Raw genomic sequence first — 57,671 nt, 5'->3', positions numbered from 1 at the left:
AGCTGAGCTTTTACAATTACTGGCACAGCATCAAATTGCGGTGTACCCGCTGATCCAAGATTGGCAATATGAACAAACGCAATTTCGAGCTGGGCAAAGCTACTATGTGCCGCTACAACAGGCGCAGTACCGTTTGTTAAAAGCCGCATTTAGTACTGATAAAACCTTTAATGACAATACTTTCTATGATGTGTCTGCTTGGACGCTGCCTTATGCCTATAACATCGACTTTACGACAGTGAATCGTGAGCCAGGCCGTGCTGCATCTGAGCAACCATGGCAATCGCAACCACTTCCTCGGCAAATGAGTCCACAGGCAGAGGGTTATGCTTATGTACTGAATTGGCAAGATCAAATGGCGCCTGTGGTGTTACAGGCGATGTTAGTTGAAGGACTAACTGTACGAGCGGCGCTAGGTGACTTTACTGGTACGACGCCACAGGGCAGCCGGAGTTTTAAAGCAGGTGCCATGGTGATACCCGCTGGTTTACAAGCGCATTCCGACTGGTTCTTCCGTTTGCAGAGAATTCACGAGCGTTTTAATTTACCTATTTATACGTTAACCACAGGCTTAACCAGTCGAGGCAGTGATTTAGGGAGTAATAATTTTATTCCCGTCCAATTACCACAGGTATTGCTGGTAGCAGGGCCAGGTGTGAACTCTACTGAAGCCGGTGAGGTATGGTATAACTTAGAACGCTTAGCTGGTATTTCACCCAGTTTAGTTGAACCTGAACGCATTAGTCGGATCAATCTAGCGCGATATACGCATATTATTTTACCCGATGGGGATTATCGTAGTTTCAAAGAAACTGAGATCAACGCCCTTAGAAATTGGGCGTCCCAAGGTGGTATATTATGGGGACATAAACGGGGTGCAGCCTGGTTAGTTGACGCAAAATTGTTGCAAGCCGGTGTCTGGTCTAGTCAAGAAATGAATAGACTGATTCCGCAACAAGATGTGGTTTATGCTGATAAAGAAGCGCTTGCTGGGAAGCAGCGTATAGCGGGGGCCATCTTCAATGCCGAACTTGATTTGAGCCATCCGTTGACATTTGGTATTCAGCGTAAAGATTTGCCCGTATTTAAAAATAGCAACATTCTCTTACAGCCGAGTTCATCGCCTTTTGTTAATGTGGCGTTATACAGCGGAGAGCCTCATCTTGCAGGCTATACCGCGCCCGAATATATTCCGCGTATTGCCCAAGGCGCTGTTTTGGTCGCACACAATTTAGGGCGGGGCCGTGTAATTGGTATGACAGATAATCCGGTGTTTCGTGGTTATTTTAAAGGTTCCAGTCGATTGCTTATTAACGCCATATACTTAGGGCAAGGGTTTAGTACGGTGCCTCAGCCTGAGGAATGATCAGCCTGAGGGGTAATGGCTAACGTCCATAAACTTAATGCGGTTACCCCTTGCTGTTTAAGAAGTCGCGCTAATTGGTTAGCCGTGGTCCCTGTGGTCACTACGTCATCGACTATAGCAATGTGTTTAGGCAAAACACTTGGCTTGCTAAGGCTGTAAACGCCAGCTAGATTTTGCTGGCGTTGCTGCCGATTCAAACCTACCTGACTAGGAGAATCTTTGTTACGTTTTAACTCGTGTAGTAAAGGAAGCTGCAAAAACGTTGCGGCGCACTCTGCTAACAGTTGAGCTTGATTAAAACCGCGTTTTCTTTGCTTTTTTGGGGTCATGGGGACATACATAATCGCATCGGGCAAGGGCAACTGACGCTGCTGATACTGTTGCAATAAGGCGATAAACAGCTGTTGCAATAATTCCCCCGCAAAGTGGTCGCCATGAAACTTCCAACGACGGATCCAATGCTGTAAAGGCAAGTGATACCAACCTACACTTAGCAGCCGTTCAAAAGCCGTATCTGTTAACCCAGCCCGTACAGCAGGCAACCAGAGTAGGTTATAATGGCAAAGTTCATACGGTAACTGTGGTAGTGCTTGCTGGCAATATGGGCATAATAACTGTTGATGATGATCGACAGGGAGCTGACACCATAAGCAAGGGGAAGGTAAACATTGCTGCCAGATCCAACGTAGTTGATTAAGTAGAGGCATACTAAAACCGTGTTTAAGGATAATGTGTTTAAAGGTATAAGATAAGCATGGCAGAGATGAAAAATTTTGCGCACTCTCCCTTGGTGTTATTACATGGCTGGGGGCTAAACAGTGGTGTTTGGCAAGGTATTCGCCCGTTCTTGGTTGAAAAATATACGTTGATCACTCCTGATTTACCAGGCTTTGGGCAACAGCGTATCTATCCTGAAGATTACACGTTAGCAGAAGTGACCGCACAATTAGCCGCGCAGATTCCGGATCAAAGTGTGGTGTGTGGTTGGTCGCTTGGGGGCTTATTATCAATCGCTTTGGCAACATACTATCCTGATAAAGTGGCTCGATTGGCCTTGTGTGCTGCATCGCCTTGCTTTTTAGCCGCCCCAGACTGGCCGGGTATGCAGCCGGCAATCTTAACGCAATTTGCGCACGCGCTTACGGATAATTTAGGTCAGACTATTCAGCGTTTTTTGGCTATTCAAGCGATGGGTTCTGAGCATGCGAAAGCGGATATCCAACAATTACGGCACGCGATTGCTGCTTATCCTTTACCTGAAAAACGTGCAGTTCAAGGTGCATTACGATTATTGGCAGAACAAGATCTGCGTAAGGCGTTAGCCGATCTAAAACAGCCCATTAGCGCGTGCTTTGGACGGTTAGACGCTTTAGTGCCTGCCGCGATTATTGCGCCGCTACAGCAATATCTGCCACAGGCCACGTTCACCGTATTTGATAAAGCGTCTCATGCACCGTTTATTTCCCATCCTGCAGACTTTGTTGCATGGTTAGAAAATGTGATTGCCGGCATCGATTAGCTTTCTTTTTTGCGATATCTGGTTAATAATTAGCCTAAGCGATAAGTAATGAAAGTGGAGTAAGACGATGCAAATACAATCTGCTTTTGCAGCAGGCATGCAAGGCCTGCAACGTGCGTCTGCCGGTATTACCGAAGAAGCCGTTAACATTAATCGACAAACACAACAAAATCGGAGCATTGAACAAACTGCTGCGGCGCAAGCCACGGCAGAACCGGCTGCAGCAGCGACGACGTCTCCTGCCCCTGTTGATATTAATCAATCACTACTCCGGTTGGAGCAGCAACAGCTACAAGGCCAAGCTAATGTCCGTTCATTACGTACAGCTGATGAGATGCTGGGCAGTATTATTGATGTTAGGGTGTAATGCGTTGGATTAACTGAATATGCAAATCACTTCGCACTATCCAAATGTTAGCCTGAATACGGCTAATCCGCCAACGGAGCAAGCGCGCCGCGATATGCAGCGTCGTGAGTTGGTGGAGCCGGTTCGTGATGCAGAAAAAGCCGCGTCTGAACGTGCTTTGAGTAGTGACGAACGCAGTCGAAATGCGGCTAGTGGCGTAGTGACGTTGTATGATAGCAGTGGCAGAGAAACGGAAACATCTCAGGCGATACGTGGGCGCGAAGATGATTCGCCTTCTGATCAGCAATCCTCACAACAGCAAGCTTCTGAACAACAAACTTCTGAGCAGCAATCCGCTGGCACTGAATCTGCTTCGCCACAAACCAGTGCCGAGCAACAAGCAGAAATTGATCAACAAGCTGACGCTGAGCAACAACAAATTCGCGAGTTACAGGCTCGAGATCAAGAGGTTAGAACGCACGAGCAGGCTCATGCTACGGTGGGCGGTCGTTATGCCGGTGCGCCAACCTATGAATATCAGCAAGGTCCTGATGGTCGTCGTTATGCGGTTGGCGGTGAGGTGCAGATTGATTTGGCGGCGATACCTGGCGATCCTCAAGCCACTATTCAAAAAATGCAGCAGGTAAAAGCTGCTGCGCTTGCGCCAGCGGAGCCGTCTTCGGCTGATCGTAGCATTGCTGCGGAGGCAACAAATCGTTTATTACAGGCCCAAGCCGAACTGATTGCGACTAAAACAGCACAACTTTCGCGGCCAACATCCGCCAAAGACGTTGCTAGCGTGGTTGCAGAACCGCAAACAGAGGCTATTGCACCCGCGATAAGTCGCCCAACCATTGATAGCCAGCTTTTTGATAATAGTATTGCGGGTATTGTTTTACCACAGCGTGAACGTTTAGAAAAATCTGCAATAATGCAACAGCGTAGCCAAGTGATTCAAGATTACTATCAACTTGCGACCGAACCGCGTGTTTCACAATACCTGCAACAAGCGTAAACAGACGCGTTTTGCCACTTTTGTTAAAATGTAACCTACTGCCGATATTCGCATCGGGCAGTAGGTATTGAGCGTTATTTTTTCAGTTTTGATAACGCCGCGGCAAAAGCATTACCCATAGCAGCGTTACTGGTTTCTAACACAGGTTTGTTAGCGACTTTAACAGCCTTTGCTGGTGTGTTGCGCTCAGTATGCTCACTACGTGGACTGGCTTGCTCGTCTAAACGCATGGTCAGGGCAATCCGTTTACGCGCTTGATCCACTTCCAATACCTTCACCTTAACAATGTCACCGGCTTTGACCACTTGGTGCGGATCGCTAATAAACTTATCTGCCAGCGACGAGATATGCACCAAACCATCCTGATGCACGCCAATATCCACAAAGGCGCCGAAGTTGGTCACATTGGTTACCACGCCTTCCAGTAGCATGCCAGGCTCTAGATCAGACAGTTTTTCGACACCTTCTTTAAAGGTCGCCATTTTAAACTCTGGTCGCGGATCCCGCCCAGGTTTATCCAGCTCTTTTAAGATATCGGCAATGGTTAGTAAACCAAAGTGCTCATCGACAAACTTAGCAGGTTCAACGTTATGCAGGAAGCTGCTGTTGCCAATAATTTGCTCCACGCTTTTTTGATGCGCAGCCAGAATTTTTTCTACCAGTGGGTAGGCTTCCGGGTGCACGCCAGATGCGTCCAGCGGATTTTTGCCATCATTAATCCGAAGAAAACCCGCTGCCTGTTCATAGGCTTTCGGGCCCAGTCGCGGAACCTTTAGCAGCTGTTTTCGTTCGGTAAAACGACCATGTTCATCGCGATACTGCACAATATTTTGGGCCAGTGTTTTGTTCAAACCGGCGACCCGAGCCAGCAACGCAGCAGAGGCGGTATTCAGATCAACCCCAACCGCGTTAACACAGTCTTCTACCACCGCGTCTAGCGACTTGGTTAACAAGCTTTGGTTAACATCATGCTGGTATTGGCCAACCCCAATTGCTTTCGGCTCTATCTTTACCAGCTCAGCTAAGGGATCTTGTAAGCGACGGCCAATAGAGACTGCACCGCGCAGCGACACATCTAGCTCTGGGAATTCTAGTGCGGCCAATTCTGATGCCGAGTACACCGACGCCCCAGCTTCTGACACCATAATTTTACTTAGCCGCTGCTGCGGTAAGGCTTTTAACACTTCGCCTGCCAGCTTATCGGTTTCGCGGGATGCGGTACCATTACCGACTGCAATTAACTCAATTTGATACTCTTTGCACAGTGCAATTAAAATGTGTAGTGCTCTATCCCACTGATTTTGCGGCTGGTGTGGATAAATCGTGGTGTAGTTAAGTAACTTGCCGGTTTCGTCTAGCGCCGTGACTTTTACCCCAGTGCGTAAGCCCGGATCTAGGGCCAGCGTGGGGCGCATGCCTGCTGGAGCAGACATCAATAAATCTTTTAAATTACGCGCAAACACATTAATTGCTTCTAAATCCGCGCGTTCGCGTAATTCATTCAGTAAATCGTTTTCTAAGCTAAGTTGTAATTTGACCTTCCAGGTCCATTGCACCACTGTGCGCAAAAATGCATCAGCCGGTCGGTCTAGTTGCCGAATAGCAAAATGCTCTGCCACCATCTGCTCGCAAATGGCATGCGGTTGTTCAGCGCTGGCATCTGGCACTAATTGTAGCTGTAAGATGCCTTCGTTGCGGCCGCGGAACATCGCTAGGGCACGGTGTGAGGGCACATTTTTCAGCAATTCGCTGTGTGAAAAATAGTCACTAAACTTGGCGCCTTCCGCCTCTTTTCCTGCCGCTACGGTGCTTTGCAATTGCGCATTTTGGCTTAAGTATTGTCTCAAGCGCGCCAGTAAGGTGGCATCTTCGGCAAACTGCTCCATTAAAATATACTTAGCACCCTCTAACACCGTTTTTGCATCGGTATAGCCGGCATCATTATTCACATACTCCAGCGCGGTTTGCTCGGGGTGCAGTAATGGATTGGTTAATAAAGCATGGGCTAAAGGTTGTATTCCCGCTTCAATGGCTAATTGCCCTTTAGTGCGTCTTTTGGTTTTGTAAGGAAGATATAAATCTTCCAGCCCTGTTTTATTGTCTGCGTTTAGGATCGCCTGCTCTAACGCCGGCGTCAGTTTGCCTTGTTCTGCGATGGTTTTTAAGATGACTTGGCGTCTATCCTCTAATTCGCGCAGATAGCTTAAGCGCTGATCTAAGGTGCGCAGTTGAGTATCATCCAGCGCACCGGTCACTTCTTTGCGGTAGCGGGCAATAAAAGGTACTGTAGCCCCTTCATCTAATAAGGCGATAGCAGCAGCGACCTGTTCGGGGCGGGCAGCAATTTCTGCAGCAATTTGCTTAACAATTATAGACATAATTTTTCCTGCTAACTGTCGGCATCTGGATAACGAATGTCCAGAATATACCAGTCTTTACTTCCTGAAGGTGTTTGCACCGTGGCCATATCGTCAACGTGCTTTTTTAACAGCGCGCGAGCCATCGGTGAATCAATAGAGATATAGTCATTGCGGCCATAAATTTCATCTGGGCCCACAATACGAAAGCGTAAGGTGTTGCCATCATCATCTTCTATTTTCACCCAAGCGCCAAAAAATACTCGGCCAGCCTGTTGGGGTGAATAGTCAACAATGGTTAAGTTTTCCAAGCGCTTGCGTAAAAAGCGTAAACGGCTATCAATTTGTCTTAGCAACCGTTTGTTATATTGGTAATCGGCATTCTCAGAACGATCGCCTAGGCTGGCAGCCCAGGTGACAATCTTGGTCACTTCGGGTCTTTTCTTGAACCAAAGTTCATCATGTTCACTTTTTAAGTTTTGATAGCCCTCGCGGGTAATCAAGAGCGTTTTACTGACAGGTTTGCTCACGATATGCTTTCGCTTAATGTGAAAAAGGGCAGAGCGCTTAATCGCGTCTTGGCTAATTGGCTGCTGATTATCAGCTATGTTAGCTGTAAACGTAAAGCTTTTTAGCCAACAGAGGAACTAAACACGCAAAATACGCGTTGCAAGATGTTTGGTGGAAAAAGCAACAGCGGCTACAGTATGAAAGGCCAATTTGCTAAAGGAGTAATACGATGAAAAAGATTGCTGTCAGTGTTGTGCTATTTGGTGTCATCAGTTTAGCGGGATGCAGTAGCACGGGATCTTTACCAGAACAGGTAAAAGTTGATCAGGAGTATGTTAAAGACGTTGAAAGAGCGTCGCGCCGCGCCAGTCATGCACCACGGATTTACTGGGTGAATCCGCCTGTAAAGAAAACGCCTAAAACAGAGGCACCAAGCCACTGAAAAACTTTGTAACATTCTTTGTCTAGCCGAATTAATGCAAAGCGATAATTTTCGTTTATAGTGACTTTAAAACCTGCACAAGGATAACGATATGGTCACCGAAACAACAAAAATTCTCGTAGTAGACGATGATTTACGTTTACGCGCTTTGCTAGAAAGGTATCTGGTCGAGCAGGGTTACCAAGTTCGTAGTGTGGCTAATTTTGAGCAAATGCTACGCTTGATGGAGCGAGAGCATTTTCATTTGTTGGTGCTCGACCTGATGTTACCAGGTGAAGATGGGTTATCTATTTGCCGTAAGTTACGTCAACAAGAAAACGATATACCAATTATTATGCTCACCGCAAAAGGCGATGAAGTGGATCGTATTATCGGCTTAGAAATGGGCGCAGATGATTATTTACCGAAACCTTTTAACCCAAGAGAATTATTAGCGCGCATTCGCGCAGTGTTAAGACGTAAAACCAAAGAAGCGCCGGGCGCACCCAGTCAGGAAGAAAGTATTGTGGCGTTTGGGCCATTTCGTTTTAATTTAGCAACCCGAGAAATGTATAAGGGTGAACAAGCTTTGCCGTTGACCAGCGGTGAATATGCTGTCTTAAAAGTGTTAGTGAGTCATCCACGAGAGCCATTGTCGCGTGACAAATTAATGAATCAGGCACGCGGTCGGGATTATTCAGCCATGGAACGCAGCATTGACGTACAGGTTTCGCGTTTACGCCGCATGTTGGAGGATGATGCCGCTAATCCCAGATATATCCAAACGGTATGGGGGCTAGGGTATGTGTTTGTGCCTGATGGTCGTTTAAATTAATGCGTTTCTTTCCGCGTAGTGCCTTTGGTCAAACGGTATTCTTAATTGGTATTTTACTGCTGATTAATCAATTGGTATCGTATTTTTCGGTCGCATTTTATGTCATTAAGCCCAGTACACAGCAGATAAGCCACTTAATTGCGCGGCAGGTTAATTTGGTGTTGCCTCAAGCCACGCTCTCTTTAGCAGAACAGGCAGTTGTGTCTGCCCATGTTAAACAGATTACTGGAACCCAATTACTGACCGAGGCACAAGCATTGAGCGCGGGTTTAGCGAATGCGAGTTTTTACAGTTATTTTTCGCAACAAATGTCACAAGAACTCCAACTTGATGCTGAGGTGCGGATTGCACAAACCGATAACTTTGTATTTTGGGTCCGTGCGAGTAGCGCTCCAGAGTATTGGGTGCGTGTGCCGCTAGCAGGATTAGAAGAAACCAGCTTTCCATTGTTAACTTTTTATTTGCTAATGATAGGTGTGTTAAGTGTCATTGGCGGTTGGTTGATGGCACGGCATTTAAATCGGCCCTTACAAAGTTTGCAACAAGCAGCGATTCAAGTCGGGCGGGGCGAATTTCCGCCTCCTTTATCTGAAAATACTATTGCGACTGAAATGACGGCGGTAACAAAAGCGTTTAATTATATGGCGAGCGGGATCCGGCAATTAGAGCAAGATCGCGCGCTGCTGATGGCGGGCGTCTCTCATGATTTACGTACCCCACTGACGCGGATCCGCTTAGCCTCAGAGATGATGACAGAGCCTGACAGTTGGATCCGAGAGGGGATCATTAATGACATTGATGACATGAATGCCATTATTGATCAATTTATTGATTATTTACGTCATCATAAACAAGAAGAGCTGCAACAACTCAATATCAACGATTTAATTGATGAAACCGTGCAAGCTGAGCAAGTACAACAACGCGAGTTAATAACACGTTTGGATCCGCAGTTACCGCTGATCAGCTGTCGGCGCATTGCGATGAAACGCGTACTTAATAATGTATTGGAAAATGCCTTGCGTTACAGTGATGGCGCTTTGGAAATTAGCAGTGGCTATGAGCGTAATCAGAAACGCATCTATATTGAAGTGCGGGATCATGGCCCAGGCATACCCGAGCATAAAATGCAGGCCATGTTTACGCCTTTTGTGCAAGGTGATGAAGCTCGCGGTAGTGGAGGGTCCGGATTAGGCTTAGCCATTATCAAGAAAATTGTGGATACGCATCAAGGTGAAATTCGGTTACATAATCATGCTCATGGCGGATTAGTTGTTACCGTGTGGCTACCCGTTAAAATGATGGCTTAATGAATACGTGGTTTTTTATTTAGAAACGTCAAGATTTGTCAATTTGGCTTGACGTTTTTTTACGTAAGTTTCATAACCGTTATGCATGTTAATGCACTTTAAATGATTACATTTAGAAAAAAAAATGGTAAACACTCTAAATGAGGCAAGAATGTCCTCAACATTACTGACTCTCACGGTAATGCAGGGTGTGATTTTACTGTAAAAATTGTACCCATCGCTCGGATAATAATCTGTAATTTAAAGCAGACTAAGCAATAACCGAGCAAAATATTATAATCTGGAAGGAGTAACACCTTGGTGAACATGAAAAAAACCTTACTTGCCTCGGCAGTAGGCATTGCGCTTTCAACATCCGCTATTGCAGGTGTAGAACAATTTAGAGCTGCTCAAGGACAAAGCGTCCATGAGATTATGTCGAATCAAACTGCTGTTGAGCTAGATGAACAAGCTGAAAAGCCGAGTGCTTGGTTAGTATTATTAAATGCCCCTGCCTCAAGTGACGCGTTTCAAGGCGAAGAATTTAATCAGCAGTTGGCGGCACAACATATTGCCACTGCTGAAACATTGCAGCAGGAAGTGACATTTGAATTAATGTCAGTAGATGCGGATGCAGAAGTATTATTAGCGACTAAACATCTGGCAGCCGGTTTAGTGATTAATGCTTCGGCAGAAGCGTTAGCTGCGCTTCGTCAACACAGTGCAGTTAAAAATATCCTGCCTGTTTATGACAGTAAACCAATGGTTGCAGCGAGTGCGGAGTATATTCGCGCAGTTCAAACCGTGACCTCAGGTAAAGCCACGGGTGAAGGTATTCGGGTTGCCATTTTAGACTCTGGCGTGGATTACACCCATAAATTACTTGGTGGTCCAGGAACAGCTGAAGCCTACGCTGCGGCATTAGCAGATCAAACTAATCCACCAGCATGGCCAATTGGACAGATAGTTGGCGGGTTTGACTTTTTAAGAAATGATCCTAACCCCATTGACGATGTTCGCCTTGCTGGTGCAGGACATGGTACCTCTGTTGCTAACTCTGTATCTGGAGTGGCGCCAAAAGTTGCGTTTTATGCTTACACGGTGTGTACAAACACTTGTCCGGGCCTAGCTCAACTGCGTGCTTTAGAAGCTTCCATGGATCCTAATGGTGATGGAAATTTAGAAGATCGTGTCGATATTATTAATATGTCATTGGGTGGCCAGTTTGGTTCTACTCAAGCTATGTCAGGGACGCAATTTTTAATTCAGCGTGCCGTTAAGCTGGGTACTAATATGGTTATCTCTGCAGGTAACGATGGTAATGTACCATTTCGTGTTGGCGGTCCTAGTACTACGCCAAATGCGCTTTCTGTGGGTGCTATGACACACCCTACTGCGGCAATTGGTCTTTTTGAAAGCACTGTGATTGATGGTGCTGATGCTGTGATGACGGCATCTGCTTTTAACCGCAGTTTTGATTTTGCGTTTAGTTCTACTACAACACCTTTAGTTGTTATTCCAGGAGAATATACTGCGTGTAATCCATTAGCAGAAACTGTGGATTTAACCGGTAAAGCGGTGTTGGTATCTCGTGGTGTATGTGGTTTTGCTCAAAAGGTTAAGGTAGCGCAACAACGTGGTGCGGCTTTTGTCATTATTGCTAACAGTAACCCGGGCGAAGCGCCTATCGTGGCAGGTGGCGATGATCCAGAATTGACCATTCCTTCTGTAATGATCACTAAAGAAGTTGGCGATGCTATTAAAGCCAAGCTAGATGCTGGTGACACGGTTGCTTATAACATTAGATCAGTGGCTAGATCAGGGGCTGGTGGTATCGCGAACTTTACTTCACGCGGTCCTTCTATGGATGGTTTGTTAAAACCAGAAATCACGGCACCAGGTGAAGCTATTGATGTTGCTCGCGTTGGTACGGCTACAGGTACTGCAAAAGTAAACGGGACGTCTTTCTCTGGCCCAATTACTGCAGGTGCAGTTGCATTACTTAGAGGTGCCTTGCCAGATCGTAGTGCATTAGAGATTAAAGCTACACTGATGAACTCGGCTAACCTAACTGTCCATCGTCAACCGTTAGGTATCAACCCAGAAGCCAAATTGGCGTCTATCAGCCAAATCGGTGCCGGTTTAGTTGATGTGGAAAAAGCTGTTAACCTGCCAGTGGCAGCGTGGGTAAATGAAGCTAAGTTTGATACCAGCCAGGCAGCGTTGTCTTTTGGTCTGAATTCACTTGATAAAGTTACCAGCATGACTAAACGTGTCACGCTGAAAAACTTTAGCAACAGTGCTAAAACCTATAATCTGCGTATTCAAGATCGTTATGCAGATAAAACGGCTACAGGTGCTTTAAGCTGGAATTTCCCTGCTACTGTAATGGTACCTGCTAAGCAAACTATAGAGTTTGATGTAGCATTAACAGTTGATCCATCTAAACTTCCAGAATTCGTATTACGAAATGGCGTTTTTTATGAGCCGCTTGAAGCTGCTGCTCAAATGGATAATGTAGAATTTGATGGTGCGCTGATTTTCAACGATCCAAGCACGAGCTCAGATCACGATTTACATTTAGTGTATCACGTTATCCCCAAACCTGTAGGTAAGCTAGCCCTTTCAGGTGAGCTGGTTGATGGTAAAGTGGCTACGAAAGTAACTAATACCGGTGTTATTGCCGTTGAGCCATTCGCTTCTACATTGGTTGCTACTTCCCCAGCAAATCCAAACATTAGCCCAACGCATGACATTCGTGCTATTACTTTCGATGTAGCCGAAGCTGAATTCTGTGCATCAGGATATGCTATTTATCCAACTATTCACTTAGGTGACGGCGTAACGCATTTACTGCAGGGTAACTATTCTGTTGATATTGACGTGAACAACGATGGTATTTATAACCATACGATGAATACGTTATTACTAACACGTTTAGGCCCAACATATGCTGCGAGTCCAGGTGTCATGGTGTCATTCAATACGACCTTTGGTACTACCAGTGGTTTCTTTGGTGATGTATTCCACTATGCGGGCAGCAAGCAAGTGATGTTGGAATCGTGTTTTAATCATGTTGGCTTAACAGCCGCAGATTTAGGCCGCACGATTACAGCGCGGTTCCGTACGAATCCTGACTCGTTCTCATTAACCTATAATCCTGCGTTAACGGCTGATCAGGTTACTGCTTCAGTACGCTTATTACCATCACCTGCGGTAACATTCAGCAGCGTTGCTGTTCCTAGCCAAGGCCCTGCTGCTGAAGGTGAAACAGATACTGCTGTTACAAGTTTTGCTCCAGGTGAGTCGGCTTTCTTACAGCGTCCTGTAGGTGATAATCGTAGCTTTGTATTGTTATCAGCAGAAGCTGAAGCAGCCGCTGTAGCGGATTACTCAGCGCAATTACAACAACCTACAGTGGCGGCCTCTCAGGTCTTCAGTGTGAATGAAAATGCGGCAGTGGGTACGGTTATTGGCCAAATTACCGCTACTAGTGATTTCAGAACAGCGATTACCGAATATGTGGTGTTGGGCAGTTCAACCGCTGCCATTTCGGTAAATGCAATGGGACAGATTGTTGTTGCTGATACAGCGGCGCTAAACTTTGAAGCGGGCATGGTTAAAGCTACGTTTGAGGTTGCGGCGTTAGACAGTGCGGCTCAAGTCTCAGCCCCAGTAACAGTGACGGTGAATATTAACAATATTCCAGATGAAGTTCCTGTTGTTACGGCGACAGTGACTACTGCATCTGTAGCATCAGGTACTGCTGCTGGAACAGCGTTAGGGACTGTTACTGTGCAAGTTAGAGAAGCTGGCGCAACGTTAAGCTCAGTGACCACGAACAATCCGTTATTTGCGGTACAAAACGGTCAGTTGATTTTAACGCGTTCACCTGGTCGTGATGATGCTAAAGCACATAACATTACGTTAACTGCTCGCGATTCCGCCGGTTTACAAGCGACTGCGACAGCTAATGTTACTGTGACACATAAGAGCTCAGGTGGTAGCTTCGGGTTATTCGGTTTACTGTTAGTGCCGGTATTAATGTTACGCCGTCGCTTCAACAAAAAAGCCTAATATCCTCACACGTGGATGAAAAAAAGCCTTCGTAATACGAAGGCTTTTTTTATAATAGGTTATTAATAAAAACTACAGTTTGTCATGGATACTTTGTAAATCCTCAATAGCAAAATGATAAGCCGTATTACAGTATTCACACGTCATATCTAAGCCACCAAGTGCAATTTGCTCAGCCATAACATGTTTGCCTAAGCTAAATAAGGCACCTTCGCATTTTACTTTAGAGCATCCACAAACGAAGGCAATGTCTTGTGCGGGGAACAATTCAACTTGTTCTTGGTGAAATAAACGATAAAGCACTTCCTCCGCAGGAAGATCTAACAATTCTGAAGCCGTAATAGTGTCACTTAACGCAACTAATTCGCTAAAATCATCTCGGGCTTTTTGCTGCTCTACTGGTAACACTTGCAACATCAAACCTGCTGCACGATTATGTTGACCAATATCAGTGAAAATATACAAGCGAGTGGGCAACTGCTCAGATTGTGCAAAATAGGCTTCCAAAGTTGCAGTTAAACTGTTGCCTGTCAGCGGAATAATCCCTTGGTAGCGCTCACCTTGCACTGGCGTAATGGTTACTACGAGATAACCTTTACCCACTAAAGCGTTAAAACTGTCGCCTTGTAATTCTGCTTGCAACCTTGCTACACCACGGAATTGTTGTAGATGATTACCATTGACAGCGGCAAATTTAACAGGCCCATCGCCTTGCAATTGCATTGCGATCTCGCCCTCAAATTTTAGGGTGGCGGTTAATAAGCTACATGCTACCACTAACTCTGCTAATAATTGTTTTACCGGTAATGGGTATTGATGATTTTCCAGCATGTGTTCTAGGCTATTATTGATATAGCACAACTCACCTCTAACGTGTTTTTGCTGGAATAAAAAGCGTAATAAAGTATCCGAGGCCATGTTTAGGTTCTCACTGCTGGGATTTTAATAATAACAATTGCCGCCGTTCTTTTTTATCGGGCTTCGTGTCCGGATGCGGGGCAAACAGCGAATTAGTTTTGCGCAACTCAGCGCGTTTTGCTCTTTCTTCAATACTGTGCTCGGTTTCTTGGTAAAGTTGCTGGGCAAGGGGAGCCGCTAAACGTTTTTCAGTTAACCCCATAACGATAACGATCTTATCATCTACGCCTTGTGTAACTTTTACTGTCGCTCCAATTTCTACCAAGCGACTGGCTTTGCAACGATACCCATTATACTGGACTTTGCCGCCCTCTATCATCTCTTTTGCTAAGCCGCGTGTTTTGTAAAAACGACATCCCCAGAGCCACTTATCTAATCTAACACCGGGCGAAGCCACTTGGTTCTTATTACATGAAATCGTCACAATCCACCTCTAAGCTAAACCTTTTGGCTGCAGTAAGCCTCTATCTAGTACGTAAAAAATCGTTATGTTGGCTGAGTGTTTCGGCATTATAGTGTAAAAGTATGCTTTCGCTTACAGCGTAAGCTTTTTTTTATGTGATAAGTTGGTAAAGATGCCGATCAAAGCTTGTTGATAGCCCTGCAACTCAGTAAGATGCAGTAATAACTAGATAAAGAATGTTGTTATGAATGTAACGTTGCCCACACCAATCCAGCAGTTGTTGCTGCAATTACAGCGCATACCTATCTCATTGGTAAGACAGTCACTTAACGTCGTTTTCATGCTGTTATTCGCTTGGTTGCTCGCAAGATTAAGCTGGCAATTGCTGCCTATACCCGTTAGTGAATATGTATCACAACCCACACTGACTCAAACTTCCGCTGCCGTTCCACAAGATCTTTCTAGCTTAACGGCATTTCCTTTATTTGGTAAAGCTGAGCCGGTTGCCAGTAGCGCGCCCGCTGTTGCTGTAGTGACCGAAGCGCCTAAAACACAATTAAATGTCAAACTTACTGGGCTTGTTGCCGTTCCCGCAAAACCCGAAGCGGGCAGCGCAGTTATTGAACACCGTGGCACTGAAACCGCTTATGCTGTGGGTGATATGCTGGAAGGTACTCGGGCGAAATTACATCAAGTTTTAGATGATCGCGTCCTGTTAGAACAAAATGGCCGTTACGAAACGCTTATGTTAGACGGCGTCGAATTTACCCGTGTTGCGCAAGCAAATGCAGGCTTAGGGCGGGATGACAGCGGCGATCAAGGCTTACAAGAGCCCGTTGCCGAACCCATCGTTTTAGCACAACCTATTGCCACGGGGTTTGAAAACCCTGAGTTACAAGCTCGACGTGACGAAATTATGGCTGAGCCGATGAAATTTTTTGATTATGTGCGAGTCACACCTGTACAGCGCGATGGCCAACTTGCCGGTTATCGGTTAATGCCAGGTAAAGATGCGGCTGTATTTCAACAAATGGGATTTCAGCAAGGTGACTTAGCAATTGAAATTAATGGCGTGCCGCTGAATGATATGCAACAGGCAATGCGGATCATCAACGACATTCGTGATGCAACAGAAGCATCAATTAAGATTGAACGAGATGGCGAAATCAGAGATATTCTGTTTAGTCTGTCACAGTAATAGAACGATAATAATTGGTTAATCTCTCATGAAATCAGGTTTCTTTGTGCGTTTAAAAGGCCGCACCCTAGCAAGTATGCTGTTGGCTGCCTTACTGAGTTTTACCGTGGTGGCGGATAGCGAAGTAAAATACTCTCCTAATTTTAAAGGTACCGATATTAACGAGTTTATTAATATCGTGGGTATGAATTTAAAGAAAACGATTATTGTTGATCCACAAGTTCGGGGTCGCATCAACGTTCGTAGTTATGACATGCTAACCGAGGCCCAGTACTATCAATTTTTTCTAAATGTGCTTGAGGTTTACGGATTCGCTGTGGTTGAAATGGACAGCGGTGTGATGAAAGTCGTCCGTAATAAAGATGCGAAAACATCGAATATCCCAGTAGTAGGAGATGATAATCCGGGTATTGGTGATGAAATGGTGACTCGGGTGGTGCCCGTGCGTAATGTGTCGGTGCGTGAGTTAGCGCCGTTATTACGGCAATTTGTTAACCAAGGTGGCGGCGGTCATGTAGTTAACTATGATCCTTCTAATGTCATTATGATGACGGGTCCAGCAGCGCTAGTGGCAAGATTAGTTGATATAATTCAACGAGTTGATAAAGCTGGTGATCAGGAATTAGAGATTTTAAAACTGAACTTTGCGTCGGCAGCTGAAATCGTTCGTATTTTAGAGAGCATTTATCGTGCACAAAATCGTGCAGAGCAGCCCGATTTTTTAGTGCCGCGTATTGTCGCCGATGAGCGAACGAATAGCGTAATTGTCAGCGGGGAACTGCAAGCGCGGCAGCGTGTTATTGAACTGGCAAGACGTTTAGATGCAGAATTACAAACCAGCGGTAATACTCGAGTACTTTATTTAAAGTATGCCAAAGCTGAAGATATTGTGCCGGTATTAAAAGGTGTCAGTGACTCTATTGCTGCGGAAGTACAAGGCGCACAAGGTGCGAATCCGCAAACGCCAAGACGCAGCAGCGGCCGTGAAATTAGCATTGAAGCCCACCCAGACAGTAATTCGTTAGTCATTACTGCCCAGCCAGATATGATGCGTTCGCTTGAAGATGTGGTGCGGCAATTAGATATTCGCCGCGCGCAGGTGTTGGTTGAAGCGATTATTGTGGAAGTATTTGATGGCAACGGTACCGACTTTGGCGTGCAATGGATTAATGCTAACGGCGGCGGTACAAACTTTACGGGTACAAATAGTATTCCTATTGTCAACATTGCGGCTGGCGCAGCGCAGGCATCACAAATTACCCGTGGCACTACAACACAGTCACGTGATCCTGCGACAGGCGATCTGATCACTACCACTACGGCAGACTCTAACCGTGACTATTCTGCGTTAGGTGCTGCACTACAAGGGCTAAACGGCGCACTACTGGGCTTTTACAATGGTAATTGGGCGGCAATTTTACAGGCAGTAAGAACCAGCACTAACTCTAACGTGTTAGCTACGCCCCATATCACGACTATGGACAATCAAGAGGCGATTTTCTTAGTGGGCCAAGAAGTGCCTGTGATCACTGGCTCATCTTTAGGTTCGGATAATACCAATCCCTTTCAACAAGTTCAGCGCCAGGAAGTGGGTATTAAGTTAAAAGTCACTCCTCAAATTAATGAAGGTGACGCGGTACAACTGGTTATTGAGCAAGAAGTGTCAAGCATTGGTGGTGCTACAGCGGTAGATATCACCATTAATAAACGTGAGATTAAAACGACGGTAATGGCTGACGATGGTGCCACTATCGTGTTAGGCGGCTTGATTGATGAAGATGTGCAGGAAAGTGAATCAAAAGTACCTATCTTAGGTGACATTCCCGTACTCGGTCATTTATTTAAGTCGACCAGTGTGAGTAAGCGTAAGCGAAATTTGATGGTGTTTATTAAAGCGACCATTGTACGTGATGGCAGCGCCATAAGCGGAATTAGCAAACAAAAATATAACTTTATTCGTGCAGAGCAATTAAAACGCGACGAAGAAGGGATCCGTTTGATGCCTAATACGTCGCAGGCAGTGTTACCCGAATGGGATGAAAGTTTAAAACTGCCACCTAGCTTTGAACAATACATGGAGCAACAGAACCAAACACAGCCAGCTGCTGAAGAAGGGAATAAGCCGCAATGATAACGCTCGCGACCGAAACAGATATCGCGCCGGTCAGCAGCAAAATTCGGCTGCCTTTTGGTTTTGCCAAACGTCATGGCGTGCTACTACAACAACAGCTTGAGAGCTGGGTGCTTTATGTGCAGCCAGCCACGCAGCCGCAAGCCTTGCTGGAGGTGCGTAGATTACTTGCCGAGCCTTTCACGATACAAAAATTGGATGCGTTAGCGTTTGAGGCGTTACTGGAAGCGTCTTATCAGCGGGATTCATCAGAGGCACAGCAGTTAATGGAAGATATTGGCAATGAAGTTGATTTGGCTTCATTGGCAGAAGATATTCAAGAAACTGAAGATTTACTTGAGAATGAAGATGATGCGCCAATAATCAAGTTAATCAATGCCATGTTAGGCGAGGCCATCAAGTTAGGTGCCTCCGATATTCATATTGAGACCTTTGAAAAAGCCTTAATCATTCGCTTCCGTGTGGATGGTTTATTACGTGAAGTGTTAAGACCCCATCGACGTTTATCCAGTTTATTGGTATCGCGTATTAAGGTAATGGCCAAATTAGATATTGCAGAAAAACGCGTACCACAAGATGGACGTATAAGTTTGCGAATTGCCGGGCGAGCTGTTGATGTGCGTGTCTCGACTATGCCATCCAGTCATGGTGAGCGTGCCGTATTACGTTTGTTAGATAAAAATAATTCACATCTTAATTTAGCAGATTTAGGCATGACGCCTGGTGTAGAACAACTGTTCTCACAGCTTATTTTAAAGCCGCACGGTATTATTTTAGTTACCGGCCCTACGGGTTCGGGTAAAAGTACAACCTTGTATGCCGGCTTAAGCGAAATTAATACCAAGGATCGAAATATCCTAACGGTTGAAGATCCTATTGAGTATGAACTGGAAGGGATTGGCCAAACACAGGTTAATACCAAAGTTAACATGACCTTCGCTCGTGGTCTGAGAGCCATATTGCGTCAAGATCCCGATGTGGTGATGGTTGGTGAAATTCGTGATTTAGAGACGGCACAAATTGCTGTCCAAGCCAGTTTAACCGGGCATTTAGTGTTGTCGACATTACACACTAATACGGCCGCAGGTGCTGTGACCCGCTTAGAAGATATGGGGATTGAAGCCTTTTTACTCTCGTCAAGTTTACTCGGTGTATTAGCTCAGCGTTTGGTAAGAACCTTATGTCCTCACTGTAAAGAGGCACATGATCCTGATAAAGAAGAGCGTAATTTACTGGGATTAGCCAAAAAAGATGCGGCTTTAATCTATCGTGCTAAAGGTTGCGAGCATTGTAATTATACTGGCTACAAAGGTCGTACCGGTATTCATGAGCTAATCATGGTTGACGATGCCATGCGCGAAATGATCCATAATGGTAAAGGCGAACAAAGCATCGAAAAATATGCCAGGCAATTTACGCCAAGTATTCGTGCAGATGGTTTTGCCAAAGTGATAGCTGGGGTAACAACGCTTGAAGAAGTGCTGCGTGTTACCCGCGAGGATCTGTAATGGCCGCGTTTGAATATCAGGCGTTAGATGTCCGCGGAAAAAAAGCGAAAGGTGTTTTAGAAGCGGATAATGCTCGGCAAGCGCGTCAGCTATTACGAGAACAAAAGCTGACACCGCTGTCGGTCGAATTAGCCTCGCAACAAGAAAAATTATTAGCAAGTGGAAAAAGTTGGTTTAAACGCAAAATTTCCGCGGCGGAATTGGCCTTAATTACCCGACAACTGGCGACGTTGGTTGCTGCGGCGTTGCCAATTGAAAGCGCGTTATTAGCTGTTGCTGAGCAGTGTGATAAACCCCGCTTAAAAAATATGATGATGTCGGTGCGCTCCAAAGTTGTGGAGGGCTATAGCTTAGCAGAAGGGTTAGCTGAGTTTCCGCATGTTTTTGATCATCTTTTCCGTTCGATGGTCGCCGCGGGGGAAAAGTCTGGGCATTTAGATCAGGTATTGAATCGACTCGCCGATTACACTGAACAACGTCAGCATATGCGAAACCAAATTCTTATGGCGTCGGTTTACCCTATTGTGATGGTAGTGGTATCGCTGTTAGTAATTGGTATTTTGCTCGCCGCGGTGGTACCAAAAATTACAGAGCAATTTGAGCACATGGGGCAACAGCTGCCCGTGTTGACACGCTTTATGATCGGTGCCAGTGATACCGTACAACAACACGGTGTCTGGGTCATGATAGCGTTCTTATTAGCAATAGTTGGCTGGCAGCGATTATTAACTAAACCGGCATTTAAACTGCGCTACGATAGACGTATTCTAAAAGTGAAAGTACTAGGGCGAATCGTCAACAGTGTTAATACTGCGCGGTTTGCGCGTACTTTGAGTATTTTAAACGCCAGTGGGGTGCCTTTGCTTGAGGCTATGCGGATTAGTGCAGATGTATTGTCTAACACCTACATGCGTCAGAGCGTTGCAGAGGCTGCAGCGCGAGTGCGGGAAGGTACGTCATTACGTGCTGCGTTGGATCAAACCAAGTTATTTCCGCCCATGATGCTACATATGATTGCCAGTGGCGAAAAGAGTGGCCAACTGGACGCTATGCTAGAACGTGCCGCAGACACACTCGATCGTGAATTTGAAATGACGATGACGGTCTCACTAGAAATTTTTAAACCTGCGGTCGTTATCATTTTAGCTGTGATCGTGTGTTTAATTGTGATGGCGATTTTATTGCCGATCCTCGAACTTAATAATATGGTAGGAAAATATTAATATGAAAAGAAGTACCGGTTTTACCTTACTTGAAGTCATGGTAGTGATTGTAATACTGGGGTTATTAGCCAGCTTTGTGGTGCCTAATTTAATGGGTAATCAAGAAGAAGCTGCCCGTCAAAAAGTGGTGGTGGATATTCAGCAATTAGAAAATGCCTTGGATATGTACCGATTACGCAACAGTTTTTATCCAACAACTGAGCAAGGTTTAGAAGCATTAGTCACGGCTCCAACTTCTCAACCGGTGCCGCGCTCTTACCCAGCGGAAGGCTTTATTCGCCGCCTACCGAAAGATCCCTGGGGTGAAGAGTATATTTTGGTTAGTCCGGGTCAGATGGGGCGAATCGATATCTTCAGTAAAGGACAAGATCGGGTTGCGGGTACAGATGATGATATTGGTAATTGGAACCTAGATGGTGCGAGCTCAGGCAACAACTAATGATGCGTCATCGCGGTTTTACATTACTTGAGGTATTGCTGGTTATTGTCCTCATCGGCATTTTAGCCAGTGTAGTGGTCTTGAACTTTAATCGTGATTCCGTAGAAGAGCAAGTTAACCGTGAGGCAGCAAGATTTCAACAAGTCTTTCAATTTATCGCTGAGACCGCCCAGTTGCGTCAGCAAGAATGGGGGTTAGTGGTAAACGAACAAAGTTATGCTTTCGTTTATTTCAGCGACAATGGTTGGCAATGGGCACAATTGCCGCAAGCTGCACAAGAACATCAATTACCTGAGCAAGTGCGTTTACAGTTAGAATTAGAAGGCTTACCTGGTGCAGAGCAAAATTTACTGAGTGAGTTGGAGTGGCAGCAAGATGATGAAGCAGTTTTTGCTGAAGCAACAAATCCAGAGCTGCCGCCACTCCCTAAAGTGTTTATGTTGTCTTCAGGTGAGATTAGCCCATTTCGGTTGAGTTTCCTTGCTAAGGAACAGTACAACGTTTTAAACGTGCAAGTAGGTACCGATTTTAGTTTACCCCTTACCCGTTTTGATACGGATATCCCATGATGACGTTTTTTAGAAGGCGCGTTAATCTTGCATATCCACAATAATATTGCTGCAGTGAGATCAAGGTACCGTGCGCGCATTACGGGGTTTACCCTATTAGAGTTACTGGTTGCGTTAGTGATTTTTGCAACTGCAGGTGTGGCAATTATCCAAGCCAGTTCTAATCATCTTCGCGCTATTGGGCAGTTAGAAGAGTTAACCATTGCCAGTTATGTGGCTAACAATCAACTGCAATTGGCGATGTTAGATCCCAGTTGGCCACCCCGTGAGTTACAGCAAGGTGAAGTGAGCATGGCTAATCGAAATTGGGCTTGGCGTGTGCGGGCTAGCACCGTGCCCGATCCTGATTTGCGTGAACTTAATGTCAGCATCAGTTTGGTGGAACAGCCAGAGGAAATCATTTATCAGTTAACAACCTATGTTGGACAGCCAGATGAACAGTAAAGGGTTTACCTTTCTGGAAATGCTATTGGCTATGCTGCTGTTTGCCATGGTTGGGCTAGCGTCTGTTGCCGTGTTGACCAGTGTGACTAACAGTGATGAAGCATCGCAGCGTGCTTTACAGCAGTTACAACAGTTGCAGCGAGCGATGTTATTACTTGAACGCGATTTTATGCAAATCAGTGCGCGATACGTGCGGATTGAGGGCGATCCGCCACGGCAAGAGCGTTTAGTTGGCGAAAAATATTTTTTAGATAGTACAGATCATGGCGTAACGTTTACGCAACAGGGATGGCGTAATCCTGGAATGATTTTGCCGCGTAGCGAGGTACAAGCGATAGCGTACCGTTTAGAAGAGGGACAGTTACAACGTTTATTTACGTTATATGTAGATGCCGTAAACAACACGGAGCCACATATCCAACCCTTACTAGATGGCGTGGAAGTTTTTGAGTTAAGTTACTTGTTGAATGAAAAGTGGGAAGAGCGGTGGCAACACCAGTTTTTTCCTCAAGCGGTTAAAGTCAGGTTAGTACAGCAAGATATTGGTGAGGTAGAGCGTATATTTATGTTGCCCAATGCCTTATGGCGTAAGGAGCAGCCATGAGAACACAGCGACAACACGGCGTTGCGCTTTTAACGGTATTAATGATCGTTGCTATTGTGGCGGTGATTGCCGTCAGTATGAGTGGGCGTTTGCAATTACAGCTGCAAAGACAACAAAATATACAGCAGCAGCAGCAAGCGTTTTGGTATGCCATGGCTGCTGAATCGTTCAGTCGAGTCTTACTTCGACGCGCTCTGCAGGGGGCAGACGTTGTTCATCTTGGGCAGGATTGGGCACAACAAGGTGCCAGTTTTGTGGTGGAGGATGGTCAAATTGCAGGTGAAATTCAAGATTTGCACAGTTGTTTTAATCTGAATGCTTTACAACAACAACCCGAACGAAATCAAGGTGGACAGCAACAGCCCACGTTAGCGCAGCGTAGTTTTCAACGTTTAGTTGAGCAAGTGGCACCGGAGCTAAATCAGCCGGCAGAATACTTAACCGCACGAGTCAGTGATTGGTTAGATGAAGATAGTTTATTAAATACTGCAGGTGGCGCTGAGCAAGATGATTACGCCAGTTTGCAGTTTCCTTACTACACTGCAAATAGTCTGATGGTATCCGAGACAGAACTACGTGTAATATTGGATGTAACGCCAACGGATTATCAATTATTATTGCCCTATATTTGTGTGATTCCACAAAGCAATGTATTGAAAATTAACATTAATACTTTAACTGAAGAGACCGCCGTATTGTTAGCGGCGCTTTTGCCCGAACTTAGTGTAGCACAGGCGCAAGAGGCTATTTTGAGTCGGCCTGAAGACGGGTTTAAAGATGTGGATAGTTTTTTACAAAGTTCTGCGCTCACTGGGATTTTAGTGCCTGAAGACGTAAAGTCAGCGCTAACAGTTAACTCTGAACACTTTAGATTACTGGCAACCACGGCGTATCTTGAATCTGGATTCAGATTAACTGTGATATTCAAACGAGAAGAAAATAATGCAATCAAGGTTTTGGCTCGACGCTTTGGAGGCCAGGGATGAATGAACAAATAATTATAAGATTGGGGAGTCAGCCAGAACAGGTGATCAGTTGGCTGGTCTGGGCGCCGTTAACGCAAGATATTATCGCCAGTGGCGAAATTGCGGGGATAAGTGATCTTAACGCCTTAGCGGAGCGATTAGGTAAACGCCCTGTTATTGCCCTGGTTCCTGCTGCAGATGTGCTGTTAAAAAAAGTGGCGCTGCCGGCTAAACCAACTAAGCAACTCTTGCAAGCATTACCATTTATGCTGGAAGAGGATCAAGCAGAAGATATTGACAAGCTTTATATTGCTACCGGCAAAGCCGAACTAATTAATGGCCAGTACTGGCAACAGGTTGCACTGTGTCAGCGGCAGCGCCTTGAACAATGGTTAGGATGGTTAGAACAGGCAGGTTTTACCGTAAGTCGTATGTTACCCGATGCCATATTATTACCTGCTGAAGCCGTACCTTGTTGTATTGCCTTACAGCAGCAGTGGTTATTGCGACAGGACGACTGGCAAGCTACTGCCATTGAGAGCAGTTGGTGGCCTGATTACTTAGCGTTAGCCGGCTTGCCCAATCTAATTACGTATAGTCCTTGGCCTGAACATATAACACAGGTACATGACACAGCTAGCCCTGAATTACCGCTCGCATTGTTAGCAAGAGGCTTAACGAGTACGTCATTTAATCTGCTGCAAGGTGTCTATGCACCAAAGCGGCCACAAAATCGTTATTGGTTACAATGGCGCTTTACCGCCAGTTTAATGGTGCTTTGTCTAGCCATTTATATGCTGCAATTGACTGGTCAAGTTTTGCAGCAAAAAAAGCAGATAAGCAATCTTGAACAACAATTGCGCCAGGAATATAGCCAGCTATTTCCGAACGAGCGAATTACCAATTTATCGCGGCAATTACAGCAAAAATTACAAACGTTGGGTGGCGATCCTGAGCAGCAACATTTTTTATCTTTGCTTGCTGCATTGCAGTTGCGACTAGCCGCATTACCCGATATTCGCTTAGATTCTTTAAGGTACGACGCCAATCGCCAAGAACTCCGGTTTGGTGCCAGTGCGGCAGGTTTCCCCAGTTTTGAACAATTAAAATTACAATTGGAGCAAGCTGGGTATACCGTTGAGCAAGGTGCATTGAGTAACGATGGTAATCGAATTCAAGGCTCAGTGGTTATGCGAGGTAAACTATGAAACAGCTATTTCTTCGCTGGTGGTATGGTTTAGCAGCGCGTGAGCAAAAGCTCCTGTTGTTTGCATTACCTCTAGTTATGATAGGATTTATGTACTGGGGCGTGTGGCAACCGTTACATCAAGCCAAACAGTTTGATCAACAAGCACTTCAACAACTTGAACAGCAACGCCTTGCGTTGCTTCAAGCTCAGCCGTTGTTACTTCAAGCCGCAGCGGGTCCAAGTCGGACTGGGGGCAGTTTGGCGCAGATTGTCAGTAACAGTGCGCGAAGTTTTAATATTCAAGTGAGTAGAATGCAGCCACAAAATGAGCAGTTACAGTTGGTGCTTGAAGACATTGCTTTTGAGCAATTACTACCGTGGTTGCATCAGTTGCATTATCAAAACGGCGTTCGCTTAGTAAATTTAGATGTGGCCGTAACTGACCGGCCTGGTATTGTGCGTGTCAGAAGAATGGTTATTGAATAACATGATAAAACATTGGAAATTAGCGCTGTGTGGTGTAGTGGCATACATCCTCTTTTTGGTGATTCTGACACCCGCCAGTTGGTGGCTTAAAATGCTGACGTTACCCCCTTCGGTACAGCTTGGTCCAGTAACGGGTACGTTATGGCAGGGCGAAGTGAAGCAATTGTCTTTTCAACAACAGCCCTTGCCTGCGTTAACATGGCGCTTAAACCCTTGGTCATTATTAACACTCAATCCTGAGATTGCCTTGTCTAGTGGTACCTTACAGCAAGTCAGTGCGCCTTATCTTCAAAGCACCTTGCAAATCGGTTTCGGTGGCCTCCAGCTTGAAGAGAGTATTGTTAGACTCCCTATGACGACGTTACTACCTTACCTAACGCTACCGTTGCCAGTGCAAGCACGCGGCGATCTAGTTGTTGAAATACAGCAACTGCGTTTGGCAGAGTTACAATGTGAGGAACTTATTGGTCAAGCCAGCTGGTTGAACGCCAGTTTGCAGCCGCCAACAGGTACGTGGTTAGATTTAAAAAATATCTATGCCCGTCTGAGTTGTGCTGCAGGGCAACCCGTGTTAATCACTGATCCCGAAAATGTCTTATCACTAGCTATCGAGGCGACAATGAGTTCGACCGGCGCGCTTCGTGTTCAAGGCAGTTTGCTGCCTGATCCAAGTTTGCCCGATGAAGTGCATCAAGCTATGCGTTTTGTGGGGCAACCTGATGCAAATGGACGTTTTTTGCTCAACTTCTAAACGGCGTCATTGTGTTTAGTCGCGCATTATGCGCGGCTTTGGTAGATGTCGGCTAACAAGGTGTGATAATCACTTGTGGCCGGAAAGTGTTCAAACTGCGTTGCCGGTTTTTGGCTATCAGGGTTAGCAACCGCCAGCAAATGTGCGATACCAAATTGCTGAGCAGACTCTAAAATCGGCAGACTGTCATCCACAAATAAGGTGCGCTGAGGATCAAAATTTAAGCGTTGTTGTAAGCGTTGCCATAACAATTGGCTTTCTTTAGTGACACCAAACTCATGTGTTGAAATAAGTTGCTCAATATAATTGGCTAAATCCGTACGTTCAATTTTCAGCGATAGGCTGTCTGGATGCGCGTTGGTTACTAACACAATTTTTCGGCCCGTTTGTTTTAATGCCGTTAAAAAAGCAGGAACGTCTGCTCGCATTTGAATTTTATCCATAATTTCGCGCTTAAGCTCAGTAATGGGTAATTGCAAGCGCTTCCCCCAATAATCCAAACAATACCAGGCTAACTGCCCTTGTAATTGCTGATATTCTGCCATTAATTCGGCCTGTGCTTGGTGTTCGCTAATACCAGTGATCTCAGCCCAACGTTTCGGTAGATGCTGCTGCCAAAAAAAGTTATCAAAGTGCAGATCAAGTAAAGTTCCATCCATATCAAGCAGCACAGTATCGATTTCTGACCATTGCAGCATAGGTTTTTTCCTCTATTCGTTTTATAGTAAGGGCTCACCTAGTTTAACAGAGAGTAGGGTATGACGCAGCGCCATAACGACAAACAAAAACCGGATATTCTGGCTGCCGAAATTGTCGCAAAAAGTCGATTGTTTAAGGTGGAGCAATTACAACTTCGGTTTAGTAATGGTGAAGAACGTACGTACGAGCGAATGGTGGGCACAAATCGGGGGGCGGTGATGATTGTGGCTTGTCCAGATCCTGATACCTTATACTTAGTGAGAGAATATTGTGCGGGTACCCATGATTATCAATTAGGCTTTCCAAAAGGATTAATTGATCCTGGCGAAGATATACTTACGGCGGCGAACCGTGAACTTAAAGAAGAAATTGGGTTTGGTGCTGCGCGGTTTATTCAGTTAAAATCCCTTGCTTTAGCACCAGGCTATTTTAATGCTACAATGCATGTAGTACTGGCATTTGATCTTTATGCAGAGCATCAAACCGGTGATGAACCTGAGCCATTAGAATTAGTCAGTTGGTCGCGTCAAGATACTACGACGTTATTGCAACAAGCTGATTTTACAGAGGCTCGAAGCGTTGCGGCATTATTGCTAGCGCAACAGTATTTGGAAGCTAATCCGGATGTTTTTAAGCAATCTGCTGGAACCTGTCAAAACGACCGCGCGTGAAGCCGGGGCAATTCTGTGGGAAATGTACCAAAGCGGTAATTTCACTGAACAACAAAAACAGGATTCTAGCCCGGTTACAACAGCTGATCTGGCAGCCAATAGCCATATTATCGCTAAGTTGACGGCATTAACCCCACATATTCCGATCATTTCTGAAGAAACGCATTTAGTGCCGTTGTCGCAGCGTTCCGATTGGGCGCGTTATTGGTTAATTGATCCGATGGATGGTACACAGGAATTTGTGGCACGTAGCGGTGATTTTGCCGTCAGTATTGCCTTAGTTGAGCATGGTTGGCCCGCTTTAGGTGTGATCTATTGGCCAAAGGAAGACGTGACTTATTATGCCACTCGCAGCAATGGTGCCTTTAAACAACACAAAAACTTAATTAACCGTATGCAAGTGCATCAGCATCAATCTGATCAACCATTACGCATTGCTGTAAGTCGGCGACAACCGTTGCAACCGATTATTGAACGACTGCATCCTGCGCAAGTCATTGAGTATATGCCATTAGGCAGTTGTTCTTTGAAAAGCTGTTTGGTAGCAGAGGGAAAAGCCGATTGTTATTTACGCTTAGGTCCAACGGGTGAATGGGATACTGGCGCGGTGCAAGTGATTGTTGAAGAAGCGGGAGGGCGAATACTCGATAGTCAGTTTGCGTCACTAAGTTATAATCAGCGTGAAACACTAGCGAATCCAGATTTTATGGTGATGGGGCAGGCGGCAGTACCTTGGCAACAATTGATCAAAGCAACTTCAAGCGATAGAATTCTGTAATAAAGCTACCAATTTTTGTAATTAAGCAACAAGCTGCAAGCCACGTCAGCTGTGCTCTGTAGCCGATCCGACCACAAATATTCGCTATCTTTTAGTCCTAAAAAACGCTATTATGTATGTGTATTTTTTGCACAAAACTTAGCCTTTTATGTAAAAAATAATAAATTATCAAGTCCGCTAGAGACTGCAACCTTACCTACAGTACCCTTAGGAGTCTACAACATGTCCGATCTGGATTTGGGCCAATATGGCATCACGGATGTCACGGAAGTCATTTATAACCCGTCTTATGATTTACTGTTTGCTGAAGAAACCCGCAGCGATTTAGAGGGGTATGAAAAAGGTAAACTGACTGAGCTTGGCGCGATTTCCGTTGACACAGGTATTTTTACTGGTCGTTCGCCGAAGGATAAGTATATTGTGCGTGACGACACCACGCGTAATACCGTATGGTGGTCTGATCAGGGCAAAAATGATAACAAAGCGATTACGCCAGAGGTGTGGGCTAGCTTAAAAGCGCGTGTTACCAAACAGCTTTCAGGTAAGCGTTTATTCATTGTTGACACCTATTGTGGCGCGAATGCAGATACGCGCTTAGCCGTACGCTTTATCACTGAAGTAGCTTGGCAAGCTCATTTTGTCAAAAATATGTTTATTCGTCCCACCGATGCTGAGTTACAGACTTACCAGCCAGATTTCATCGTGATGAATGGTGCGAAATGTACAAATCCTGACTGGCAGGAACAGGGTTTAAATTCTGAAAACTTCGTTGCATTTAATCTTACCGAGCGAATTCAACTCATCGGCGGTACTTGGTACGGCGGTGAGATGAAAAAAGGTATGTTCTCAATGATGAACTACTTTTTACCCCTGCAAGGCATCGCGTCTATGCACTGTTCTGCTAACGTGGGTAAAGATGGTGATGTGGCGGTATTTTTTGGGTTATCTGGCACGGGTAAAACGACCTTATCAACCGATCCAAAACGTCAATTAATTGGTGATGATGAGCACGGTTGGGATGATGATGGTGTTTTCAATTTTGAGGGCGGTTGTTACGCCAAAACCATCAATTTATCAAAAGAAAATGAACCCGATATTTACCAAGCCATTCGCCGTGACGCCCTGCTAGAAAACGTAACCGTGGCAGCAGATGGCAAAATCGATTTTGATGATGGTTCAAAAACAGAGAATACGCGTGTCTCTTACCCAATTTATCATATCGATAATATTGTCGCGCCAGTGTCTAAAGCGGGCCATGCCAAAAAAGTTATTTTCTTAACGGCTGATGCTTTTGGGGTGTTACCACCGGTGTCTAAGTTAACAAAAGAGCAAGCAAAATACCATTTTCTATCGGGTTTTACGGCAAAATTAGCCGGTACCGAGCGTGGTATTACTGAGCCTACACCCACTTTTTCTAGTTGTTTTGGCGCGGCGTTCTTAAGTTTACACCCTACTAAATATGCAGAGGTATTAGGTAAGCGCATGGCCGATTCTGGCGCAGAAGCTTATTTAGTTAATACTGGCTGGAATGGTACGGGTAAGCGTATTTCAATTAAAGCCACTCGTGCCATCATTGATGCCATTTTAGATGGCAGCATTGAAAATGCCGAATTTGTACAATTGCCCTATTTTAATTTAGCCATGCCAACGCAATTGCATGATGTAGAGCAGGGTATTTTAGATCCTCGTGCTACCTATACCCATGTAGCGGATTGGGATGTTAAAGCGAAAGATCTGGCTAAACGTTTCGTTGATAATTTTGTGAAGTTCACGGATAACGACGAAGGGAAAGCACTGGTTGCGGCAGGTCCACAATTATAAATTTGCGCTAATATCGTTCCCCGTACTGACGACGGTGCTAACATTAAAAACCCTGTTAATTCAGGGTTTTTTTATGGCTTCGACAAACCACATTTTTATCTATCAATTCGCGATAGCGCGAGTTTATTAATTATCTGCTATGGATGGCTGATTATGCTAATACGTTGCGAGCATGCGATTAAACCCCATTTATTAATAAATGTAATTATTTTGTTTTAGCTAATTGACAAATGAATTCATTTGCATACACTGAGTGAAATAGCAGCAGTTGTTTAAATAAAGGCCAGCGTATGACGACTAAAACGGTACCTTTTAGCGCTCGGATCAGTGTAGATGACGCTGAGTTTATCAGCACTCTCTCTTATGATGGGGCCTACACACCGTCTGATAAGTTACGGGCTTTATTAGCAGAAACGCGTCAAAAATACGCCAGTTTTGATGATTACGCTGCAAATTTAGAACAGATGAGCGAATGGATGAATAAGCTTAGTCGCGCTGTTTTACTAAGACAACAACAACTGAATGTGCGAATAGAAACGGTAAACCGCTTACTAGCACATTTGCCTGAGCTTCTCGCCCAACTGCAAACGCTGGGGGCTCGCAGTAAAACCTTAAACATCCGAGAGCTACAACAAGCAGAGCAACAAATTACGCAACAAGTGTTAAATATTGTGTCATCTATTTTGCCTTTAGTGGTTACTCAGCCACAAAACGTTGCAGAACAAGATGGCCTTTTAAAATTAGCTGAGTTAATTATTCAGCATCGTCTGGCAGTACAAGGAGCACAGGTATGAGTGAAAGTATTACCCGCCGGGTCGCCCGGTTAGTCAGTGGCAGTGTGAATGCGTTGGTCGATGCGGTAGAGAATAGCGCACCCGGTACAGTAATGGAGCAAGCTATTCGCGAGCTTGATAATGCGATTGCGGATACACGCACCGAGCTGGGACAGCAAGTTGCACAAAAACATTTAGCCAGTAAAAAGTTAATGGAAGAAAACAGCCGTTATGATTTGTTGCTGGAGCAGCTACAAATTGCGGTGGCTAATGGGCGCGATGACTTAGCTGAAGTTGGTATTGCAGAACAAATGGATATTGAAGCACGTATTCCAGTATTAGAGGCATCTATTGCTGACTGTGCCGCGCGTGAAAAAGAGTTAGAAGGATTTATTCAGGCATTACAAGCAAAGAAACGTGAAATGCGTGCAGAATTGCAGGCGTTCATTAACGCTCAACAAGCTAAAGCCGCCGCAGGAAGTCTTGCCGCAACAGCACGAAAAGACTCAGCTGAACAAAAAGCTGAGCAAGCGGCAGAGGCTTTTGGACGGATTTTGGAGCGAAACTCGGGCATAGCTGGCCGTGATACCCATTTTACAAATGCAGGTAAATTAGCAGAGTTAGAAGAGTTAAGCCGAAAAAATCGGGTAGCAGAGCGTCTTGCGGCGTTAAAAGCAGGCAAAAACTAATGTGGCAGATATTGCTCAGCAGTGAAAATCTGGTGTTCAGTATTGCGCTTATGCTGATGCTTTTAATTGGCGTGTTAGAGCTAGTTGCCGTGATGTTTGGCACGAGTATGACTACCTCTATTGAGAGTGTGCTGCCTGAAGTGGAGTTAACTCCGCATTCTGAAGTTGGACAACTGGATGCCGACAGTGCACTCAGCCGGTTCTTTGGTTGGTTGCGTATTGGTGAAGTGCCACTGTTGATGCTGCTGGTTGTATTTCTGTTAAGTTTTGGCCTAATAGGATTACTTTTACAAAGTATGTTACATAGCTTGCTTGGTAGCATGGCGCCAGCTTGGTTCGCTGTGCCTTGTGTGTTTATGCTCAGCTTACCCGTGTTAAGGCTAGGCAGTGGCATGTTACACCACGTGATGCCAAAAGATGAAACCACTGCAGTAAGCAGCGATAGCCTGCTCGGGCGGATTGCTATAATCACTTTAGGTACTGCTCGCAAAGATTATGCAGCAGAAGCAAAAGTAAAAGATCAGCATGGTTATCAGCATTATGTGCAAGTTGAACCTGATAACCCTTTAGATGTGTTTCAACAAGGTGCCGAGGTGCTGTTATTGACCCGGCAAGGTGGCGTTTACAAAGCGATAAAAAACCAGAATCCCCATTTAAGTGAAACAAACCACTAACGCGTTTGTGTAACGGAACTAAAAACATAACAAGGAGGCATTATGCCCTTAGAAAATTTTTCACATATTTTGATTGTTGCAGGTGCCGTATTGGTGGCCCTGATTATCTTAGGGATGATCTTAGCCCGATTATATAAGCGTGCTACCAAGGAAATTTCCTTTGTGCGTACTGGGTTTAGGGGTGAAAAAGTCATTATGAATGGAGGGGCTATCGTCCTGCCTGTTCTACACGAGATTATCCCTGTTAATATGAATACACTTCGCTTAGAAGTCCGTCGTGCGGCTGAGCAAGCTTTGATTACCCGAGATCGGATGCGAGCGGATGTGACGGCCGAGTTTTACGTAAGAGTAAAACCCACGGTAGATTCTATAGCTAATGCGGCGCAGACACTCGGTTTAAAAACGATGAATCCACAAGAGCTTAAAGAGCTTGTCGAAGGTAAATTTGTCGATGCGTTGCGTTCAGTTGCTGCTGAAATGGCAATGGAAGAGTTACATGAAAAACGCGTAGATTTTGTGCAGAAAGTACAGCACGTGGTATCAGAAGATCTGCTAAAAAATGGCTTGGAATTAGAGTCAGTGTCATTAACGGGATTAGATCAGACCGCATTTGAACATTTTAACCCGCAAAATGCCTTCGATGCTGAGGGTTTAACGAAGCTCACTCAAGCAATTGAGTCTCGCCGTAAAATTCGAAATGATATTGAACAAGAAACGGATTTAGCGATAAAGACTAAAAACTTGGAAGCTGAACGCGCTAAGTTACAAATATCTCGAGAAGAAGAGTACGCTAAATTAGAGCAAGAGCGTGAAGTGTCAATTCGTCGGGCTTCGCAAATGGCTGAAATTGCCCGTGAACAAGCAGAAAAAAAACGTGAAGCAGAAGAAGCACAGATTGCAGCTCAGCGGGAGATTGATTTAAAACGGATTAATTCTGAGCGTGATATTGAAAACGAAACTATCCAAAAAGAACGCGCAGTGCGTGAAATGGAGATCGCCAAGCAACGTGCAGTAGAACAAGCTGAAATTGAACGGCAGAAGGCGATTGAATTGGCTTCGCAGGAAAAAGCGATAGCGGTTGCAGAAAAATCTCGCTCAGAGTCTGAAGCCAAAGCAGAAGCAGATAAAGCGCGTGCTTTAGCCGTAAGACAAGAAGAGGGCGTGTTAACCGTTCGCCAAACAGAGCAAGCTGAACGGGCAAAACAAGTCGATCTTATTATGGCGCGTCAGTTAGCGGAAAAAGAGGCCATTCAATTGGTGGTGTCGGCTGAAGCAGAGAAAAAAGCGGCCGAGGATCAAGCAGAAGCCATGCGGGTAGCCGCCCAAGGTGAAGCTGACAAAGAGCGTTTGTCGGCACGTGGTAAAGCCGATGCTGAATTACTGTTAGCAGATGCGAAGGCCAGATCATATCAAGTTGAAGCTGAAGGCAAAAAAGCCATAAATGCTGCGGCGAATATGCTATCGGCTGAGCAAATTGCGATGCAGGTTCGACTAGCATTAATCGAAAACTTGCCAGAGATTATCGCGCAAAGCGTTAAACCTATGGAGCAAATTAGCGATATTAAGATTTTACAAGTGAATGGCATTGGTGGCACGGGCAGTGCGGGTGGTGGTAGCCTTGAGGGCGCCGAAGGCGGTGGTTCGTTGGCCGATCAAGTGGTGAACAGTGCCTTACGCTATCGGGCGCAAGCACCCATATTAGATTCTCTGTTATCTGAGATTGGCTTAAAAGCAGGTGACATCAATGGTATTGCTGATGCGGTTAAAAAGCCTTTATAACCACTAGCTAACCATTAGCAATTAAAATACTTAGGCAGCTTAGGCTGCCTTTTCATTTTCGCGTGCTTGTATCGGCCAAACTGCAAGCCGATGCTGTTGTTCTGCAAAATGATATAAGGAAAGGCTACCATCCCCTTGCTCTATCAATGCCGTGCAGCTATCTATCCAATCACCATCATTACAGTAGATGATGTCATCTTCAATCACCAGCTCAGGATGATGAATATGCCCACAAACGATGCCATCATAACCGCCTTTTTTAGCTTTTTTTATGGCTGCCCGTCGATAACGCGCAATTGCATGCAGTGCACCAGGGACTCGACTTTTAATATAAGCGGCGAGACTAAAATAATGTCCACCAAATAAACGTCTAACCCGGTTATACCAGCGATTAAGAAACAGTAGAACGTCATATAAGTTGTCGCCAAGCCAGCTTTGAAAGCGACCAAAACAGATTTCTTTATCAAGCTCATCGCCATGTATCAGCAGGAGTTTTTTACCTTGCGCCGTTGTATGGTTAGCCCGTAATGCTATCTGAATATTACCGAAGCTTTTGCCTTTATAAAGCCGTAATGCTTCATCGTGGTTACCTGGCACATAAATGACATCCACGCCTTGTTCTGCTTTTTGCAGTAAGCATTGCAACACTTTATTGTGGGCTGCAGGCCAATGCAGCTGCTTTTGCATCGACCAAAAATCGACAATATCGCCCAATAGAAAGATTTTTTCAGCTCGGCTTTGTGTTAAAAAGCTTAACAAATAATCAGCTTGGCAGTCTTTACAGCCCAGATGAACATCAGAAATAAAGATAGTGCGACAGCTTAGCATGGTAGAGGCCCTTTACCGATTTCTCAGGACCTAGCTTGGGCTGTCGATATGACCTTCATATGACAAAACGTTGACGTTTTATTGATCCATTGCTTAGGGAACAGGTGGGTATGACAACTGAGTCACTAAGAATTCGGGAATTCGGGTATTAAGCCAAAACTGAGGCTTTAGCGGGTGTTTACCAAAAACAAATCCGACATGTCCACCGTGCTGGCACAGTTGATAATCAATGTAAGGGCTCAGATCGCCAGGCTTTGGAATAACCGCATCACTTAAAAATGGATCATCTTTGGCGTGAATGATGAGCGTAGGTATGCGGATATGCTGCAAAAACGCCATACCACTGGCACGTTGATAATAGTCTTGCGCATTCAAGAAGCCATGGATAGGGGCGGTGTAGTATTCATCAAATTCAGCAATACTGCGAATACGGTTAACAAGAGTAGCTGTTAACGGGAGTGGGAAATTAGGATGATTTGCTAGCTTTTGCAAGGTGGCGTTTTTTAACCGTTTTAGCAAGTATCGTTGGTAAATTTTGCTGCTACCTTGGTTTATGCGTGTTGCGCAAGCCGCTAAAGACAAGGGGGGGCAGACTGCAACCGCGGCGCGAAGTGGGTTATGCGCTGCTTGTTCACCACAATATTTGACGAGCACGTTCGCGCCGAGTGAAAAACCTACCGCGCACAGAGGCATTGTTGGAAAACGCTGTTGTAGCAACGAGATCACTTCGGCAAGATCTGTGGTATCACCGCTATGATAGGCTCTGGCTAACTTGTTAGGCTGCCCATTACAGCCGCGGAAATGCATAAGTACACAGGGCAAGCCTTGTTGTTTTAATGCTGTTATCACGCCCTGAATATAATGACTATGAATATCACCTGCTAAGCCATGAAGTAACAGCACCAGTGGCCGCTTTTCCTCTACGGTGAGTGTTTCACTCCAGTTAAGTTGTAGATGATCACCATCACTGAGCGTAACCAATTCTGGCTCAGTGATTAAGGTTGGTTTTGGACTAAGGTATTTGGCAAAAATGGTTTGTAAATGCGCATTGCGCAGCCACCAAGGGGCGCTGAAGGTAGAACGGGGTGCGGTACTGCTGAGGTCTGCTTGCAAAAAGTGTCGTCCTGATAAAGAATGAGGTTAGGTTTATTCAATCTGGACGCTTATGCACAGACGTCAATTTATTCTCGCAGGCTTAGCCATAGCCGGCACGGCTGCTTTGGGCGTGCCCCTTTGGCATTATAGCGTGAGTGCACAGCCGGATAATAGAGCCTTAGTATTTTCTGCTATTCTTCCTGCGTTATTATATGGCGCGCTACCTGCAGACGACACTGCTGCAGCGGCAGCTTTGCAGCGAACAGAACAAGCTTTACATGATTTTATTCCTTACTTACCTAAACGTCAGCAGCAAGAGTTGGATCAACTCATTAATGCCTTGGCGCACAGAGTAAGTCGTTTGGCGATCACCGGATATTGGGTCACTGTACAAGAGTTAACGATAAATGCGCGTTTACAGATGCTACAGCGTTGGCGGGAAAGTTATTTAGTTATATTACAGCAGGCTTATCACGGTTTACGTGAGCTGTTATACGGTGCGTTTTATGGACAGCCAGAACATTGGCAAAACCTTAATTATACTGCGCCGAGGTTTCGATGATCGCTAGCAATCACATTGATGCCAGTACGTTACAAGAGGATCAGCATTTTGCTGCAGATATTGTGATTGTTGGCACCGGGGCGGGAGGCGGTATTGCCGCTGAGCTATTTGCGAAAGCGGGTTTTAATGTATTACTAATGGAAGAAGGTGCCTGGTATCAGCGCGAACATTTCGTGATGGAGGAGCGTTGGGCTTACCCGCAACTTTATCAGGAGGGTGCTGCACGTAAAACCCGTGATCAATCGATTAGTATTCTTCAGGGACGTACGGTGGGGGGATCTACTACAGTAAATTGGACCACCTCTATTCGTACACCTGAGCCTACTTTAGCGTATTGGCAAAGTGAGTTCGGGCTTAACTTTAGTGCTGAGCATAACCTTACGCCCTTTTTTGAATTAGCAGAGCAGCGACTACATATTCAGGCGTGGCCAGTACCACCTAATCCAAATAATGCGAAGTTACAGCAAGGTTGTGAAGCACTGGGTTGGGAATATTCAGTCATTAATCGAAATGTAAATGGTTGTGCCAACTTAGGTTATTGTGGCATGGGCTGTCCCATTAATGCCAAACAATCCATGTTAGTGAGTACCATTCCAGAGGCAATGCGTTTGGGCGCAACCTTGATTTCTCGTATTTCTGTACGCCGCATACTTTGGCGGCAAGATCAGGTGATAGGATTAGTTGCGGTACCCGTCGATCAGTATTTTCAACCCCGTGCGGATATTCAACTTACCATCAGCGCTAAGCATTATATTCTGGCAGCAGGCGCTATTGGTTCACCAGCGCTCCTATTACGCTCTAATGTCCCAAATCCATCAGGTCGTTTAGGAAAACACACCTACTTACATCCAACAGTGATTTCCGGTGCGATCTTTGCTGAGCAGATCAATGGTCATCATGGTGCGCCCCAATCTATTTATTCTGATCAGTTTGTATGGCCAAAAGCGCGTGAGGAAATAGGTTATAAACTCGAAGTGCCGCCTATCCATCCGGTTTTAATGGCAACCAAGTTAGTCGGTATGGCTGAACAACACGCAAGCTTAATGCAGCAATTTAATCAATTACAAGTCACTATTGCCTTGTTACGCGATGGTTTTCATCCTGAAAGCCAAGGTGGGACAGTGCATTTAGATTCGGCAGGACAGCCCGTGCTAGATTATCCATTAACAGCGTATTTATGGGCTGGAATGCGGCGGGCGTTGCTGTCTATGGCGGAGTTACAATTTGCCGCTGGCGCGTTACAGGTTATGCCAATTAATCATCAGGCACAGGCTTATCGCAGTTGGTCTGAAGCCAAAGCTGCGATTGCTGAGCTGCCCTTAGTGCCATTACAGCAAACGGTTGTGTCGGCGCATGTTATGGGAGGGTGTAATATGGCGGCATCAGCAGATAATGGAGTAGTGGATAGTGAGGGGCGACATTTTCAACTGGAGAATTTATCGATTTTTGATGGCTCGATACTGCCCACTAGTTTGGGAGCGAATCCTCAATTAACCATTTTTGGGTTGGTTTGGCGTAACTGCCAGCGTTTAATTGCGCAACTTAACCTCTAATGCTAAGTGAGGTGTAAGCTATAAATAATCGTATAACATGCTTGTTTGTTTTTGACGGTATGGCCGCATTTATAGCATGAATTTACTGGTTTACTGTTAGGCTAATATGATTTTAAATATTGCAGAGAGTTGTCATGCCTGAATCGATATACTCGGCATTAGGTGAATATGTTGATTTGCTGCTGGATGCCGTGTGTGCGGTAGACAAAGCAGGACGTTTTGAATTTTTGAGTCGTGGGGCAGAGCGAATTTTTGGTTATCCCGCTGCAGAAATGCTTGGCAAAAGTATGTTAAGTTTTGTGCACCCGGCAGATCGCGCAAAAACGCTTGACGCTGCAAACGCGATTAATGCGGGTCATATCAGGCTAGATTTCGAGAATCGTTATATTCGTAAAGATGGACAAATTGTTCATTTACTGTGGTCTGCACGCTGGTCTGCGGATAAACAACAGCGTGTTGCTGTAGCGCGCGATATCACTAAACTGAAGCACGCAGAAGCCCGGCAGCGTGCACTTTATGCTATTTCTGAAGCCGCGTTTGCTGCCGAGAACTTACAAGCCTTATACGAACAATTATTAAAAATTGTACAACAACTTATGCCTGTTAGCAGTTTTGTTATTGCGCGCTTAGCACCACAGGGTGAATTACACTTGCCTTTTCAACATTTACCCAGCGCAACAGAATCACACTTAATGGCGGCCACTCAATTTTGTTTAGGTTTATTAGCACGAAATGCTATAAGTCCCAGCATACTCCCTACAGCAATTACCGAGCCATCAACGTGGATGGGGGTAGTATTAAATTCTCATAATACAATTTTAGGGGTTTTAGCGGTACAACTTGATGATTCTGCGATGGAACAAGCTGATGCCGATTTACTCGAGTTTGTTGGTCAGCACATTGCTACCGCCATAGAGCGGAAAGAGTTATTAGCGCGCTTGCATCGTGCCGCGTTATACGATGATTTGACGCGTTTACCAAAACGCGAGTTATTTTATGATCGTTGTCGCCAAGCGTTATCGGGCTTAGAAAGAACTCAACAGACCCTAGCAATCCTCTATATTGATCTTGATGGCTTTAAACCAGTTAATGATCAATATGGACATGCAGCGGGCGATAGCTTGTTGCAACAAATAGCTCAACGTTTGCAGCAACGAACTCGACAGACTGACACCGTAGCACGTTTTGGTGGCGATGAATTTGTAGTATTACTAACGCAGATGGATGCCGCGCCGATGGTTTCTGCCATTGCCGAAGAAATCCGACTTAGTTTAAATGTGCCATTTTTGCTTAATACGCAAGCCATTACCATAACACCTAGTATTGGTATTGCGCTGTGTTCAACAGCTAGCTGCTCGATTGAAACGCTATTAGAAAACGCCGATAATGCTATGTATAAAGCTAAAAAACAGGGCGGGAATTGTATTATCTTTGCCTAAGTTGTTGGCCAAGTTGTTCAAAATAGCGCAACCATAATGTTGATAATTGAGTTGTAAGCTTTGCGTTTGGGTAAATGCCCGCTTCTGCCGCTGAGCTTTTCAGTGTGCCAGCTACTAAAAAATGATTTTTCAGTGTCTGGCTCTGGACCACTTTTTCAAAGGCTCTGGCCGCCATCTCCTCGGGCAAGGCTAGATAAAGCCGCGCTGCGGTATTGTCTAATTGCTGGCAATGCCAAAAAAAATCACTTGGTGCAGACTTATCATCCGCTAGAAGTAGGGTGCTAAATGCGCTTTCGAGCAGAACATTGAGTGGGTGTGGTTTGATGGTGGCATGGTTTAACCATAAACGGCTGGCAAACATACCGCTGGGGGTTGGGGCAGTAAACATTTTATCCGCAATGTAATGATCAAAGGCGTGAAACCATTCATGTGCCAGACTTCCCGCTCCGGCATTTTTAGCCAAGGCTAGGATGCGTCCTTTGGGTTGATAAAAGGCACAGACACCAGGTTGACCACCAATACCAAATGTCAGCGCTAAGCTGCCTCTTAATGAGATCACCTCCGCGGGGACATTTAAAATACACTGTAGATCCGCAAAAGCATCAAAAAAAAGGTTTGCCGCAAGTTGCTGTTCTGCTGCGCTGACCCAGCGGCCAACATGGATACTATTAAAACCAAATATCTTAACCAAGTCAGCAAAGCTAACATCGGCACCACTGCGATGTGGGGGGCCGTTACGATAAAATTGGCGTTGTATTCTGGGGCGTTGCTGCATGCGAATATAGTAGCGAGTTAATACCTAGCACTGCAACAAAAAAGCGGGCCATTATGCTCGGAGTAACACAACAGCCCGCAGACCTGATCATAAAGCATTATTCAGCTGGATTACGCTTATTATGCGGTCCAGCTTACTATGCTAAGTCTGTTCGATGAGATAACACTTTTACCTGTTGTGATTAAGCACTTAAACTATCAAAGATTCTTAAAAACGTGGGTTGCTGCCGAATAGCTAATGGCATTCTTAAGCGTCTTGCTAAGTCTTGGGCATGGATCAAACCTCTGATCTGATGATTATCACGATCAACCACTAAGCAATACTGTTCACCATTTGATTGCAGCGTATTAATCACATCAGCAATCGTACAATTTTGTAATTGTTGATAAGCTAAGGCTTTTACGTTATCGCGAGGACGCATTAAATCTCTTACTTTAATATTGTGTCGATTTTCACCTTGGATAACTTGACGCATAATGGCTTGTTCAGACAGTTGATCAATATGCACTAAACCCGTCATTTCCTCATCCGCATTAACCACAAGCTTTAGTTGGCAATGTTCTTGTTGCATCATTTCTAACGCACTTGCGGCAGAGGTATTACCTTCGATAATGGTAGGTTGACTGTGTTTAAAGTCAGATACCACACTTAAGGCGGGACTGTTCAGTGTTGTTTCAGCGTAATCAGCAGGTTGTACCAATTGGTCAACAGCATCTAAATTGAATAAGGCTAATTTTTTCATAATAAGATCCACATATATTGAGCACGCAGAGGCCGTGCGAGAAAGAAAATAAAATTTAAAAAATGGTATGTGTGATCAGATAGCGGGGGGCGCTCTTGCCGAGTTTGGGCTGCTCGAGAAAGATAACCAAGGCGAGCTATAAATGGGAATGATTAAGTCGTTAAGGTTAATTTTAGTTTTGGGGTGAAAAGATAACGTTGCGTCAGGCTCATCAGGCTCATGATCAGCCGCAGTGCTAGTACCATGACTGCTGCCCGTGGCTTGCGATTGCACCGCTTGAAACTGACTATCTGCTAGTGGGGATAACCTTTGATCATGCGAAGTACCCAAGTCTGTTGTCACCAACAGGCTTAAGTATAAAAACGCAATGATCAGGTTTAAAACGCGCATGAATCAGTTACTGCATATAGTTTGATCTGAATCAATAATGACCACTCTATTACAAAACTACAAGGGCTTATAAAAAATAAATTTAAAGCGTCAACAAACCAACATCTAAACCGTGAAATGCTGTATTTGCTGCTCTTCCATGTTGTTTAATCAATGTTTGCTCCCTTTTGCATATCAAGGGCTAACGCTTCTGCTACTCGAATACCATCGATGGCTGCAGATAAAATACCACCCGCGTAACCTGCGCCTTCTCCTGCTGGATACAGTCCTTTTACATTGATGCTTTGAAAATCGATCCCGCGTTTAATACAAATAGGCGACGATGTGCGCGTTTCAACTGCGGTTAGTAGACCATCTGCTTTGGCAAAGCCACGAATTTGTTGCTCAAAAGCGGGGATAGCTTCTCGAATTGCGGCTGTAGCAAACTCAGGTAATAGCGATGTTAAATCGGTGAGAGTAATGCCAGGGGTATATGAAGGTTTCACATCACCTAATTCAGCTGATGATTCCCCTTTTAGGAAATCGCCTATAAGCTGAGCTGGCGCGCGATAATCTTTGCCTCCCAGTTCAAAAGCAGCTTGCTCCAAAGCCCGTTGTAATTCAATACCGGCCAAGGGATGCCCTGGGTAATCTTGTTCAGGATGAATGCCTACCACAATTGCGCTGTTAGCGTTACGCTCGTGTCTTGAGTATTGACTCATACCATTTGTAACTACGCCGCCTGTTTCAGACGCTGCAGCAACGACGGTACCGCCAGGACACATACAAAAACTATAAACGGTACGACCATTTTTACAATGATGCACCAGTTTATAATCGGCTGCGCCTAAAATAGCATTACCCGCATTGGGGCCCCAGCGACAGGCGTCTACCATTGACTGTTCATGTTCTATTCGAAATCCAACCGAAAACGGTTTAGCTTCAATATAGACACCTGCATCATACAGCATATGGAAGGTATCGCGGGCACTGTGGCCGACGGCCAGAACAAGATGTTGGCAAGACAACACTTCACCATTATTTAAAGTCACGCCAGTGAGTTGACCTTCGTTAATATGCAGTTGATCTACACGGCTACTGAAGCGAATTTCACCACCGAGGGCGATAATGTTAGCGCGCATTTTCTCAACCATCGAAACCAGTTTGTAGGTGCCAATGTGTGGCTTGCTGACATACAAGATTTCCTCGGGCGCGCCAGCAGTAACAAATTCATGTAATACTTTACGGCCGTAGTGTTTTGGATCTTTAACTTGGCTATAGAGCTTACCATCTGAAAACGTGCCTGCGCCGCCTTCGCCATATTGGACGTTCGATTCAGGATTAAGCGCTTGTCCTCGCCAAAATCCAAAGGTATCTTTGGTACGTTCCCGAACGGCTTTACCACGTTCTAAGATAATCGGTTTAAAGCCCATTTGCGCGAGTATTAATCCGGCAAAAAGACCGCATGGGCCTAGCCCAACAACGATGGGTCTGCTTTTTAAATGCGATGGCGCTTGGGTGACAAACTTATAGCGAGTATCCGGAGCAAGATTAACATGTGGATCTTTGGCAAAACGCCTTAAGAGGTGTGCTTCATCCTGTACTTCAACATCCAATGTATAAATCAACTGAATATCCGTTTTTTTGCGCGCGTCAATACCGCGTTTAAAAACCGTGTAACTTACTAAATTACTTTCATCGATAGCAAGCTTTGACAAGATGGCTGCTTTTAGCTCAGCTGATTCATCTTGATGATGTAAAGGTAATTTAATTTCAGTTAAACGCAGCATAACAGAGTAATCCAATGGTTTTGATTGAGAAGGTGCACGCCAGAGATCTGACTAAAACACTATTTTACGTGATCTTGCTGCTGCTGTCCGTAGTCGAATGCGTTTCTCAGTTGTTTTTCACGTCCGCTTCAGTATGATCGCTATCTATGATGTTGGCGCATTGCTTACTATAACGGCGAAGTTTAATGGTGTGGCATGCTGCGGAATGGGAGAGGAAAATTATGGCCTTTGTGGTAGCTGAAAATTGTATCAAGTGTAAATACACGGATTGTGTTGCCGTTTGTCCCGTGGATGCTTTTTTTGAAGGACCTAACTTTTTAGCCATTAGCCCAGTTATCTGCATCGATTGTGGGTTGTGTGAACCAGAGTGCCCAGCGCAAGCTATTTTTCAGGAAAACCAAGTACCTGCAGGGCAAGAAGCCTTTATCGGCTTAAATGCCGAGCTAGCATTATTATGGCCTAATATTCGTGAAGTTAAACCGGCACCCGCCGATGCGGATGCCTGGAACGGTATAGCCGATAAATTACCTTATTTAGAGACGTAAGCTGGAGGCTTTTTAAGGTGTCTCGTCTTCTGCGTGACGTACTTTGTAGGTAAAGTACACGGCGTAAAAAACGCACAATCCAATCACAATGGCTAATCCACTAAATGAAATAAAAATAATGGGATCATTTAAAAACTCATGCCAAATGTTCATATCCTTCTCCTGTTAGTGCAACGTTTCTGGCAGTGTAAGTCACGTTACAAAAGAGAGGCATGATTTAGATCACGTTTTAGACAGTATGTGTTTTCAGTATGACCAGAGCTTGACGTAGATCAACGATGTCGTCAGTTAATGTTTTTGCTGTAGCTGATTCCAAGGTATCTGAATAGTGTTCTAAATTGTAAGGTTGTACCTGAGGTCGAAAGTGTAAGCTTTGGCAAATAAGATGTTGTTCAACGCTTTCAGCAACCAATTCACAATTTAATAAACTCTCTTTCAGTAAACGATGTTGTTCTGTGGAGATGGGGAGGTCAGTCAGGCGCCCCCGGCAATGACGTAATGTTTGTGTTAGCTGGAGATTTACTGTCTGTAAGGATACCAAGGCCGATGGCAACGAGGCGGGTACCACTTGCCAGGCTAAGTATTCCGCATAGCAAAGTGCCAGCAGCACATTAACGTTTGCTTGATATTCATTTTGCCAACGTAAGCACACGGTTTTTACATTCGGGTAAAACGTTAAGCTGAACTGCCAAAACGACTCGCTATTGAGCCGAAGTGGCACTGCGTCAAGTGTATTATCCAATGTGTAATGCATTTTAGCCCGCTGATTCCCAGAATTGTTGGCTGGTTGTCTCAAGCTGTTCTTGTGCAGCAAACCACTGGTCTTCAATAGTCGCTAAGGCGCTACTGGCTTGGTTTTGTTCGGCCAAAAGGGCGGTTAAACGCGTTTTATGTTCAGCTTCGTAAAGTGTCGCATCGGCCATTTTTAGCTCAAGCTGCGCCAGTTGTGAGGTTAATTGTTGCTGTTGCAGTTCAAGTTGCTCAATTTGCTTTTTCAATGGTCGTAACAGATTTCGCAATTCAGCTTCTAATCTTTTTTGATCTTTGCGCTGACCAGCGCTGTTGCCACTGCTAGAGGTGACATCTACTAAATTGGCCTGTGCCTGACGGGCATCGTTTTGTAACCATTGATAATAGTCTTGTAAATCACCATCAAATGGCGCCACTTTACCATGCGCCACCAAGTAAAACTCATCTGTGGTACTACTTAGTAAATGGCGATCATGCGACACAATCACGATTGCTCCTGCAAAATCTTGCAGAGCCATGACAATTGCTTCGCGCATATCTAAATCAAGATGGTTCGTTGGCTCATCTAATAACAATAAATTAGGGCGTTGATACACTAACAGGGCTAGTACTAAGCGCGCTTTTTCGCCGCCAGAAAAAGGGGCACAAGCTTCAAGGGCTTTATCGCCATGAAAACCAAACCCCCCCAGAAAGTCCCGAAGTTTTTGTTCTGGTACAAGTGGATCTAATCTAACTAAATGCTGCAGTGGCGAATCTTGTGGTCTTAAAGTTTCTAACTGATGCTGAGCAAAATAGCCAAGGCTAACGCCGTTGGCATACCAAACTTCACCGCTTCTTGGTGCTAATTCGCCAGACAACAGCTTTATTAACGTCGATTTACCAGCGCCATTTCGTCCGAGTAACCCGATTCGGCTTCCCGGTAATAATTGAAAATTAATATTACTTAAAATGGTTTTGTCGGCATACCCAGCTTGTACATCGTCCATTTTTAATAAAGGATTTGGTAAAGACTTTGGTTCACGGAAACTAAAGCTAAAAGGAGAATCTACATGCGCTGGCGCCAAGATCGTCATGCGTTCTAGGGCTTTAATCCGGCTTTGTGCCTGTCTAGCTTTAGTAGCTTGCGCTTTAAAACGGTCAATAAACTGTTGTAAATGCGCAACTTGGCGTTGTTGCTTTTCGAAATTAGCTTGGTGCTGCGATAATTGTTCAGCTCGTTGACGTTCAAATTGGCTATAGTTGCCTTTGTAAAGTGTGAGGATCTGCCGTTCAATATGCACGGTATTGTCAGTCACTGCATCTAAAAAATCCCGATCATGGCTAATGAGTAATAATGTACCGGGATAATTGCTGAGATATTTTTCTAGCCAAAGCACAGCGTCCAAATCAAGGTGATTAGTGGGTTCATCTAAGAGGAGCAAATCAGCTGGTTTCATTAAGGCTTTGGCTAAGTTCATTCGCATACGCCATCCACCTGAAAAGGATTTCACGGGTAAATTCTGCGTTTCGCCACTAAAGCCTAAGCCCGCGAGTAACGTACCGGCTTTGGCTTCAGCTCGGTAACCGTCTAGCGCCTCTATTTGCTGATGTATTGCTGCAAGATCACTCTCGCTACATTGGTTGCGTGCTTTTAAGAGCAATGGGAATAATGTTTCGTCACCTTGTAACACATAATCCAAGGCTGAGCAGTCAAGTGCAGGCGTTTCTTGTGCAACGGTTGCAACTACCCAAGCGGATGGCAGGTTTACATTACCGGTATCTGCATGCAGTTTACCTTGTAGCAAGGCAAATAAACTGGACTTACCGCAGCCATTAGCGCCGACAATTCCCACCTTTTGCCCTGGAAATACGGTAAGATCTGCGCCACTAAATAGTGCATTAATACCGCGGCGTAACTCAACCTGTTGTAGCTGGATCATGTTTTTCCCTGTGACAGTGAACTAAGCCAGCAATTTTACGCTATATCCCCAATAAGCCAAGGGCTGTGAAAGAAATTCACACTCGGTTTTCAGAACTAGCGAAGAGGTCAACATGACACAACGGAAAAAGAAACGTTTTATTGCAGGTGCCAGTTGCCCAGAATGTAAAACAACAGACACCATGAGTTTGTTTTTTGAAAACAACATTGAGAAAGTTGAATGTGTCAGTTGTGGTTACCAAATGTCACAGCCCGAGCCACAAGTCGTGCAATCAACGCGCAGCAAAGAAATGGTGATTGGGGTATTTAAACCTGAGTAGTAGTTAGTAATGAGGCGGTAGAGGTTCTTCCTCTGGCCGCAAAATACCACTTTCCTCGGGTAACTGGCGGAGTTTTTCTGCGAGCAGAATAATCTGCCGTTGCAATTGTTCAATACGCTTTTGATGTGCTAACAGCTCTTGGTGCAAGCTGTTGACGGTATCTTCCTGAAAAGCAATTTTACTCTCCAGTTCAATTAAATGAAGCTGTATTTCATTGTTATCAATGGTCATGGGTAATTTTCCATACTTCGGCTAGGCCACTGGAGCTTTCGCTTATTATACGCGTAGCGTCAAGAAAAGCGACTGCATGAACGACGGCGCTGGCAGGGCGGCTACCGACCCTAGGAGCAACACGCCAACGTTGAAGTTCTTTACCGCTTGCAACATCCCATAACACTAAGTTACGTGTAGGTGCCCCAGTTAATAAGTATTTGCCGTCATCACTAAAGCGTACAGCACTAAAAATTTGTTGCCGCGCCGTCATTTGCAGTTGGCTAACCCGTTCACCTGTTTGAATATTCCAAATTTGAGCCAATTGTTGACTGTCTGCGGTGAAGGCAAAGCGTCCTTGTGGATCGAGAGCCACTTTTGTAACTCGGCTTGGATGTGTGAAACTATATAAAATTTGTGCGGTCTGAGTATCCCAGAGATAGGCATTGTAGTCATTGCTACCGGTAAGGGCATAACGGCCATTAGGCGACATAGCGACACTGTTGATGCGCTCGGTATGGCCTAAAAAATCAAGGCGTCTGCCACTGCTAAGCGTGATGTGCTGCACCGTGTTATCACTTTTACCTAACAGTAAATGAGCGCCTTGGTTAGATACGGCAATATCTCGGATAGTGAATTGATCAGTTTGCCAAAAGCCAACGTTTGCACCATCGGCTGTGCGCCAGAGCGCAAAGGTATCTTGATCGGCGGTCAATACATGGCTGTTATCGTCGCTCAGTGCTAGGTTAAATACTAAATTGTCATCAGCGTCTTTGTGACGCCATTGATAAAGTAAAGCATTTTGTTGTAAATCCCAAAAGGCAACACCATCTGTTATTGAAGACACGACAGCGAACTGGGCATTCGATGAAATCGCCGCAGCATAGCTAACATTTGCAACGTGTTGCCATTGTGCAACAGGCTGAGTCTCTACTTTACTGCAAGAACTTAGCAATAAACTCAGGAAAAGCACAGGATATTTCATCTTGGGTGTTAACCTCATCCGTACAAAGCGGTAGTATAGCTAAGCCAACTGACCTTTATTAAATCATACTTTAGCAGTTAACCTGCTAAACTTTGGAGAAAAGAATGCGTTTAAAAACCAAACTTACCCTTGTTGCTGTAGCGTTATTAACGCTGAGTGCTTGTAACAAAACAGAAAAAGTAGAACCGGCACCGGTGTTAGATACGGAGCAGGCCAAGCAGGCATACAGTTTAGGTGTTTCTGCAGGTCGTTATTTACAAAGTACTGTTGAAGAATATAGCAAAATTACTGTCGATTTGAAGGCCGACTTGATTTTACGTGGCGTCCAAGACGGTATTGCTGGTAAGTCAGAGTTGTCAGAAGAAGACATTCAGCAACTACTTACTGCATTAGATGAAACATATCGTAATGAGCAAACTAAGTTAGCAGAAGCAGCAGCGGCCTCTGCTAAAGCGGCTGGCGATGCCTTTTTAGCTGAAAATGCTAAAAAAGAAGGGGTGATAGTTACTGAGTCTGGTTTACAGTACGAAGTGGTCCAAGCTGCAGAAGGTGCCAAACCTGCAGCTACCGACACTGTCAAAGTGCATTACACGGGCAAATTAACTGATGGCACGGTGTTTGACAGTTCAGTTGAGCGTGGTGAACCAATTGAGTTCCCATTAAACCGAGTTATCCCTGGTTGGACTGAAGGTGTGCAATTAATGAGCGTGGGTTCTAAGTTCCGCTTTACCATTCCGGCGGAGTTAGCTTACGGTGATCGTGATATGGGAACTATTCCACCAAACAGCGTATTAGTGTTTGATGTTGAATTATTGGATGTAGTAAAAGCCGAATAATGTTGAATTATCGGCATTAAAAAAGCGGCTTCGGCCGCTTTTTTATCAAACACGCTGTTTATTCAACCTTGCATATTAGGCCGGTGTTATATTGTCTTTGTGTTTAATATAGAGCGTCTCAATCAATCTGTCTTCTAAAGCAAATCGTTCTTCTAATGCTTGACCTAGCGCCGACAAATCATTGTCGAAGGTCCCGCTTTTACGAGTGCTTAAATGTTCAGCATAGTTATCATTAAATGCGAGCGCTAAATCGGTAGACACCGCGATTTTTGGATAAAGGTTGTCAGCCAGTGAACGGCTATTAGTACCGTTGATTGCACACTGCATAACAATACGCTCGTAAACTTCAAAGTGCCCAGCAGATAAATAATCCATGAGCAGTTGGCAGAACTCTTTAATCTTTTGTTGAGATGGCATGGTGTGGCGATCTTTTTCGAATGGTGGCAAGCCAGCCAAACGACAATAGTTAACGATGAGTTGTTGCCGTTCATCTAACCAATGATCAATAGCGGATAGGCTGCCGCCCCATTTTTCTTGCGCCTGCTGTACGCGGGTGTACATTAGCTTCTCCTTAGATGCAGCGAACTTTCTGCAATACTGTCTAATTAAAAGAATTTCTTGCAAAAGATCAACCGTTTTTTTATTGGTCTGCTCAGTAAACGTCAGTATGATAGCAAAATTTTACGTAATTTATCAGGATGCGCACTATCAATGATTAAACATAGCCTAACGCTTACTGCTGCCGAACACGGATATTGGTTCATCGTTAGTCAAGGGCGTATTTTTTTATACGACGATGAGAGTGTACCTTGTTGTGCATTAAATGCGTTGCCTTTTCCAGTAAAAGAGTCACAAATTAGTTGGATAGGTACATACAATCAACAAGATTGCTATTTAGTTGTCTTTGATGATCGTGTAACAGATGCGCAGCAATGGCACACTCCAAGAAGTTTATTACCTGTTGGGGAAGCATTGTTTCAGCTTGCCGCACGGGCAACGCAAGTCGCGTTATTTTTTCAGACGCACCGATTTTGTGGTCAGTGCGGCAGCAAGATGCATTTAGTTAACTGGGAATTGGCAGCTCTGTGTCCCAAATGCGGCCATCGTTGCTATCCCCGAATTGCGCCTTGCGTGTTGGTGGCGGTGCTGAAGGGAGATGAAATTTTATTAGCCCGCTCCAGTCGTCATAAAGCGGGTTTCTTCTCGATTCTGGCCGGTTTTGTTGAATCAGCGGAAACATTAGAACAAGCAGCAATCCGTGAAGTTAAAGAAGAGGTGGGGGTTGATATTAACAACTTGCGTTATATTGCGAGTCAACCTTGGCCATTCCCGCATTCTTTGATGACGGGATTTATTGCCGACTACGTGGCAGGGGATATAGTTTGTCAACCGCATGAGATTGCGGAGGCGTACTGGTACAAGTTAGACGATTTACCAGAAACACCTAGCCAACATACCTTGTCAGGGCAATTAATTGCATTAGCAAAAACATTACAGAATTCAAAATAAAAAAGCCACAAAACGTGGCTTCAAATTTGGAACTCATGGTCTCGTTAAACGAGCTTCTAACGTGTTTTATCTTTACTAGCGCCCTTAGTTTATAACAGATACATTTCGTTGAAACAAGAGTCCATTTTAAAAAAATGAACTTAAGCTGAATTCCCTTTTAAATCTTGTCGCGCGCTGAGTCAGACATTTTGAGTAGGACATAGAGCTTAGCGTGGTTAGATGCTAATATAAGCCGAAATAAAGCAAGGCAGAAAACTTATGCAATTAAAGAATGATCGTTATCTCAGAGCACTACTTCGGCAACCTGTAGACCAAACGCCTGTATGGATGATGCGCCAAGCCGGCAGGTATTTACCCGAATACCGCGCAACGCGAGCTGTTGCAGGTGATTTTATGTCGCTGTGCAAAAATCCTGAGTTAGCTTGTGAAGTTACTTTACAGCCGTTACGTCGTTATCCATTAGATGCGGCTATCTTGTTTAGCGATATTTTGACAATTCCTGATGCTATGGGCCTTGGATTAACCTTTGGCGTCGGTGAAGGCCCGAGGTTCAGTAAGCCGATCCGTGACTTTATGGATGTGGTGCATTTGCCGGTACCCGATCCTGAGCAAGAGCTGCGGTATGTTATGGATGCTGTTCGTACCATACGTCGTGAGCTCGCAGGGAGTGTGCCATTAATTGGTTTTTCAGGCAGTCCATGGACCTTAGCAACTTATATGGTTGAAGGCAGTGGTAGTAAAACCTTTAGCGTCATTAAAAAAATGATGTACAGCGAGCCAGAAATCTTACATATGCTGTTAGATAAGCTGGCGCAAAGTGTCACCTTGTATTTAAATGCGCAAATTGCGGCAGGGGCACAAGCTGTGATGATTTTTGACACTTGGGGTGGCGTATTAACACCAAGAGATTATAAAGAATACTCGCTAAGCTATATGCAGACGATTATTAACGGGCTGACGCGTGAAGCTGACGGCCGTAAAGTCCCTGTAACGTTGTTTACGAAAAATGGCGGTCAGTGGTTAGAGTTAATGGCTGCAACAGGCTGTGATGGTTTAGGCGTGGATTGGACAACGGATATTGGTCAGGCTCGGGCACGAGTTGGCGATAAAGTTGCCTTGCAAGGTAACATGGATCCTTCAGTACTATTAGGTTCGCCAGAACGTATTAGACAAGAAGTACAAACCATTTTGGATGGTTTTGGACAAGGCAGTGGACATGTTTTTAATCTTGGCCATGGTATTACGCCAGATGTTGATCCTGAACATGCAGGGGTATTTATTGAAGCCGTGCAAGATTTTAGCCGTACTTACCATATGAATACGGAATTAGAGTCTGAGTAACACAGCAACAAATTAGAGAGTAAGACGTAAGCTACTGCGCGTCTTACTCTCTAGGCATCTGACAAAAATATTATCCATTAAAATAAGCGGTTTAAACCATTCAATGCCGCTACACGGTAAGCTTCTGCCATAGTGGGATAGTTAAAGGTGGTATGTACAAAATAGTTAAGATTATTGCCACCATTTTTTTGCATCATAATCGCTTGGCCGATATGCACAATTTCAGCCGCACGCTCACCAAAACAGTGTATACCTAAAATTTCTAGTGTATCCCGATGAAACAAAAGTTTTAGACTGCCCGCACTTGTATTAGCAATTTGTGCCCTTGCTAAATGTTTAAATTGCGCACGACCGACTTCATAGGGGATTTTCGCTGCAGTTAATTCTTGCTCTGTTTTACCAACGGATGACATCTCAGGAATGGTGTAAATGCCTGCTGGGATATCAGCAATTAAATGTCCATCCAAATTACCTTTAACAATAGCTTCTCCTGCCAGTCGCCCTTGGTCATAGGCTGCGCTTGCCAAACTTGGATAACCAATTACGTCGCCCACGGCATAGATATTTTCTATTGTTGTTTGATATTTACCATTTACTTTAAGTAACCCACGACCATCTGCTTCAAGCCCTACGTTGGCTAATGCCAGCATATCGGTATTACCAGTACGGCCATTGGCAAATAAAAAGCAATCTGCTTTCATTTTTTTGCCAGATTGTAGATGCAGAATAACGCCATCATCGCGACCTTCAATGTGCGAAAACTCCTCGCCATGCCGAATCGTCATGCCTGAATTCCAAAAATGGTAGCTGAGTGAGTCGGAGATTTCTGCATCCATAAAAGAGAGCAATCGATCACGGGTGTTAACCAAATCTACCCGTACACCAAGTCCCCGAAAAATAGAGGCATATTCGCAGCCAATTACACCTGCACCAAAAATAATAATATGCCGCGGATCGTGCTCCAGTGACAATATGGTATCACTGTCGTAAATTCGTGGATGAGTAAAGTCAACATGTGCTGGGCGATAAGGTCTTGAACCTGTTGCGATCACAATAGTTTCTGCACTTAATATATAGTGACTACCGTCAGGATTGGTAATTTCAAGATGGTGAGCGTCGACAAAACGTGCTTCGCCTTGATAAATTTTCACTAAGTTGCGATCGTAAAAACCTGTTCTTAAGCGTACTTGTTTACGAATCACCCCTGCAGCATGTTTTAGAATTTGCGAGAAGGTCAGCCCTTTCATTTGTTCTTCTACTTGAAAGAGCGGATTTTCATTAAATTCGATTAAACGGCTAACAGAGTGACGTAACGCCTTAGATGGTATGGTACCCCAATGCGTACAGCCGCCGCCTACCGCATGATAGCGTTCTATCGCAGCGACAGTTTTCCCACTTTTAGCCAGGTACATTGCGGCACCCTCACCACCGGGTCCTGTACCTATAACAATGGCGTCATAATCATATTTAGGTTGCTTGCTGACTGATTTCGCTGTCACGGCGCGGCCTTCTCATACTGATGTAATGTTTAATTTAGCATAACAGGTATCAGAGACAAAAAAAGAGGCAAAGCCTCTTTTTTGAAAAACGTTAATCTAGCAAGAGATTAATTAAAAGCTGCGGTTAAGCGTTGCCAATGATTTTGTTGTTGTTGTAAATGCTGCTTTAATTCTTGATAACGCAGAGCGAAATCAGACGCATGATACTGATCAATTAAGGCTGCCCGTTTTTGCTGAAGCAGTTCTTTCTTAACCTGATAGTATTCTTGAAGCTTAGCGACAAGTAACTGATATTCTTGTTCCAGCAATTGTAAAAGTTGTTCAGAGTTTGGCAGTAGTTTTGCTTTTTCCTGAGCACGTATTAATTGCATTTTAGCAATTGCTTGCGCAATTCGATCCTCCGGTACTACCCGAAGGTTATAAGTCAGTTTTAGCCAAGAACAGGATTTGATTAACCATTTAGTCGGATCAAATTGCCACCATTTAATCCCATTCCGATAGTCATATTCAAAAATATGATGGTAGTTATGATAACCTTCGCCGTAAGTCAAGAAGGCTAAAAAGCCATTATCTCTGGCACTATTTTGATCGGTGTAGGGCTGTTTACCCCAGATGTGAGCCAGTGAATTTATAAAAAAAGTAAAATGATGGCTTAACACAAGTCTCAATACACCCACGCTTAACAACATGCCCCAAATACTGCCTACAAGATAACCCAGTAACAGGGGTATACCTAAGTTAGTCAATAATGCTAAGACCAGGTAGTGTTTATGTTGGAAAGCTAAAATCGGATTTTTTTGCAGATCTCGGACATTGTTATAATCGTGGTAACTATCACCTTGATAATCTCGTAACATCCAACCAATATGGCTAAACCAAAAGCCACGGCTGGCAGAATAGGGATCTTTATCGTTTTTATCTACATGGCGGTGATGATCGCGATGATCTGATGCCCAATGAATAACGCTATTCTGCAGTGCAAATGCACCACCAATGGCAAAAACCCACTGTAGAAACGGATGAGCATCATATGTTTTGTGTGACCATAAACGATGATAGCCGGCGGTAATAGAAATACCGCAATACCCCATACATATAATTGCGGCAATAATTTCTACTGCAGTAAATCCGGTTGTCAGGGCATAATAGGGTACTGCGATAGCAGCGAGTAAAAAGGTTGAACTGAATAACAGTACGTTAGTCCAGATAATGGGATGTTTTTTCATGAAACCACACTTTGAGCTTACACCTGTTCGCTAATTTACCGAGCCCACCGCGGCAGGTCAAGGTAAATCGGTGAGATAATAGTCTAACAACACTTAGAATAGGATGCCAAGTGAGTAGAGCAGAACAAAAAGAGCGCACCCGACAGGCGATTATTAATGCGGCATTTTCACAACTCAGTGCTGAAAAGGGGTTTGCCAGTTTAAGTTTACGCGAAGTTGCCCGCGAGGCTGGAATTGCACCAACCTCTTTTTATCGACATTTTGCTGATATGGACGAGTTAGGTCTTACTTTAGTTGATGAGGCTGGCTTAATGTTGCGTCAGTTAATGCGGCAGGCTCGGCTTAGAATAGAAAAGAATGGCAGTGTAATTAATACATCGGTAGAAACGTTTATGGAGTTTGTTGCGGACAATAGTAATGTCTTCCGTCTATTGCTGCGAGAGCGTTCGGGTACCTCTGCTGCATTTAGGGCTGCGGTGGCACGAGAGATACAACATTTTTCAGCTGAGCTCGCACATTACTTACGTAAGCAAACCGATTGTAAAGCTGAGCAAGCGCAATTGCAGGCTGAAGCTATGGTGACTTTAGTCTTCCATACTGGTGCGGATGCACTTGATGCACCAAAAGAGCATTATGCACACCTTACACGCAGAACTGTATTACAGTTGCGCTGGCTAGCACATGGTGCTGCCAGCTATGGTCGGAAAATTAGCAGTTAAACATTTCGCTTACGTAACCATATTCCAGTCTCAATATGATGTGTATAGGGGAATTGATCAAATAGCGCTAAGTCTGCCACATCGTGCGTTACTGCTAGCGTAGCGAGATTCGTTGCAAGTGTCTCAGGATTGCATGATATGTATATAATGTCGTCAAATTGACTAACTAGCGCTAAAGTGGCGGGATCTAATCCTGCTCTTGGCGGATCGACTAAAACGGTATTCAATTTTAAAGCGTTTAGATCCAGATGTTTTAAGTGGTTTCCCTCTTTAAACGCGCTGGCCACATCTTCGGCAGACATCTGTAATACGTCGACGTTGGTAATATTATTTAGTGATATGTTGTATTCAGCAGACTTAATGGAGCTACGAGCCAGTTCAGTTGCGATAATACGGTTAAAGTATGGTGCTAGTGCCAGTGAAAAATTACCATTACCACAATATAACTCCAGTAGATCTCCTTGCAGTGATTGAGCTGCACGCGCAGCCCAATTAAGCATGAGTTGATTCACCCCAGCATTGGGTTGCGTAAAACTGCTTTCAACCTGCTGATAATGCAGCACCTGTTGGTTTACCGTAAAGTTCTCGATAACAAAATCATCTGAGATAACCACTTTCTGCTTGCGAGAACGACCAATAAAACGAACATTAACGATGGGGCGTAATTTTTGTGTTAACTCGGTTGCGGCGTTAATCCAACTTTCATCTAATTTGTGTTTGTAGATCATACTGATCAATAGCTCACCTGTGGTGGTGGCTAAGTAATCAACTTGATAAAGCTTATAACGCAAGGTGTGATTAAACTGGATGTGCTGTAGTAGTACCGGCATAAAATCGGCAATTAATTTACAAGCAACAGGAAAATAATCTATTCGAACAGGTTTACGTGTTTCAGGATCAAACATGGCGTGATAGATATCATCGCCATCATGCCAGATACGGAATTCAGCGCGTTGCCGAAAGTGCGCATCTTGAGAGCGGAATAGTTCGGGGGTCTTTGAAGTTACTCCAATGAGTAGCTGTGATAAGCGGTTTGCTTTCTCAGCTAATTGTGTTTCGTATTGAGAGGGATGAACCTGACCTATAGACATGAGATTCTCTGCTTTTCTCTAAAACCTGCATTTTATGCTGTTTTAGCCAGATCGACAAATCTCACCTTTCCATTATTGTAGCGTTATGAGGGTCATGTACTGTTAAAGAAGATTAATGCGGCGAAGAGTCAATTCCTGAAACTATCCACCGCATTAAATTTGCCTGCTTTATTCAGCAGGCTGATTTTCTTCGTCTTGACGCTCACGAGCTTCACGTACTTTTAAAGTGCGTTCTTGAAATTCAAAGTCATTAAGCTTTGCAATCATTTTGCTAGCATCACTGCTAGCAACTTCTACAAAGCCGAACCCACGACGACGGCCTGTTTGCCGATCTTTCATTAAACGAACATTAATAACAGTACCAAACCGAGAGAAAAGTTCTTTAACAACTTCTTCATTTGCTCTGTAGGGCAAATTGCCTACATATAATGTCGCTGATTCACCATTAAAAGCATCAGTCATGGTGTCGTTTGTAATGGTGCCTACTACTTCAGTACGTTGTTTTAAATCAACTACGATAGGAACCAAAATACCGCAAGTTAAGATGCCGGCCGTAAAAGCCCAAGCAGCAGAGAGAGGAAGGGTTAATAAGAAAGAAAATAGAACAAAAGCGATTGCAGCGAGGGCAATAGTAAAAGGTAGTGATACGCGCAAAGTTGATGACATAATAAATTCCTGCAGCTAAACCAAAAGAGATTATTCTTATATAAAAGCTATTCTATCTTAACGATTATTTTGTGAACAGCCAACAACTAAAATCTAGCATGATCATAATAAAAAGACATATTTTTGTACAAAACGAGGCTTTAATAAGCAACTAGCATCAAAAGTGCTATTTTTTACATAAAACCTATTGCGCCATTTCTAAAACGCCCTATAATGCGCGCCATGCCACGGGGCACTGCGCTTCACCAGAAACATAGCAGTAGCCGAATGATAAAGCGAGTTGCAAAAATCTTTAAAAAGACGCTTGACAGCAAGTTTAAAATCACTAAAATGGCCGCCTCGCTTCAGGGTGCTAACGAAAGCCTCGAAAAGCGAAGTGAAGTTAAAAAGAGTCGAACGTGACGAAGAGTTTTAAAAAAGAATCTTCCTCACGCTTGACTTAAAATCTGGGAAGTG

At 44.6% G+C, this 57,671-nt stretch carries 58 protein-coding genes (1 of these 58 running past the window's edge); 36 read left to right on the top strand and 22 right to left on the bottom strand.

All coding sequences use genetic code 11. The features are described from left to right. Window positions 1-1,366, top strand: partial view of a M14 family zinc carboxypeptidase gene (locus IE070_RS13200; protein ID WP_189483666.1) — the 3' portion only. The gene continues 1,181 nt to the left of window position 1, outside the view; 1,366 of the gene's 2,547 nt are visible here — the last part of the coding sequence; the start codon falls outside the window, past its left edge; its stop codon occupies window positions 1,364-1,366. Here IE070_RS13200 and IE070_RS13195 read toward each other — a convergent pair. Next, on the bottom strand, window positions 1,351-2,073 hold the full coding sequence (locus tag IE070_RS13195; protein WP_189483665.1) for a ComF family protein: 723 nt from the start codon (window positions 2,071-2,073) through the stop codon (window positions 1,351-1,353). The two genes, IE070_RS13200 and IE070_RS13195, sit on opposite strands and share 16 nt — an antisense overlap. 47 nt (window positions 2,074-2,120) lie before the next feature. On the opposite strand from IE070_RS13195, the gene bioH reads away from it, so the two are divergent. From bioH to IE070_RS13180, 3 genes are all read left to right on the top strand, one after another. Continuing rightward, window positions 2,121-2,885, top strand: coding sequence for a pimeloyl-ACP methyl ester esterase BioH (bioH, locus tag IE070_RS13190; protein WP_189483664.1), 765 nt, complete (start codon window positions 2,121-2,123; stop codon window positions 2,883-2,885). Window positions 2,886-2,952: 67 nt separating this feature from the next. Next, a complete protein-coding gene (locus IE070_RS13185) occupies window positions 2,953-3,252 on the top strand; it encodes a hypothetical protein (RefSeq protein ID WP_189483663.1) in 300 nt (99 codons plus the stop codon). 19 nt (window positions 3,253-3,271) lie between these two features. Then, window positions 3,272-4,246: a putative metalloprotease CJM1_0395 family protein gene (locus IE070_RS13180; protein ID WP_189483662.1), complete on the top strand. Its 975-nt coding sequence runs from the start codon at window positions 3,272-3,274 to the stop codon at window positions 4,244-4,246. A gap of 74 nt (window positions 4,247-4,320) precedes the next feature. On the opposite strand, the gene IE070_RS13175 is transcribed toward IE070_RS13180, so the two are convergent. Continuing rightward, entirely contained in the window at window positions 4,321-6,624 is a 2,304-nt protein-coding gene (locus tag IE070_RS13175) for a Tex family protein (RefSeq protein ID WP_189483661.1), read from the bottom strand. Between the two features lie 11 nt (window positions 6,625-6,635). Next, a complete protein-coding gene (greB, locus tag IE070_RS13170) occupies window positions 6,636-7,133 on the bottom strand; it encodes a transcription elongation factor GreB (protein WP_189483660.1) in 498 nt (165 codons plus the stop codon). Between the two features lie 209 nt (window positions 7,134-7,342). Between greB and IE070_RS13165 the strand changes: the two genes are divergently transcribed. From IE070_RS13165 to IE070_RS13150, 4 genes are all read left to right on the top strand, one after another. Next, a complete protein-coding gene (locus IE070_RS13165; RefSeq protein ID WP_189483659.1) occupies window positions 7,343-7,555 on the top strand; it encodes a hypothetical protein in 213 nt (70 codons plus the stop codon). A gap of 91 nt (window positions 7,556-7,646) precedes the next feature. Further along, window positions 7,647-8,369 (top strand): osmolarity response regulator transcription factor OmpR, encoded by a 723-nt coding sequence (gene ompR / locus IE070_RS13160; RefSeq protein WP_189483658.1) that lies wholly within the window; start codon window positions 7,647-7,649, stop codon window positions 8,367-8,369. Continuing rightward, window positions 8,369-9,679, top strand: coding sequence for a two-component system sensor histidine kinase EnvZ (gene envZ, locus IE070_RS13155; RefSeq protein ID WP_189483657.1), 1,311 nt, complete (start codon window positions 8,369-8,371; stop codon window positions 9,677-9,679). The genes ompR and envZ overlap by 1 nt, the downstream gene beginning before the upstream one ends. A gap of 306 nt (window positions 9,680-9,985) precedes the next feature. Continuing rightward, the gene (locus IE070_RS13150) at window positions 9,986-13,735 is read left to right on the top strand and encodes a S8 family serine peptidase (protein WP_189483755.1); all 3,750 of its coding nucleotides are present in this window, start codon (window positions 9,986-9,988) and stop codon (window positions 13,733-13,735) included. Window positions 13,736-13,807: 72 nt separating this feature from the next. Here IE070_RS13150 and hslO read toward each other — a convergent pair whose 3' ends face one another. Next, window positions 13,808-14,653, bottom strand: a complete 846-nt coding sequence (gene hslO / locus IE070_RS13145; protein WP_189483656.1) for an Hsp33 family molecular chaperone HslO — start codon at window positions 14,651-14,653, stop codon at window positions 13,808-13,810. A 10-nt stretch (window positions 14,654-14,663) separates the two neighbouring features. Beyond that, window positions 14,664-15,077, bottom strand: a complete 414-nt coding sequence (hslR, locus tag IE070_RS13140) for a ribosome-associated heat shock protein Hsp15 (RefSeq protein WP_189483655.1) — start codon at window positions 15,075-15,077, stop codon at window positions 14,664-14,666. A gap of 223 nt (window positions 15,078-15,300) precedes the next feature. On the opposite strand from hslR, the gene gspC reads away from it, so the two are divergent. The 12 genes from gspC to IE070_RS13080 are packed head-to-tail and all read left to right on the top strand — an operon-like array spanning window position 15,301 to window position 26,563. After that, window positions 15,301-16,254, top strand: coding sequence for a type II secretion system protein GspC (gspC, locus tag IE070_RS13135; RefSeq protein ID WP_189483654.1), 954 nt, complete (start codon window positions 15,301-15,303; stop codon window positions 16,252-16,254). Between the two features lie 28 nt (window positions 16,255-16,282). Then, window positions 16,283-18,385, top strand: coding sequence for a type II secretion system secretin GspD (gspD, locus tag IE070_RS13130; RefSeq protein WP_189483653.1), 2,103 nt, complete (start codon window positions 16,283-16,285; stop codon window positions 18,383-18,385). Beyond that, window positions 18,382-19,893, top strand: coding sequence for a type II secretion system ATPase GspE (gene gspE, locus IE070_RS13125; RefSeq protein ID WP_189483652.1), 1,512 nt, complete (start codon window positions 18,382-18,384; stop codon window positions 19,891-19,893). The genes gspD and gspE overlap by 4 nt, the downstream gene beginning before the upstream one ends. Next, window positions 19,893-21,116, top strand: coding sequence for a type II secretion system inner membrane protein GspF (gene gspF, locus IE070_RS13120; RefSeq protein WP_189483651.1), 1,224 nt, complete (start codon window positions 19,893-19,895; stop codon window positions 21,114-21,116). Before gspE ends, gspF begins: the two co-directional genes overlap by 1 nt. Window position 21,117: 1 nt before the next feature. Next, entirely contained in the window at window positions 21,118-21,555 is a 438-nt protein-coding gene (gene gspG / locus IE070_RS13115) for a type II secretion system major pseudopilin GspG (RefSeq protein ID WP_308428947.1), read from the top strand. Then, on the top strand, window positions 21,555-22,124 hold the full coding sequence (gene gspH / locus IE070_RS13110) for a type II secretion system minor pseudopilin GspH (protein WP_189483650.1): 570 nt from the start codon (window positions 21,555-21,557) through the stop codon (window positions 22,122-22,124). The genes gspG and gspH overlap by 1 nt, the downstream gene beginning before the upstream one ends. Before the next feature lie 27 nt (window positions 22,125-22,151). Beyond that, complete coding sequence (gene gspI, locus IE070_RS13105) at window positions 22,152-22,568, top strand: type II secretion system minor pseudopilin GspI (protein WP_229797066.1); 417 nt, start codon at window positions 22,152-22,154, stop codon at window positions 22,566-22,568. Continuing rightward, window positions 22,558-23,172 carry a type II secretion system minor pseudopilin GspJ gene (gspJ, locus tag IE070_RS13100; protein WP_189483649.1) on the top strand — a complete coding sequence of 205 codons (615 nt, stop codon included), beginning with the start codon at window positions 22,558-22,560 and terminating at the stop codon, window positions 23,170-23,172. Before gspI ends, gspJ begins: the two co-directional genes overlap by 11 nt. After that, complete coding sequence (gspK, locus tag IE070_RS13095) at window positions 23,169-24,158, top strand: type II secretion system minor pseudopilin GspK (protein WP_189483648.1); 990 nt, start codon at window positions 23,169-23,171, stop codon at window positions 24,156-24,158. The genes gspJ and gspK overlap by 4 nt, the downstream gene beginning before the upstream one ends. Beyond that, window positions 24,155-25,345: a type II secretion system protein GspL gene (gspL, locus tag IE070_RS13090; RefSeq protein WP_189483647.1), complete on the top strand. Its 1,191-nt coding sequence runs from the start codon at window positions 24,155-24,157 to the stop codon at window positions 25,343-25,345. The genes gspK and gspL overlap by 4 nt, the downstream gene beginning before the upstream one ends. Next, window positions 25,342-25,812: a type II secretion system protein M gene (locus IE070_RS13085; protein ID WP_189483646.1), complete on the top strand. Its 471-nt coding sequence runs from the start codon at window positions 25,342-25,344 to the stop codon at window positions 25,810-25,812. Before gspL ends, IE070_RS13085 begins: the two co-directional genes overlap by 4 nt. Window position 25,813: 1 nt before the next feature. Beyond that, on the top strand, window positions 25,814-26,563 hold the full coding sequence (locus IE070_RS13080) for a type II secretion system protein N (RefSeq protein ID WP_189483645.1): 750 nt from the start codon (window positions 25,814-25,816) through the stop codon (window positions 26,561-26,563). Window positions 26,564-26,589: 26 nt separating this feature from the next. Here the strand turns inward: IE070_RS13080 and yrfG are convergent, their stop codons facing one another. After that, window positions 26,590-27,261 (bottom strand): GMP/IMP nucleotidase, encoded by a 672-nt coding sequence (gene yrfG / locus IE070_RS13075; RefSeq protein ID WP_189483644.1) that lies wholly within the window; start codon window positions 27,259-27,261, stop codon window positions 26,590-26,592. Window positions 27,262-27,321: 60 nt separating this feature from the next. Between yrfG and nudE the strand changes: the two genes are divergently transcribed. From nudE to IE070_RS13040, 7 genes are all read left to right on the top strand, one after another. Next, entirely contained in the window at window positions 27,322-27,933 is a 612-nt protein-coding gene (gene nudE / locus IE070_RS13070) for an ADP compounds hydrolase NudE (protein ID WP_189483643.1), read from the top strand. After that, window positions 27,887-28,711, top strand: a complete 825-nt coding sequence (cysQ, locus tag IE070_RS13065) for a 3'(2'),5'-bisphosphate nucleotidase CysQ (protein ID WP_189483642.1) — start codon at window positions 27,887-27,889, stop codon at window positions 28,709-28,711. The genes nudE and cysQ overlap by 47 nt, the downstream gene beginning before the upstream one ends. A 222-nt stretch (window positions 28,712-28,933) precedes the next feature. Continuing rightward, window positions 28,934-30,532 carry a phosphoenolpyruvate carboxykinase (ATP) gene (pckA, locus tag IE070_RS13060; protein WP_189483641.1) on the top strand — a complete coding sequence of 533 codons (1,599 nt, stop codon included), beginning with the start codon at window positions 28,934-28,936 and terminating at the stop codon, window positions 30,530-30,532. 290 nt (window positions 30,533-30,822) lie between these two features. Continuing rightward, the gene (locus tag IE070_RS13055; protein ID WP_189483640.1) at window positions 30,823-31,326 is read left to right on the top strand and encodes a hypothetical protein; all 504 of its coding nucleotides are present in this window, start codon (window positions 30,823-30,825) and stop codon (window positions 31,324-31,326) included. Continuing rightward, entirely contained in the window at window positions 31,323-31,994 is a 672-nt protein-coding gene (locus tag IE070_RS13050; protein ID WP_189483639.1) for a PspA/IM30 family protein, read from the top strand. Before IE070_RS13055 ends, IE070_RS13050 begins: the two co-directional genes overlap by 4 nt. Then, on the top strand, window positions 31,994-32,668 hold the full coding sequence (locus IE070_RS13045) for a YqiJ family protein (protein ID WP_189483638.1): 675 nt from the start codon (window positions 31,994-31,996) through the stop codon (window positions 32,666-32,668). The genes IE070_RS13050 and IE070_RS13045 overlap by 1 nt, the downstream gene beginning before the upstream one ends. A gap of 42 nt (window positions 32,669-32,710) precedes the next feature. Then, window positions 32,711-34,447, top strand: a complete 1,737-nt coding sequence (locus tag IE070_RS13040; RefSeq protein ID WP_189483637.1) for a flotillin family protein — start codon at window positions 32,711-32,713, stop codon at window positions 34,445-34,447. A gap of 39 nt (window positions 34,448-34,486) precedes the next feature. Here IE070_RS13040 and IE070_RS13035 read toward each other — a convergent pair whose 3' ends face one another. Continuing rightward, window positions 34,487-35,275 carry a UDP-2,3-diacylglucosamine diphosphatase gene (locus IE070_RS13035; protein ID WP_189483636.1) on the bottom strand — a complete coding sequence of 263 codons (789 nt, stop codon included), beginning with the start codon at window positions 35,273-35,275 and terminating at the stop codon, window positions 34,487-34,489. Window positions 35,276-35,368: 93 nt separating this feature from the next. Further along, complete coding sequence (locus tag IE070_RS13030) at window positions 35,369-36,388, bottom strand: hydrolase (protein ID WP_189483635.1); 1,020 nt, start codon at window positions 36,386-36,388, stop codon at window positions 35,369-35,371. A 52-nt stretch (window positions 36,389-36,440) separates the two neighbouring features. Between IE070_RS13030 and IE070_RS13025 the strand changes: the two genes are divergently transcribed. From IE070_RS13025 to IE070_RS13015, 3 genes are all read left to right on the top strand, one after another. After that, window positions 36,441-36,932: a hypothetical protein gene (locus IE070_RS13025; RefSeq protein ID WP_189483634.1), complete on the top strand. Its 492-nt coding sequence runs from the start codon at window positions 36,441-36,443 to the stop codon at window positions 36,930-36,932. Next, window positions 36,929-38,485 carry a GMC family oxidoreductase gene (locus IE070_RS13020; RefSeq protein ID WP_189483633.1) on the top strand — a complete coding sequence of 519 codons (1,557 nt, stop codon included), beginning with the start codon at window positions 36,929-36,931 and terminating at the stop codon, window positions 38,483-38,485. Before IE070_RS13025 ends, IE070_RS13020 begins: the two co-directional genes overlap by 4 nt. A 134-nt stretch (window positions 38,486-38,619) precedes the next feature. Beyond that, window positions 38,620-39,924, top strand: coding sequence for a diguanylate cyclase domain-containing protein (locus tag IE070_RS13015; protein WP_189483632.1), 1,305 nt, complete (start codon window positions 38,620-38,622; stop codon window positions 39,922-39,924). Here the strand turns inward: IE070_RS13015 and IE070_RS13010 are convergent. From IE070_RS13010 to IE070_RS12995, 4 genes are all read right to left on the bottom strand, one after another. Next, window positions 39,911-40,699 carry a CLCA_X family protein gene (locus tag IE070_RS13010; RefSeq protein ID WP_189483631.1) on the bottom strand — a complete coding sequence of 263 codons (789 nt, stop codon included), beginning with the start codon at window positions 40,697-40,699 and terminating at the stop codon, window positions 39,911-39,913. The two genes, IE070_RS13015 and IE070_RS13010, sit on opposite strands and share 14 nt — an antisense overlap. A gap of 181 nt (window positions 40,700-40,880) precedes the next feature. Continuing rightward, window positions 40,881-41,441 (bottom strand): CBS domain-containing protein, encoded by a 561-nt coding sequence (locus IE070_RS13005; RefSeq protein ID WP_189483630.1) that lies wholly within the window; start codon window positions 41,439-41,441, stop codon window positions 40,881-40,883. Between the two features lie 75 nt (window positions 41,442-41,516). Continuing rightward, the gene (locus IE070_RS13000) at window positions 41,517-41,831 is read right to left on the bottom strand and encodes a hypothetical protein (RefSeq protein WP_189483629.1); all 315 of its coding nucleotides are present in this window, start codon (window positions 41,829-41,831) and stop codon (window positions 41,517-41,519) included. A 146-nt stretch (window positions 41,832-41,977) separates the two neighbouring features. Next, window positions 41,978-43,600, bottom strand: a complete 1,623-nt coding sequence (locus IE070_RS12995; RefSeq protein ID WP_189483628.1) for an NAD(P)/FAD-dependent oxidoreductase — start codon at window positions 43,598-43,600, stop codon at window positions 41,978-41,980. A 221-nt stretch (window positions 43,601-43,821) separates the two neighbouring features. On the opposite strand from IE070_RS12995, the gene fdxA reads away from it, so the two are divergent. Then, the gene (gene fdxA, locus IE070_RS12990) at window positions 43,822-44,145 is read left to right on the top strand and encodes a ferredoxin FdxA (protein WP_189483627.1); all 324 of its coding nucleotides are present in this window, start codon (window positions 43,822-43,824) and stop codon (window positions 44,143-44,145) included. Between the two features lie 12 nt (window positions 44,146-44,157). On the opposite strand, the gene IE070_RS12985 is transcribed toward fdxA, so the two are convergent. From IE070_RS12985 to IE070_RS12975, 3 genes are all read right to left on the bottom strand, one after another. Further along, window positions 44,158-44,298 (bottom strand): DUF3149 domain-containing protein, encoded by a 141-nt coding sequence (locus tag IE070_RS12985; protein WP_189483626.1) that lies wholly within the window; start codon window positions 44,296-44,298, stop codon window positions 44,158-44,160. Between the two features lie 76 nt (window positions 44,299-44,374). Continuing rightward, on the bottom strand, window positions 44,375-44,899 hold the full coding sequence (locus IE070_RS12980; protein WP_189483625.1) for a DUF2390 domain-containing protein: 525 nt from the start codon (window positions 44,897-44,899) through the stop codon (window positions 44,375-44,377). A 1-nt stretch (window position 44,900) separates the two neighbouring features. After that, window positions 44,901-46,814, bottom strand: a complete 1,914-nt coding sequence (locus IE070_RS12975) for an ATP-binding cassette domain-containing protein (protein WP_189483624.1) — start codon at window positions 46,812-46,814, stop codon at window positions 44,901-44,903. Between the two features lie 112 nt (window positions 46,815-46,926). Here IE070_RS12975 and IE070_RS12970 point away from each other — a divergent pair, with 112 nt between their 5' ends. After that, a complete protein-coding gene (locus IE070_RS12970; RefSeq protein ID WP_189483623.1) occupies window positions 46,927-47,133 on the top strand; it encodes a YheV family putative zinc ribbon protein in 207 nt (68 codons plus the stop codon). A gap of 3 nt (window positions 47,134-47,136) precedes the next feature. Here the strand turns inward: IE070_RS12970 and IE070_RS12965 are convergent, their stop codons facing one another. Together IE070_RS12965 and IE070_RS12960 are read right to left on the bottom strand one after the other, a co-directional pair. Then, window positions 47,137-47,364: a SlyX family protein gene (locus IE070_RS12965; RefSeq protein WP_189483622.1), complete on the bottom strand. Its 228-nt coding sequence runs from the start codon at window positions 47,362-47,364 to the stop codon at window positions 47,137-47,139. After that, on the bottom strand, window positions 47,354-48,328 hold the full coding sequence (locus IE070_RS12960) for a WD40 repeat domain-containing protein (RefSeq protein ID WP_189483621.1): 975 nt from the start codon (window positions 48,326-48,328) through the stop codon (window positions 47,354-47,356). The genes IE070_RS12965 and IE070_RS12960 overlap by 11 nt, the downstream gene beginning before the upstream one ends. Window positions 48,329-48,432: 104 nt before the next feature. Here IE070_RS12960 and fkpA point away from each other — a divergent pair, with 104 nt between their 5' ends. Continuing rightward, window positions 48,433-49,164 carry an FKBP-type peptidyl-prolyl cis-trans isomerase gene (gene fkpA, locus IE070_RS12955; protein WP_189483620.1) on the top strand — a complete coding sequence of 244 codons (732 nt, stop codon included), beginning with the start codon at window positions 48,433-48,435 and terminating at the stop codon, window positions 49,162-49,164. Window positions 49,165-49,239: 75 nt separating this feature from the next. Here the strand turns inward: fkpA and rsd are convergent, their stop codons facing one another. Continuing rightward, window positions 49,240-49,725 (bottom strand): sigma D regulator, encoded by a 486-nt coding sequence (rsd, locus tag IE070_RS12950; protein WP_189483619.1) that lies wholly within the window; start codon window positions 49,723-49,725, stop codon window positions 49,240-49,242. Between the two features lie 150 nt (window positions 49,726-49,875). Between rsd and nudC the strand changes: the two genes are divergently transcribed. Further along, complete coding sequence (nudC, locus tag IE070_RS12945) at window positions 49,876-50,673, top strand: NAD(+) diphosphatase (protein WP_189483618.1); 798 nt, start codon at window positions 49,876-49,878, stop codon at window positions 50,671-50,673. Between the two features lie 258 nt (window positions 50,674-50,931). Continuing rightward, complete coding sequence (gene hemE, locus IE070_RS12940; protein ID WP_189483617.1) at window positions 50,932-52,014, top strand: uroporphyrinogen decarboxylase; 1,083 nt, start codon at window positions 50,932-50,934, stop codon at window positions 52,012-52,014. Between the two features lie 77 nt (window positions 52,015-52,091). On the opposite strand, the gene sthA is transcribed toward hemE, so the two are convergent. Further along, window positions 52,092-53,513 carry a Si-specific NAD(P)(+) transhydrogenase gene (gene sthA, locus IE070_RS12935; RefSeq protein WP_189483616.1) on the bottom strand — a complete coding sequence of 474 codons (1,422 nt, stop codon included), beginning with the start codon at window positions 53,511-53,513 and terminating at the stop codon, window positions 52,092-52,094. A gap of 107 nt (window positions 53,514-53,620) precedes the next feature. Further along, a complete protein-coding gene (locus tag IE070_RS12930; protein ID WP_189483615.1) occupies window positions 53,621-54,739 on the bottom strand; it encodes an acyl-CoA desaturase in 1,119 nt (372 codons plus the stop codon). 110 nt (window positions 54,740-54,849) lie between these two features. On the opposite strand from IE070_RS12930, the gene fabR reads away from it, so the two are divergent. Then, window positions 54,850-55,458 (top strand): HTH-type transcriptional repressor FabR, encoded by a 609-nt coding sequence (fabR, locus tag IE070_RS12925; RefSeq protein ID WP_189483614.1) that lies wholly within the window; start codon window positions 54,850-54,852, stop codon window positions 55,456-55,458. Here fabR and trmA read toward each other — a convergent pair. Beyond that, a complete protein-coding gene (gene trmA / locus IE070_RS12920; protein ID WP_189483613.1) occupies window positions 55,455-56,549 on the bottom strand; it encodes a tRNA (uridine(54)-C5)-methyltransferase TrmA in 1,095 nt (364 codons plus the stop codon). The two genes, fabR and trmA, sit on opposite strands and share 4 nt — an antisense overlap. Before the next feature lie 168 nt (window positions 56,550-56,717). Then, entirely contained in the window at window positions 56,718-57,215 is a 498-nt protein-coding gene (locus IE070_RS12915; RefSeq protein ID WP_189483612.1) for an RNA recognition motif domain-containing protein, read from the bottom strand. Window positions 57,216-57,671: the final 456 nt, after the last annotated feature.

Source organism: Alishewanella tabrizica (genome assembly GCF_014652375.1).
GTDB lineage: Bacteria > Pseudomonadota > Gammaproteobacteria > Enterobacterales > Alteromonadaceae > Alishewanella > Alishewanella tabrizica.
This window is presented reverse-complemented; position numbering and strand designations above follow the sequence as displayed.

Coding starts and splice junctions, on each gene's coding strand:
- IE070_RS13195 (WP_189483665.1), bottom strand. CDS start 2,073: ATGCCTCTACTTAATCAACTACGTTGGATCTGGCAGCAATGTTTACCT.
- bioH (WP_189483664.1), top strand. CDS start 2,121: ATGGCAGAGATGAAAAATTTTGCGCACTCTCCCTTGGTGTTATTACAT.
- IE070_RS13185 (WP_189483663.1), top strand. CDS start 2,953: ATGCAAATACAATCTGCTTTTGCAGCAGGCATGCAAGGCCTGCAACGT.
- IE070_RS13180 (WP_189483662.1), top strand. CDS start 3,272: ATGCAAATCACTTCGCACTATCCAAATGTTAGCCTGAATACGGCTAAT.
- IE070_RS13175 (WP_189483661.1), bottom strand. CDS start 6,624: ATGTCTATAATTGTTAAGCAAATTGCTGCAGAAATTGCTGCCCGCCCC.
- IE070_RS13165 (WP_189483659.1), top strand. CDS start 7,343: ATGAAAAAGATTGCTGTCAGTGTTGTGCTATTTGGTGTCATCAGTTTA.
- ompR (WP_189483658.1), top strand. CDS start 7,647: ATGGTCACCGAAACAACAAAAATTCTCGTAGTAGACGATGATTTACGT.
- envZ (WP_189483657.1), top strand. CDS start 8,369: ATGCGTTTCTTTCCGCGTAGTGCCTTTGGTCAAACGGTATTCTTAATT.
- IE070_RS13150 (WP_189483755.1), top strand. CDS start 9,986: ATGAAAAAAACCTTACTTGCCTCGGCAGTAGGCATTGCGCTTTCAACA.
- hslO (WP_189483656.1), bottom strand. CDS start 14,653: ATGGCCTCGGATACTTTATTACGCTTTTTATTCCAGCAAAAACACGTT.
- gspC (WP_189483654.1), top strand. CDS start 15,301: ATGAATGTAACGTTGCCCACACCAATCCAGCAGTTGTTGCTGCAATTA.
- gspD (WP_189483653.1), top strand. CDS start 16,283: ATGAAATCAGGTTTCTTTGTGCGTTTAAAAGGCCGCACCCTAGCAAGT.
- gspE (WP_189483652.1), top strand. CDS start 18,382: ATGATAACGCTCGCGACCGAAACAGATATCGCGCCGGTCAGCAGCAAA.
- gspF (WP_189483651.1), top strand. CDS start 19,893: ATGGCCGCGTTTGAATATCAGGCGTTAGATGTCCGCGGAAAAAAAGCG.
- gspG (WP_308428947.1), top strand. CDS start 21,118: ATGAAAAGAAGTACCGGTTTTACCTTACTTGAAGTCATGGTAGTGATT.
- gspH (WP_189483650.1), top strand. CDS start 21,555: ATGATGCGTCATCGCGGTTTTACATTACTTGAGGTATTGCTGGTTATT.
- gspJ (WP_189483649.1), top strand. CDS start 22,558: ATGAACAGTAAAGGGTTTACCTTTCTGGAAATGCTATTGGCTATGCTG.
- gspK (WP_189483648.1), top strand. CDS start 23,169: ATGAGAACACAGCGACAACACGGCGTTGCGCTTTTAACGGTATTAATG.
- gspL (WP_189483647.1), top strand. CDS start 24,155: ATGAATGAACAAATAATTATAAGATTGGGGAGTCAGCCAGAACAGGTG.
- IE070_RS13085 (WP_189483646.1), top strand. CDS start 25,342: ATGAAACAGCTATTTCTTCGCTGGTGGTATGGTTTAGCAGCGCGTGAG.
- IE070_RS13080 (WP_189483645.1), top strand. CDS start 25,814: ATGATAAAACATTGGAAATTAGCGCTGTGTGGTGTAGTGGCATACATC.
- yrfG (WP_189483644.1), bottom strand. CDS start 27,261: ATGCTGCAATGGTCAGAAATCGATACTGTGCTGCTTGATATGGATGGA.
- nudE (WP_189483643.1), top strand. CDS start 27,322: ATGACGCAGCGCCATAACGACAAACAAAAACCGGATATTCTGGCTGCC.
- cysQ (WP_189483642.1), top strand. CDS start 27,887: ATGTTTTTAAGCAATCTGCTGGAACCTGTCAAAACGACCGCGCGTGAA.
- pckA (WP_189483641.1), top strand. CDS start 28,934: ATGTCCGATCTGGATTTGGGCCAATATGGCATCACGGATGTCACGGAA.
- IE070_RS13055 (WP_189483640.1), top strand. CDS start 30,823: ATGACGACTAAAACGGTACCTTTTAGCGCTCGGATCAGTGTAGATGAC.
- IE070_RS13050 (WP_189483639.1), top strand. CDS start 31,323: ATGAGTGAAAGTATTACCCGCCGGGTCGCCCGGTTAGTCAGTGGCAGT.
- IE070_RS13045 (WP_189483638.1), top strand. CDS start 31,994: ATGTGGCAGATATTGCTCAGCAGTGAAAATCTGGTGTTCAGTATTGCG.
- IE070_RS13040 (WP_189483637.1), top strand. CDS start 32,711: ATGCCCTTAGAAAATTTTTCACATATTTTGATTGTTGCAGGTGCCGTA.
- IE070_RS13035 (WP_189483636.1), bottom strand. CDS start 35,275: ATGCTAAGCTGTCGCACTATCTTTATTTCTGATGTTCATCTGGGCTGT.
- IE070_RS13025 (WP_189483634.1), top strand. CDS start 36,441: ATGCACAGACGTCAATTTATTCTCGCAGGCTTAGCCATAGCCGGCACG.
- IE070_RS13020 (WP_189483633.1), top strand. CDS start 36,929: ATGATCGCTAGCAATCACATTGATGCCAGTACGTTACAAGAGGATCAG.
- IE070_RS13015 (WP_189483632.1), top strand. CDS start 38,620: ATGCCTGAATCGATATACTCGGCATTAGGTGAATATGTTGATTTGCTG.
- IE070_RS13010 (WP_189483631.1), bottom strand. CDS start 40,699: ATGCAGCAACGCCCCAGAATACAACGCCAATTTTATCGTAACGGCCCC.
- IE070_RS13005 (WP_189483630.1), bottom strand. CDS start 41,441: ATGAAAAAATTAGCCTTATTCAATTTAGATGCTGTTGACCAATTGGTA.
- IE070_RS13000 (WP_189483629.1), bottom strand. CDS start 41,831: ATGCGCGTTTTAAACCTGATCATTGCGTTTTTATACTTAAGCCTGTTG.
- IE070_RS12995 (WP_189483628.1), bottom strand. CDS start 43,600: ATGCTGCGTTTAACTGAAATTAAATTACCTTTACATCATCAAGATGAA.
- fdxA (WP_189483627.1), top strand. CDS start 43,822: ATGGCCTTTGTGGTAGCTGAAAATTGTATCAAGTGTAAATACACGGAT.
- IE070_RS12985 (WP_189483626.1), bottom strand. CDS start 44,298: ATGAACATTTGGCATGAGTTTTTAAATGATCCCATTATTTTTATTTCA.
- IE070_RS12980 (WP_189483625.1), bottom strand. CDS start 44,899: ATGCATTACACATTGGATAATACACTTGACGCAGTGCCACTTCGGCTC.
- IE070_RS12975 (WP_189483624.1), bottom strand. CDS start 46,814: ATGATCCAGCTACAACAGGTTGAGTTACGCCGCGGTATTAATGCACTA.
- IE070_RS12970 (WP_189483623.1), top strand. CDS start 46,927: ATGACACAACGGAAAAAGAAACGTTTTATTGCAGGTGCCAGTTGCCCA.
- IE070_RS12965 (WP_189483622.1), bottom strand. CDS start 47,364: ATGACCATTGATAACAATGAAATACAGCTTCATTTAATTGAACTGGAG.
- IE070_RS12960 (WP_189483621.1), bottom strand. CDS start 48,328: ATGAAATATCCTGTGCTTTTCCTGAGTTTATTGCTAAGTTCTTGCAGT.
- fkpA (WP_189483620.1), top strand. CDS start 48,433: ATGCGTTTAAAAACCAAACTTACCCTTGTTGCTGTAGCGTTATTAACG.
- rsd (WP_189483619.1), bottom strand. CDS start 49,725: ATGTACACCCGCGTACAGCAGGCGCAAGAAAAATGGGGCGGCAGCCTA.
- nudC (WP_189483618.1), top strand. CDS start 49,876: ATGATTAAACATAGCCTAACGCTTACTGCTGCCGAACACGGATATTGG.
- hemE (WP_189483617.1), top strand. CDS start 50,932: ATGCAATTAAAGAATGATCGTTATCTCAGAGCACTACTTCGGCAACCT.
- IE070_RS12930 (WP_189483615.1), bottom strand. CDS start 54,739: ATGAAAAAACATCCCATTATCTGGACTAACGTACTGTTATTCAGTTCA.
- trmA (WP_189483613.1), bottom strand. CDS start 56,549: ATGTCTATAGGTCAGGTTCATCCCTCTCAATACGAAACACAATTAGCT.
- IE070_RS12915 (WP_189483612.1), bottom strand. CDS start 57,215: ATGTCATCAACTTTGCGCGTATCACTACCTTTTACTATTGCCCTCGCT.